The 57,671-nt window shown below is 60.8% G+C and carries 43 protein-coding genes, 5 rRNA genes and 1 riboswitch (2 of these 49 cut by a window edge); of the genes, 18 read left to right on the forward strand and 30 right to left on the reverse strand.

Features of this window, described 5'->3' with window-relative positions; genetic code table 11:
* Both ACT7DV_RS05045 and ACT7DV_RS05050 read right to left on the reverse strand, forming a co-directional pair.
* Positions 1-2,688 (reverse strand): 23S ribosomal RNA (locus ACT7DV_RS05045); it reaches 445 nt to the left of the window's first position.
* Positions 2,689-3,330: 642 nt separating this feature from the next.
* Positions 3,331-4,856, reverse strand: a 16S ribosomal RNA gene (locus ACT7DV_RS05050).
* The 16S and 23S rRNA genes sit together here, the layout of an rRNA operon.
* Before the next feature lie 2,030 nt (positions 4,857-6,886).
* Here ACT7DV_RS05050 and ACT7DV_RS05055 point away from each other — a divergent pair.
* The gene (locus ACT7DV_RS05055; protein WP_444661166.1) at positions 6,887-7,273 is read left to right on the forward strand and encodes a MepB family protein; all 387 of its coding nucleotides are present in this window, start codon (positions 6,887-6,889) and stop codon (positions 7,271-7,273) included.
* 18 nt (positions 7,274-7,291) lie between these two features.
* Here ACT7DV_RS05055 and ACT7DV_RS05060 read toward each other — a convergent pair whose 3' ends face one another.
* The 5 genes from ACT7DV_RS05060 to ACT7DV_RS05080 all read right to left on the reverse strand — a co-directional run bounded on the left by ACT7DV_RS05060 (position 7,292) and on the right by ACT7DV_RS05080 (position 14,791).
* Complete coding sequence (locus ACT7DV_RS05060; RefSeq protein WP_444661167.1) at positions 7,292-8,488, reverse strand: type II toxin-antitoxin system HipA family toxin; 1,197 nt, start codon at positions 8,486-8,488, stop codon at positions 7,292-7,294.
* The gene (locus tag ACT7DV_RS05065; RefSeq protein ID WP_444661168.1) at positions 8,485-8,685 is read right to left on the reverse strand and encodes a helix-turn-helix transcriptional regulator; all 201 of its coding nucleotides are present in this window, start codon (positions 8,683-8,685) and stop codon (positions 8,485-8,487) included. The genes ACT7DV_RS05060 and ACT7DV_RS05065 overlap by 4 nt, the downstream gene beginning before the upstream one ends.
* Positions 8,686-9,209: 524 nt before the next feature.
* Positions 9,210-9,326 (reverse strand): 5S ribosomal RNA (rrf, locus tag ACT7DV_RS05070).
* A 164-nt stretch (positions 9,327-9,490) separates the two neighbouring features.
* Positions 9,491-12,623, reverse strand: a 23S ribosomal RNA gene (locus ACT7DV_RS05075).
* Between the two features lie 642 nt (positions 12,624-13,265).
* A 16S ribosomal RNA gene (locus ACT7DV_RS05080) occupies positions 13,266-14,791 on the reverse strand.
* Positions 14,792-15,237: 446 nt separating this feature from the next.
* On the opposite strand from ACT7DV_RS05080, the gene ACT7DV_RS05085 reads away from it, so the two are divergent.
* Positions 15,238-16,191, forward strand: coding sequence for an NAD(P)H-dependent flavin oxidoreductase (locus ACT7DV_RS05085; RefSeq protein WP_444661169.1), 954 nt, complete (start codon positions 15,238-15,240; stop codon positions 16,189-16,191).
* A gap of 9 nt (positions 16,192-16,200) precedes the next feature.
* Here the strand turns inward: ACT7DV_RS05085 and panC are convergent, their stop codons facing one another.
* The 13 genes from panC to dacB all read right to left on the reverse strand — a co-directional run bounded on the left by panC (position 16,201) and on the right by dacB (position 28,392).
* Entirely contained in the window at positions 16,201-17,067 is an 867-nt protein-coding gene (gene panC / locus ACT7DV_RS05090; RefSeq protein WP_444661170.1) for a pantoate--beta-alanine ligase, read from the reverse strand.
* A gap of 4 nt (positions 17,068-17,071) precedes the next feature.
* Positions 17,072-17,938, reverse strand: coding sequence for a Rossmann-like and DUF2520 domain-containing protein (locus tag ACT7DV_RS05095; protein WP_444661171.1), 867 nt, complete (start codon positions 17,936-17,938; stop codon positions 17,072-17,074).
* A gap of 2 nt (positions 17,939-17,940) precedes the next feature.
* Positions 17,941-19,278 (reverse strand): PH domain-containing protein, encoded by a 1,338-nt coding sequence (locus tag ACT7DV_RS05100; protein ID WP_444661172.1) that lies wholly within the window; start codon positions 19,276-19,278, stop codon positions 17,941-17,943.
* On the reverse strand, positions 19,275-19,772 hold the full coding sequence (locus ACT7DV_RS05105) for a PH domain-containing protein (protein ID WP_444661173.1): 498 nt from the start codon (positions 19,770-19,772) through the stop codon (positions 19,275-19,277). Before ACT7DV_RS05105 ends, ACT7DV_RS05100 begins: the two co-directional genes overlap by 4 nt.
* Entirely contained in the window at positions 19,741-20,202 is a 462-nt protein-coding gene (locus ACT7DV_RS05110; RefSeq protein ID WP_444661174.1) for a DUF3180 domain-containing protein, read from the reverse strand. Before ACT7DV_RS05110 ends, ACT7DV_RS05105 begins: the two co-directional genes overlap by 32 nt.
* Complete coding sequence (gene folK, locus ACT7DV_RS05115; RefSeq protein ID WP_444661175.1) at positions 20,199-21,032, reverse strand: 2-amino-4-hydroxy-6-hydroxymethyldihydropteridine diphosphokinase; 834 nt, start codon at positions 21,030-21,032, stop codon at positions 20,199-20,201. Before folK ends, ACT7DV_RS05110 begins: the two co-directional genes overlap by 4 nt.
* Positions 21,019-21,921, reverse strand: a complete 903-nt coding sequence (gene folP, locus ACT7DV_RS05120) for a dihydropteroate synthase (RefSeq protein WP_444661176.1) — start codon at positions 21,919-21,921, stop codon at positions 21,019-21,021. Before folP ends, folK begins: the two co-directional genes overlap by 14 nt.
* 7 nt (positions 21,922-21,928) lie before the next feature.
* Positions 21,929-22,507, reverse strand: coding sequence for a GTP cyclohydrolase I FolE (gene folE, locus ACT7DV_RS05125; protein WP_060700210.1), 579 nt, complete (start codon positions 22,505-22,507; stop codon positions 21,929-21,931).
* 9 nt (positions 22,508-22,516) lie between these two features.
* Positions 22,517-24,442, reverse strand: coding sequence for an ATP-dependent zinc metalloprotease FtsH (gene ftsH, locus ACT7DV_RS05130; protein WP_444661177.1), 1,926 nt, complete (start codon positions 24,440-24,442; stop codon positions 22,517-22,519).
* A 107-nt stretch (positions 24,443-24,549) separates the two neighbouring features.
* Positions 24,550-25,101: a hypoxanthine phosphoribosyltransferase gene (gene hpt / locus ACT7DV_RS05135; protein WP_444661178.1), complete on the reverse strand. Its 552-nt coding sequence runs from the start codon at positions 25,099-25,101 to the stop codon at positions 24,550-24,552.
* Between the two features lie 49 nt (positions 25,102-25,150).
* Complete coding sequence (tilS, locus tag ACT7DV_RS05140) at positions 25,151-26,092, reverse strand: tRNA lysidine(34) synthetase TilS (protein ID WP_444661179.1); 942 nt, start codon at positions 26,090-26,092, stop codon at positions 25,151-25,153.
* Complete coding sequence (locus ACT7DV_RS05145) at positions 26,089-27,009, reverse strand: zinc-dependent metalloprotease (protein WP_444661180.1); 921 nt, start codon at positions 27,007-27,009, stop codon at positions 26,089-26,091. The genes tilS and ACT7DV_RS05145 overlap by 4 nt, the downstream gene beginning before the upstream one ends.
* A gap of 18 nt (positions 27,010-27,027) precedes the next feature.
* Positions 27,028-28,392 carry a D-alanyl-D-alanine carboxypeptidase/D-alanyl-D-alanine endopeptidase gene (dacB, locus tag ACT7DV_RS05150; protein WP_444661181.1) on the reverse strand — a complete coding sequence of 455 codons (1,365 nt, stop codon included), beginning with the start codon at positions 28,390-28,392 and terminating at the stop codon, positions 27,028-27,030.
* A gap of 97 nt (positions 28,393-28,489) precedes the next feature.
* On the opposite strand from dacB, the gene ACT7DV_RS05155 reads away from it, so the two are divergent.
* Positions 28,490-28,969 carry an inorganic diphosphatase gene (locus ACT7DV_RS05155; RefSeq protein ID WP_105658632.1) on the forward strand — a complete coding sequence of 160 codons (480 nt, stop codon included), beginning with the start codon at positions 28,490-28,492 and terminating at the stop codon, positions 28,967-28,969.
* Positions 28,970-29,074: 105 nt separating this feature from the next.
* Here the strand turns inward: ACT7DV_RS05155 and ACT7DV_RS05160 are convergent, their stop codons facing one another.
* Positions 29,075-30,229 (reverse strand): DNA recombination protein RmuC, encoded by a 1,155-nt coding sequence (locus ACT7DV_RS05160; RefSeq protein WP_444661182.1) that lies wholly within the window; start codon positions 30,227-30,229, stop codon positions 29,075-29,077.
* Between the two features lie 137 nt (positions 30,230-30,366).
* On the opposite strand from ACT7DV_RS05160, the gene ACT7DV_RS05165 reads away from it, so the two are divergent.
* Positions 30,367-31,005, forward strand: a complete 639-nt coding sequence (locus ACT7DV_RS05165; protein WP_444661183.1) for a pyroglutamyl-peptidase I family protein — start codon at positions 30,367-30,369, stop codon at positions 31,003-31,005.
* A 9-nt stretch (positions 31,006-31,014) separates the two neighbouring features.
* The gene (locus ACT7DV_RS05170) at positions 31,015-31,227 is read left to right on the forward strand and encodes a hypothetical protein (protein WP_444661184.1); all 213 of its coding nucleotides are present in this window, start codon (positions 31,015-31,017) and stop codon (positions 31,225-31,227) included.
* A 158-nt stretch (positions 31,228-31,385) separates the two neighbouring features.
* Here the strand turns inward: ACT7DV_RS05170 and yczR are convergent, their stop codons facing one another.
* A complete protein-coding gene (gene yczR / locus ACT7DV_RS05175) occupies positions 31,386-32,786 on the reverse strand; it encodes a MocR-like transcription factor YczR (RefSeq protein ID WP_444661185.1) in 1,401 nt (466 codons plus the stop codon).
* Positions 32,787-32,847: 61 nt separating this feature from the next.
* On the opposite strand from yczR, the gene yczE reads away from it, so the two are divergent.
* Together yczE and ACT7DV_RS05185 are read left to right on the forward strand one after the other, a co-directional pair.
* Positions 32,848-33,483, forward strand: coding sequence for a membrane protein YczE (gene yczE, locus ACT7DV_RS05180; protein WP_444661186.1), 636 nt, complete (start codon positions 32,848-32,850; stop codon positions 33,481-33,483).
* Positions 33,484-33,541: 58 nt separating this feature from the next.
* A complete protein-coding gene (locus ACT7DV_RS05185) occupies positions 33,542-34,144 on the forward strand; it encodes a hypothetical protein (protein WP_444661187.1) in 603 nt (200 codons plus the stop codon).
* Between the two features lie 37 nt (positions 34,145-34,181).
* On the opposite strand, the gene ACT7DV_RS05190 is transcribed toward ACT7DV_RS05185, so the two are convergent.
* Both ACT7DV_RS05190 and serS read right to left on the reverse strand, forming a co-directional pair.
* Positions 34,182-35,012, reverse strand: coding sequence for a Cof-type HAD-IIB family hydrolase (locus ACT7DV_RS05190; protein ID WP_060700197.1), 831 nt, complete (start codon positions 35,010-35,012; stop codon positions 34,182-34,184).
* Between the two features lie 124 nt (positions 35,013-35,136).
* On the reverse strand, positions 35,137-36,414 hold the full coding sequence (gene serS, locus ACT7DV_RS05195; RefSeq protein ID WP_444661188.1) for a serine--tRNA ligase: 1,278 nt from the start codon (positions 36,412-36,414) through the stop codon (positions 35,137-35,139).
* 38 nt (positions 36,415-36,452) lie between these two features.
* Here serS and ACT7DV_RS05200 point away from each other — a divergent pair, with 38 nt between their 5' ends.
* Positions 36,453-37,499, forward strand: a complete 1,047-nt coding sequence (locus ACT7DV_RS05200; protein ID WP_444661189.1) for a diacylglycerol/lipid kinase family protein — start codon at positions 36,453-36,455, stop codon at positions 37,497-37,499.
* Positions 37,500-37,572: 73 nt separating this feature from the next.
* Here ACT7DV_RS05200 and pheA read toward each other — a convergent pair whose 3' ends face one another.
* Together pheA and ACT7DV_RS05210 are read right to left on the reverse strand one after the other, a co-directional pair.
* Entirely contained in the window at positions 37,573-38,496 is a 924-nt protein-coding gene (gene pheA / locus ACT7DV_RS05205; RefSeq protein ID WP_444661190.1) for a prephenate dehydratase, read from the reverse strand.
* A complete protein-coding gene (locus tag ACT7DV_RS05210; RefSeq protein ID WP_444661191.1) occupies positions 38,493-38,819 on the reverse strand; it encodes a rhodanese-like domain-containing protein in 327 nt (108 codons plus the stop codon). Before ACT7DV_RS05210 ends, pheA begins: the two co-directional genes overlap by 4 nt.
* Positions 38,820-38,886: 67 nt before the next feature.
* On the opposite strand from ACT7DV_RS05210, the gene ACT7DV_RS05215 reads away from it, so the two are divergent.
* Together ACT7DV_RS05215 and ACT7DV_RS05220 are read left to right on the forward strand one after the other, a co-directional pair.
* Positions 38,887-40,233: an amidase gene (locus ACT7DV_RS05215; protein WP_444661192.1), complete on the forward strand. Its 1,347-nt coding sequence runs from the start codon at positions 38,887-38,889 to the stop codon at positions 40,231-40,233.
* Positions 40,234-40,285: 52 nt separating this feature from the next.
* Positions 40,286-41,743 carry a peptide MFS transporter gene (locus ACT7DV_RS05220; RefSeq protein ID WP_444661193.1) on the forward strand — a complete coding sequence of 486 codons (1,458 nt, stop codon included), beginning with the start codon at positions 40,286-40,288 and terminating at the stop codon, positions 41,741-41,743.
* A gap of 82 nt (positions 41,744-41,825) precedes the next feature.
* Here ACT7DV_RS05220 and ACT7DV_RS05225 read toward each other — a convergent pair whose 3' ends face one another.
* On the reverse strand, positions 41,826-42,149 hold the full coding sequence (locus tag ACT7DV_RS05225; RefSeq protein ID WP_236995224.1) for a DUF4190 domain-containing protein: 324 nt from the start codon (positions 42,147-42,149) through the stop codon (positions 41,826-41,828).
* A 15-nt stretch (positions 42,150-42,164) separates the two neighbouring features.
* Between ACT7DV_RS05225 and pgm the strand changes: the two genes are divergently transcribed.
* On the forward strand, positions 42,165-43,802 hold the full coding sequence (gene pgm / locus ACT7DV_RS05230; RefSeq protein ID WP_444661194.1) for a phosphoglucomutase (alpha-D-glucose-1,6-bisphosphate-dependent): 1,638 nt from the start codon (positions 42,165-42,167) through the stop codon (positions 43,800-43,802).
* Here pgm and ACT7DV_RS05235 read toward each other — a convergent pair.
* Complete coding sequence (locus tag ACT7DV_RS05235; protein WP_444661195.1) at positions 43,799-45,247, reverse strand: amino acid permease; 1,449 nt, start codon at positions 45,245-45,247, stop codon at positions 43,799-43,801. The genes pgm and ACT7DV_RS05235 overlap by 4 nt on opposite strands.
* A gap of 79 nt (positions 45,248-45,326) precedes the next feature.
* Complete coding sequence (locus ACT7DV_RS05240) at positions 45,327-46,760, reverse strand: aldehyde dehydrogenase family protein (RefSeq protein WP_444661196.1); 1,434 nt, start codon at positions 46,758-46,760, stop codon at positions 45,327-45,329.
* Between the two features lie 103 nt (positions 46,761-46,863).
* On the opposite strand from ACT7DV_RS05240, the gene ACT7DV_RS05245 reads away from it, so the two are divergent.
* The 7 genes from ACT7DV_RS05245 (at position 46,864) to ACT7DV_RS05275 (ending at position 54,732) form a co-directional block, all read left to right on the forward strand.
* Positions 46,864-48,459: a hypothetical protein gene (locus tag ACT7DV_RS05245; protein WP_444661197.1), complete on the forward strand. Its 1,596-nt coding sequence runs from the start codon at positions 46,864-46,866 to the stop codon at positions 48,457-48,459.
* The gene (locus tag ACT7DV_RS05250; protein ID WP_444661198.1) at positions 48,456-48,821 is read left to right on the forward strand and encodes a GntR family transcriptional regulator; all 366 of its coding nucleotides are present in this window, start codon (positions 48,456-48,458) and stop codon (positions 48,819-48,821) included. Before ACT7DV_RS05245 ends, ACT7DV_RS05250 begins: the two co-directional genes overlap by 4 nt.
* Positions 48,822-48,858: 37 nt before the next feature.
* Positions 48,859-48,953, forward strand: a riboswitch (TPP riboswitch).
* Entirely contained in the window at positions 48,943-49,737 is a 795-nt protein-coding gene (gene thiM / locus ACT7DV_RS05255; protein ID WP_444661199.1) for a hydroxyethylthiazole kinase, read from the forward strand. Its footprint overlaps the riboswitch before it by 11 nt.
* Positions 49,730-50,371, forward strand: coding sequence for a thiamine phosphate synthase (gene thiE, locus ACT7DV_RS05260; protein ID WP_444661200.1), 642 nt, complete (start codon positions 49,730-49,732; stop codon positions 50,369-50,371). Before thiM ends, thiE begins: the two co-directional genes overlap by 8 nt.
* The gene (thiD, locus tag ACT7DV_RS05265; RefSeq protein WP_444661201.1) at positions 50,368-51,795 is read left to right on the forward strand and encodes a bifunctional hydroxymethylpyrimidine kinase/phosphomethylpyrimidine kinase; all 1,428 of its coding nucleotides are present in this window, start codon (positions 50,368-50,370) and stop codon (positions 51,793-51,795) included. The genes thiE and thiD overlap by 4 nt, the downstream gene beginning before the upstream one ends.
* 29 nt (positions 51,796-51,824) lie before the next feature.
* Positions 51,825-53,102 (forward strand): uracil-xanthine permease family protein, encoded by a 1,278-nt coding sequence (locus tag ACT7DV_RS05270; RefSeq protein ID WP_444661202.1) that lies wholly within the window; start codon positions 51,825-51,827, stop codon positions 53,100-53,102.
* A 223-nt stretch (positions 53,103-53,325) separates the two neighbouring features.
* Positions 53,326-54,732, forward strand: coding sequence for a sugar porter family MFS transporter (locus tag ACT7DV_RS05275; protein WP_444661203.1), 1,407 nt, complete (start codon positions 53,326-53,328; stop codon positions 54,730-54,732).
* Positions 54,733-54,818: 86 nt separating this feature from the next.
* Here ACT7DV_RS05275 and ACT7DV_RS05280 read toward each other — a convergent pair whose 3' ends face one another.
* A protein-coding gene (locus ACT7DV_RS05280; protein WP_444661204.1) for a beta-phosphoglucomutase family hydrolase crosses the window boundary here: on the reverse strand, positions 54,819-57,671 show its 3' portion. Its footprint extends 336 nt past the window's final position; the window shows 2,853 of its 3,189 coding nt (coding positions 337-3,189); its start codon lies beyond the right edge, outside the window; the stop codon is at positions 54,819-54,821.

A 57,671-nucleotide genomic window follows, 5' to 3' on the forward strand; every position in this document is an offset into this window, starting at 1 on the left:
AGATCAGCCTGTTATCCCCGAGGTACCTTTTATCCGTTGAGCGACGGCCCTTCCACGAGGTGCCGCCGGATCACTAGTCCCGACTTTCGTCCCTGCTCGAGCTGTCACTCTCACAGTCAAGCTCCCTTGTGCACTTACACTCGACACCTGATTGCCAACCAGGCTGAGGGAACCTTTGGGCGCCTCCGTTACATTTTAGGAGGCAACCGCCCCAGTTAAACTACCCATCAGGCACTGTCCCTGAACCAGATCATGGTCCGAAGTTAGGTGACCGATACAGCCAGAGTGGTATTTCAACGATGACTCCACCTGAACTAGCGTCCAAGCTTCACAGTCTCCCACCTATCCTACACAAGCTGCACCGAACACCAATACCAAACTATAGTAAAGGTCTCGGGGTCTTTCCGTCCTGCTGCGCGTAACGAGCATCTTTACTCGTACTGCAATTTCGCCGAGTTCATGGTTGAGACAGCGGGGAAGTCGTTACTCCATTCGTGCAGGTCGGAACTTACCCGACAAGGAATTTCGCTACCTTAGGATGGTTATAGTTACCACCGCCGTTTACTGGGGCTTAAATTCTCAGCTTCGCCTCACGGCTAACCAGTCCTCTTAACCTTCCAGCACCGGGCAGGAGTCAGTCCGTATACATCGTCTTGCGACTTCGCACGGACCTGTGTTTTTAGTAAACAGTCGCTTCCCCCTGGTCTCTGCGGCCCACACCCGCATCAGAGGAGCAAGTCCTCATCACGGGGCAGGCCCCCCTTCTTCCGAAGTTACGGGGGCATTTTGCCGAGTTCCTTAACCATGATTCTCTCGATCGCCTTAGTATTCTCTACCTGATCACCTGTGTCGGTTTGGGGTACGGGCGGACTGGGACCTCGCGCCGATGCTTTTCTAGGCAGCATAGGATCACCGAATCACCCGCCAAAGCGGGCGCCTATCAGGTCTCAGAATCAATGAGCGGCGGATTTGCCAACCACTCTTCCTACACCCTTGGACCAGGTCAATTCCATTGCCTGGCTCGGCTACCTTCCTGCGTCACACCTGTTAATACGCTGACCTCACTGCATCGGTTCCCACCACATCACACAACCAGCAACCCGAAGGCCGCAACAGCCATGATCCATCATGGTTAGCATCCACAGCTCAGTATGGGCGGTCCTTCGCCGGTACGGGAATATCAACCCGTTATCCATCGACTACGCCTGTCGGCCTCGCCTTAGGCCCCGACTAACCCAGGGCAGATTAGCTTAACCCTGGAACCCTTGATCATTCGGCGGACGGGTTTCTCACCCGTCATTCGCTACTCATGCCTGCATTCTCACTCGTATAGCGTCCACCGCTGGTTTCCACCGCGACTTCACCCGCTATACGACGCTCCCCTACCCATCCAAACACCCAATCGAAACCAGGTTAATATTTGAATGACGCAACTTCGGCGGTGTGCTTGAGCCCCGCTACATTATCGGCGCGGAATCACTTGACCAGTGAGCTATTACGCACTCTTTCAAGGGTGGCTGCTTCTAAGCCAACCTCCTGGTTGTCACAGCAACTCCACATCCTTTCCCACTTAGCACACGCTTAGGGGCCTTAGTTGGCGTTCTGGGCTGTTTCCCTCTCGACTATGAAGCTTATCCCCCACAGTCTCACTGCTGCGCTCTCACTTACCGGCATTCGGAGTTTGGCTAAGGTCAGTAACCTTGTAGGGCCCATCGCCTATCCAGTAGCTCTACCTCCAGCAAGAAACACGCAACGCTGCACCTAAATGCATTTCGGGGAGAACCAGCTATCACGAAGTTTGATTGGCCTTTCACCCCTACCCACAGCTCATCCCCTCCATTTTCAACTGAAGTGGGTTCGGTCCTCCACACGCTCTTACACGCGCTTCAACCTGGCCATGGGTAGATCACTTCGCTTCGGGTCTAGACCGTGCCACTCAAACGCCCTATTCAGACTCGCTTTCGCTACGGCTACCCCACACGGGTTAACCTCGCGACACAGCACTAACTCGCAGGCTCATTCTTCAAAAGGCACGCCATCACCCAGGAACAAGTCCCAGGCTCTAACGGATTGTAAGCGCACGGTTTCAGGTACTATTTCACTCCCCTCCCGGGGTACTTTTCACCATTCCCTCACGGTACTGATTCACTATCGGTCATCAAGTAGTATTCAGGCTTACCAGGTGGTCCTGGCAGATTCACACAAGGTTTCACGGGCCCCGTGCTACTCGGGTATCAACACTAGAACGGCAGACACGCATTACACCTACGGGACTATCACCCTCTATGGTCCGGCATTCCAACCGATTCACCTATACGCCTGCACCTCATCCCACCAGCAAGATAGCACTGGTACATGTTGACCCCACAACCCCGACGATGCAACGCCTATCCGCTATCACACACCAACCGGTTTAGCCCCATCCGCGTTCGCTCGCCACTACTAACGGAATCACTATTGTTTTCTCTTCCTGCGGGTACTGAGATGTTTCACTTCCCCGCGTTCCCTCCACACAGCCTATACATTCAGCTGCAGGTCACACCACATAACATGGTGCGGGGTTCCCCCATTCGGAAATCCTGGTATCAACGTCCGGTTATCGACTCCACCAGGCTTATCGCAGATTCCCACGTCCTTCATCGGCTCTTGATGCCAAGGCATCCACCGTGCGCCCTTAAAAACTTCAACACAAAACAAAGTTCTCAGAATTGAGCAATAAAACAATCTAACAAAATCACGCAGACAAGACTCAAACACCCAAGAATCCAAGGAAAAGGACCCCAGAGCTCATCTCATCTGCAAGATGCTCGCGTTCACTATACAGTTCCCAAACAACAACCCCGCACCCCCGCAAACACACCCGCAGCAACAACCCGCAACCCCCACCCCAAAGGATGAAAACCACAAACCATCACCGCCCAGGCACGCCCACGGCAAACACAGGACAAACACCGAAACACCAAGAACCCCTCAAAACCCCAGCCAACAACCACCACCAACCCCCAACACGCACCAAAGCGCATCAAAAGCCAGCAGCCAATCATCAACCAGGCAAGGAGGCTTGTTGCCTCAAAACCCAACAGCATGCCAAACCATACAAGCCGCACAACACCACCACCATCTTTCCAGCACCCCAAAGGATGCGTACTCGACAACGGCAACGCCGCACAGCCACAGCCAGTACCCCGCCCGCACCACACAACCCCACAAAGGGCCGATCAGGCACACGCGCTTTCCAGTACTGAGTTCATTGATATTCCACCCATGAGCAACCCACCCGGACAACACTCGTGTCCAGCATGGGCAACCAAAAAATGGTTAGCTCCTTAGAAAGGAGGTGATCCAGCCGCACCTTCCGGTACGGCTACCTTGTTACGACTTAGTCCCAATCGCCAGTCCCACCTTCGACGACTCCCCCCACACAAGGTGGTTAGGCCATCGGCTTCGGGTGTTACCAACTTTCGTGACTTGACGGGCGGTGTGTACAAGGCCCGGGAACGTATTCACCGCAGCGTTGCTGATCTGCGATTACTAGCGACTCCGACTTCATGGGGTCGAGTTGCAGACCCCAATCCGAACTGAGACCGGCTTTTAGGGATTAGCTCCACCTCACAGTATCGCAACCCATTGTACCGGCCATTGTAGCATGCGTGAAGCCCAAGACATAAGGGGCATGATGATTTGACGTCATCCCCACCTTCCTCCGAGTTGACCCCGGCAGTCTCCCATGAGTCCCCACCACTACGTGCTGGCAACATGGAACGAGGGTTGCGCTCGTTGCGGGACTTAACCCAACATCTCACGACACGAGCTGACGACAACCATGCACCACCTGTGAACCAGCCCCGAAGGGAAACCCCATCTCTGGAGCGGTCTGGCACATGTCAAGCCTTGGTAAGGTTCTTCGCGTTGCATCGAATTAATCCGCATGCTCCGCCGCTTGTGCGGGCCCCCGTCAATTCCTTTGAGTTTTAGCCTTGCGGCCGTACTCCCCAGGCGGGGCACTTAATGCGTTAGCTACGGCGCGGAAAACGTGGAATGTCCCCCACACCTAGTGCCCAACGTTTACGGCATGGACTACCAGGGTATCTAATCCTGTTCGCTCCCCATGCTTTCGCTCCTCAGCGTCAGTAAATGCCCAGAGACCTGCCTTCGCCATCGGTGTTCCTCCTGATATCTGCGCATTTCACCGCTACACCAGGAATTCCAGTCTCCCCTACATCACTCTAGTCTGCCCGTACCCACCGCAGATCCGAGGTTGAGCCTCGGACTTTCACGGCAGACGCGACAAACCGCCTACGAGCTCTTTACGCCCAATAAATCCGGATAACGCTTGCGCCCTACGTATTACCGCGGCTGCTGGCACGTAGTTAGCCGGCGCTTCTTCTGCAGGTACCGTCACTTTCGCTTCTTCCCTACTGAAAGAGGTTTACAACCCGAAGGCCGTCATCCCTCACGCGGCGTCGCTGCATCAGGCTTCCGCCCATTGTGCAATATTCCCCACTGCTGCCTCCCGTAGGAGTCTGGGCCGTGTCTCAGTCCCAGTGTGGCCGGTCACCCTCTCAGGCCGGCTACCCGTCGTCGCCTTGGTGAGCCATTACCTCACCAACAAGCTGATAGGCCGCGAGTCCATCCCCCACCGATAAATCTTTCAACAAACCACCATGCGGTGAAAAGTCATATCCGGTATTAGACCCAGTTTCCCGGGCTTATCCCAAAGTCGGGGGCAGGTTACTCACGTGTTACTCACCCGTTCGCCACTAATCCACCCAGCAAGCTGGGCTTCATCGTTCGACTTGCATGTGTTAAGCACGCCGCCAGCGTTCATCCTGAGCCAGGATCAAACTCTCCATAAAAAACAAAAAGCCACCGAAACCCCTCGGAAAATAAGGGAGAATCAATGAAAAAATCCTGGCGAATAAAAAACACTCAAGAACACTGCACGGGGGTGCAATGCCTCAAGCAAATGTTATGTATTCACCAAATAAAAATATTCGGTATCAACAAACTTGGCACACTATTGAGTTCTCAAACAACAAACACTTACCGGTTCTCCACAACCCGTCAATTCGGGCCATGATTTCGTCCAGCGTTATATTCAAATCTTATCACCGTGAATTTCTGAAAGTCAAATCAATTGTTTGTGATTTGAAAAAGTATTCACGATTCCCATTTATCAATGAATTCCGACAGTGACCTGTGCGAAATCCGTTGATTTTCTGGGGTTTTGCCTCCGTTTTGCATCCGGTTATTTCTTCCGTTTTGCTCTCGGCGACAAGGAAAAACTATACACAGGTTTTGGGGGTGGTGCAAATCGGGTGGGTGGTTTGCGGCGGTGACCGTGGACACTTAATCCAAATAGGGCGCCCCGGAGATTACAAAGCAACCGTGCCAGTAAATATCCAAGGAATCTAGAATTCCTTCGTCCCGCCAAATCCGTTTATGCGCTTGCCCTAATTGTTCTTCTAGGATTCCCGCTCTTCAGCCTGTTGCAACGCTCTGAGTGCGCAGGTGCCGTAAGCGCTCAACAACTTCGTAGAGAGTTCCACGCTCATAGCTGGTCAAGACACGAAGCGCTCAATCCCCAAGCCATCAACTGCGGCCTGACCCTTCTGAGCTTTTCATCAGCCGGATTGCATCTCTCTCGCTAGATGGTCGATCCGAACGCCTCTGCTGGAAGCGGCACATATCGAGGTCCCCGCAGATTCCACGACAATCGGAGCAGCATCTCTGAGGCTCACGGAAGTGCGCATCTAGAAGTAGCGACCCGCGTTCGTGGATAACCCGGCAGATGCCAGCGAGGTGGCTGATTCAACTACTCCTGTAGTCGGATGCATCGGGGGAACCAACGCGGGAAGGGAGCGGCAATCACCATCTGCGAACGCATGAGCCTTTTGTAATTGCGCCTGGGCGTTGGCCAACTGGACTACTCGTGCACGTGGAGCGCCGCGTCCCATAGAACGGCACATGTCGTCAATGAGCGCTACCATCGAACCCTGGTTGCGGAGCACCATAAAGGCAGCTCCCTTGCGGCTTACTCCCCTCGCCCCTGTCTACTATGTACTCCATGTACTTCCGCTGAATTGCGGCACTGTCCGTTTGGTTGGTCAATTTGGACATGGCTTCCATGGCGCGTACGCCGTTCCCTGAAATCCCCGCATTGTCGGGATCAGCTTGGCTGAGTTCGGCAAGCCCAAGCTGTCGCGGGACGGGTGAAGGAGCTGGTGCGCCTAGTACAGCGCCGCATGATGCCGGAAGCTGATGAGGGCAGCTGATGAGGGCAGCTGATGAGGGAATCAGCAGCGTCAACGATAAGTTGTCCGAGTTTCACGTAAAGTCCCCATAATTGCAGACGCTGTCGGCTGACGCTGCATTACTGGCTCCGTAAGCCGGGCTGGGAAAGACTCGCCGTTTTTGCTCCACAATCCAATAGTGCTCTTCGGATCCAATGGATATTACCGGAAGTGTCGTCCTGGGTGCGCGCAACCAACACTTTCTCTAAAACGGTAAGCAAGACACAGATCGATTGACATTTGGAGCCACCAACCTGATTTGCTCGCGTGGTCTAGGACCGGGTCCGATTCCTGAAAGCCAGTATTACGTTGTCTGATCATCCCACTGCAGAAGGGGCCCAGGAAATACCGTTCCGATATCGGCTTGTGAATATAGCGAGCGCGCCAGCGCAATAGTAAGTACATAGGACCGTGGCCATCCTTGAATAGCTGTACCTAGATCGAACAGCGAGCTGGCATCATTGTATGCAATGGCCTCATCGCCCTCTACGAGGGTGGCCACACCACGGACATACCTACACCAATGAAGTGATGCTTTGAAGTACACCGCGTTAGAACGCTATTGCCTCGTTACTGGCCATACGCACAGTGAAGTGACTCCCGATAAGCAGCAGAGCGACTACCAAGCTGGGGTTGCCGAGATTGACGGTCAGCTGTGGCGCATCAGGACCGCACGGATCACCCCCACCAAGTCAGGTGGGTTCGTAGCCATATGGCAGCGTGACAATACTGGGACTACTGCGCCCTACGAATTCGACGAAGGGCTCCACGGGGTCCTGGTCTTCATCGAGGAAGGCAAAAACTTCGGAGTCTTTCGCTTCGCTCAACAGCATCTCGAGCGCCTGGGCGTCTTCGCCTCAGCGTCATCTCCGGGCAAGCGCGGTTTCCGCGTCTATCCTTCTTGGACCACTGGACTCAAGGGACAAGCAAAGAAAAGCCAAGAAAATCAGCTGCCTGCGTTCACGTTACTCGCCGGCTAACTCAGGGCGCTTGGATGTCTACTCCATCTCCATGCGCCGAAACCGCAGCTCCCTTTGTGCACCGCGCAGAGGCGACCCATCAAACGGAAGCTCACCAAGGTCTATGGCCGTCGCCGCTTTCAGGGCTAGTTGGTTGGCAGACTGCGCAGCACGGCCAGTTAGCCCAAGCCCTCCGGCAAGTTCGTCCCAGTGCTTCCTCTTCAGGTTCTTTGCTTTTCCTGCGACGGTCAGCGCCATGGTTTCATCACCGTAGATCAAGGTGCAGGGGATGTCATAGATGGGTGCAACGCTGAACCGTCCATGCTCGTCCGCCAGAATTGAAACGTTCTTTCCATGCAAATCGCCGTTGCCGGTTAGCCAGGCAAAAACGAACTGCATGTACAGGTTGCGTCTCGCGAGCACCGGAGCTTGGCACTGTAGCGCTAACGCCTCAATGACTTGCTCCGTTCCCACGGCATACTTGCTTGCCGGCGGAAGGTTCAGTACCTGCATGGCATCTTCCAATGCCAACCGGATCGTATGGTCTGCTTTCCCGGCGGCTTTGCGATCGAATCTCTCGACCAGGAGCCCCTGGCTCCCCCTCGAGTCCAGAACTAGCTGATTGCTAACCACCGGAAGCTTGAGCGCTTTTGCTGCCTTCAGGTGCTGGGCCTCGTTAACCACCAGATGCGGGTGATCACGAGGATCGAGCTTGAGCAGATATGCGCTGTTCTTGAATTCCACAGGCGTCGTCAGCATCGTTGCGCTGATCTTGTCTTGCACACCAGGTATCGAGTGGCGGTCCAGGGTCCGTGCGAGAACTGAGAAATCGAGGTCAGCTGCGCTGCTGAACTCGGCAACCACTGGAGCTTGTTCCAGTGCCGACCCCGCCGGGACAACGCGAACGTTGCCCGGGGTATCAGAGCCAACGGCCATCAACAGAGTCAGTTCGTCAGAGAGGCTAGTCTTAGCTGCGTCTTTGAGGACAGTGAGACGATGGCCTTCGGGCAATAGTCCCGAGAAAAACGACGGCAAGGCGCCCCCGGGACCAGCATATTGCTCCGGGGAAACAGGCAGAGATGCAGCAATGGCCGAGCCACCACCTGCAAGATAGCTCTCCTCATAGGTGAAGGCAACGCTTCCATCTGCTTGTCTGGTTAGATAGCCGGCCAGGCTTTCGTTGCAGTACACGTCAGCCTGAGTGACAAGCTTGAGCTCTTGAAGTTGTGGATTCATTGAGCCACAACAATTCGCATGCCGAGAACATTTGCTACAGAGAACACGGCATCAATGGATGGGTTCCCCGCTCCGCGCTCTATGGAGCGCAGTGTACGTTCGGAGATGCCGGCTAATTCAGCCAGCTGCTCCTGTGTCAGGCCATTCTGTTTTCTGGCGCGTTGCAATTCTGCTCCGAGCTCCGTCACTGAATTCATGAATGATCCTTTTCCGGCAGTATGTCGCCGATTGGCAACATTCTGTTCCCAATCATTCACTACAGCACAGAATTCGGCAAGAAGTTACCGGAATGCCGATTTGCGAAGATGATCGGGCCTCAGACGACCTGATAGGCAAAACTTTGCCGATCTATTGCCCTGGGGAAAGTAATCGCTGCAGAAGAGTGGTGCTCCACCATAGTGGCGCGGTGATCTGCCAGAAGCCGCCTGCCCAACTTAGTCGGCTCGAGAGTCTGGGATCCGAACGATGGTCCGCCTGAACTGAACTCACATTCCAGCGCCTGGCATGTCGCTCTCCGCTAAGGCGCTGCGGTCCCCGGTCAGCATCCAAAGCTCTTTAAACAGGAAAAAAGGGGGGGCCAGGCACCACCCCGAACCCCCACCAACCAACCAACCAACCAACACCAACCAGCCATCCCGCCAACCAACCTGCAATGCTGGTTAAACAAGTTTGGGCCCCGACACACGATCGTGTCAGGGCCCAAACCATATATTCAAGTTAAGTCCGGCGGTGACCTACTCTCCCACACCCTCACGAGTGCAGTACCATCGGCGCAATGGGCCTTAGCTTCCGGGTTCGGTATGGGACCGGGCGTTTCCCCCACGCTATGACCGCCGTAACAATCACGAAGCACACAAACCAATCCCTGGTCGTGTTTCCAGTGCCAGGGCCAAAGCCCTGCACCTGCAAAAAGTTTCATGGTTTCAGAGGTTGTTGTCTCGTAACCGCATAGTGAACGCGAGCAGCATTGAAAACTTCATTAGTTCAATATTGCATTATTGTGTGTTGAAAGTCATCGGCCTATTAGTACAGGTCAGCTACACAAGTCTTCAGTCCTTGCTTCCACATCCTGCCTATCAACCCAGTGGTCTAGCTGGGGGCCTCACACACTCAAGGTGCATGGAAATCTCATCTCGAAGCAGGCTTCCCGCTTAGATGCTTTCAGCGGTTATCCCTTCCCAACGTAGCTAATCAGCGATGCACTTGGCAGTACAACTGACACACCAGAGGTTAGTCCGTCCCGGTCCTCTCGTACTAAGGACAGCCCTTCTCAAATTTCCAACGCGCGCAGCGGATAGGGACCGAACTGTCTCACGACGTTCTAAACCCAGCTCGCGTACCGCTTTAATGGGCGAACAGCCCAACCCTTGGGACCTACTCCAGCCCCAGGATGCGACGAGCCGACATCGAGGTGCCAAACCATGCCGTCGATATGGACTCTTGGGCAAGATCAGCCTGTTATCCCCGAGGTACCTTTTATCCGTTGAGCGACGGCCCTTCCACGAGGTGCCGCCGGATCACTAGTCCCGACTTTCGTCCCTGCTCGAGCTGTCACTCTCACAGTCAAGCTCCCTTGTGCACTTACACTCGACACCTGATTGCCAACCAGGCTGAGGGAACCTTTGGGCGCCTCCGTTACATTTTAGGAGGCAACCGCCCCAGTTAAACTACCCATCAGGCACTGTCCCTGAACCAGATCATGGTCCGAAGTTAGGTGACCGATACAGCCAGAGTGGTATTTCAACGATGACTCCACCTGAACTAGCGTCCAAGCTTCACAGTCTCCCACCTATCCTACACAAGCTGCACCGAACACCAATACCAAACTATAGTAAAGGTCTCGGGGTCTTTCCGTCCTGCTGCGCGTAACGAGCATCTTTACTCGTACTGCAATTTCGCCGAGTTCATGGTTGAGACAGCGGGGAAGTCGTTACTCCATTCGTGCAGGTCGGAACTTACCCGACAAGGAATTTCGCTACCTTAGGATGGTTATAGTTACCACCGCCGTTTACTGGGGCTTAAATTCTCAGCTTCGCCTCACGGCTAACCAGTCCTCTTAACCTTCCAGCACCGGGCAGGAGTCAGTCCGTATACATCGTCTTGCGACTTCGCACGGACCTGTGTTTTTAGTAAACAGTCGCTTCCCCCTGGTCTCTGCGGCCCACACCCGCATCAGAGGAGCAAGTCCTCATCACGGGGCAGGCCCCCCTTCTTCCGAAGTTACGGGGGCATTTTGCCGAGTTCCTTAACCATGATTCTCTCGATCGCCTTAGTATTCTCTACCTGATCACCTGTGTCGGTTTGGGGTACGGGCGGACTGGGACCTCGCGCCGATGCTTTTCTAGGCAGCATAGGATCACCGAATCACCCGCCAAAGCGGGCGCCTATCAGGTCTCAGAATCAATGAGCGGCGGATTTGCCAACCACTCTTCCTACACCCTTGGACCAGGTCAATTCCATTGCCTGGCTCGGCTACCTTCCTGCGTCACACCTGTTAATACGCTGACCTCACTGCATCGGTTCCCACCACATCACACAACCAGCAACCCGAAGGCCGCAACAGCCATGATCCATCATGGTTAGCATCCACAGCTCAGTATGGGCGGTCCTTCGCCGGTACGGGAATATCAACCCGTTATCCATCGACTACGCCTGTCGGCCTCGCCTTAGGCCCCGACTAACCCAGGGCAGATTAGCTTAACCCTGGAACCCTTGATCATTCGGCGGACGGGTTTCTCACCCGTCATTCGCTACTCATGCCTGCATTCTCACTCGTATAGCGTCCACCGCTGGTTTCCACCGCGACTTCACCCGCTATACGACGCTCCCCTACCCATCCAAACACCCAATCGAAACCAGGTTAATATTTGAATGACGCAACTTCGGCGGTGTGCTTGAGCCCCGCTACATTATCGGCGCGGAATCACTTGACCAGTGAGCTATTACGCACTCTTTCAAGGGTGGCTGCTTCTAAGCCAACCTCCTGGTTGTCACAGCAACTCCACATCCTTTCCCACTTAGCACACGCTTAGGGGCCTTAGTTGGCGTTCTGGGCTGTTTCCCTCTCGACTATGAAGCTTATCCCCCACAGTCTCACTGCTGCGCTCTCACTTACCGGCATTCGGAGTTTGGCTAAGGTCAGTAACCTTGTAGGGCCCATCGCCTATCCAGTAGCTCTACCTCCAGCAAGAAACACGCAACGCTGCACCTAAATGCATTTCGGGGAGAACCAGCTATCACGAAGTTTGATTGGCCTTTCACCCCTACCCACAGCTCATCCCCTCCATTTTCAACTGAAGTGGGTTCGGTCCTCCACACGCTCTTACACGCGCTTCAACCTGGCCATGGGTAGATCACTTCGCTTCGGGTCTAGACCGTGCCACTCAAACGCCCTATTCAGACTCGCTTTCGCTACGGCTACCCCACACGGGTTAACCTCGCGACACAGCACTAACTCGCAGGCTCATTCTTCAAAAGGCACGCCATCACCCAGGAACAAGTCCCAGGCTCTAACGGATTGTAAGCGCACGGTTTCAGGTACTATTTCACTCCCCTCCCGGGGTACTTTTCACCATTCCCTCACGGTACTGATTCACTATCGGTCATCAAGTAGTATTCAGGCTTACCAGGTGGTCCTGGCAGATTCACACAAGGTTTCACGGGCCCCGTGCTACTCGGGTATCAACACTAGAACGGCAGACACGCATTACACCTACGGGACTATCACCCTCTATGGTCCGGCATTCCAACCGATTCACCTATACGCCTGCACCTCATCCCACCAGCAAGATAGCACTGGTACATGTTGACCCCACAACCCCGACGATGCAACGCCTATCCGCTATCACACACCAACCGGTTTAGCCCCATCCGCGTTCGCTCGCCACTACTAACGGAATCACTATTGTTTTCTCTTCCTGCGGGTACTGAGATGTTTCACTTCCCCGCGTTCCCTCCACACAGCCTATACATTCAGCTGCAGGTCACACCACATAACATGGTGCGGGGTTCCCCCATTCGGAAATCCTGGTATCAACGTCCGGTTATCGACTCCACCAGGCTTATCGCAGATTCCCACGTCCTTCATCGGCTCTTGATGCCAAGGCATCCACCGTGCGCCCTTAAAAACTTCAACACAAAACAAAGTTCTCAGAATTGAGCAATAAAACAATCTAACAAAATCACGCAGACAAGACTCAAACACCCAAGAATCCAAGGAAAAGGACCCCAGAGCTCATCTCATCTGCAAGATGCTCGCGTTCACTATACAGTTCCCAAACAACAACCCCGCACCCCCGCAAACACACCCGCAGCAACAACCCGCAACCCCCACCCCAAAGGATGAAAACCACAAACCATCACCGCCCAGGCACGCCCACGGCAAACACAGGACAAACACCGAAACACCAAGAACCCCTCAAAACCCCAGCCAACAACCACCACCAACCCCCAACACGCACCAAAGCGCATCAAAAGCCAGCAGCCAATCATCAACCAGGCAAGGAGGCTTGTTGCCTCAAAACCCAACAGCATGCCAAACCATACAAGCCGCACAACACCACCACCATCTTTCCAGCACCCCAAAGGATGCGTACTCGACAACGGCAACGCCGCACAGCCACAGCCAGTACCCCGCCCGCACCACACAACCCCACAAAGGGCCGATCAGGCACACGCGCTTTCCAGTACTGAGTTCATTGATATTCCACCCATGAGCAACCCACCCGGACAACACTCGTGTCCAGCATGGGCAACCAAAAAATGGTTAGCTCCTTAGAAAGGAGGTGATCCAGCCGCACCTTCCGGTACGGCTACCTTGTTACGACTTAGTCCCAATCGCCAGTCCCACCTTCGACGACTCCCCCCACACAAGGTGGTTAGGCCATCGGCTTCGGGTGTTACCAACTTTCGTGACTTGACGGGCGGTGTGTACAAGGCCCGGGAACGTATTCACCGCAGCGTTGCTGATCTGCGATTACTAGCGACTCCGACTTCATGGGGTCGAGTTGCAGACCCCAATCCGAACTGAGACCGGCTTTTAGGGATTAGCTCCACCTCACAGTATCGCAACCCATTGTACCGGCCATTGTAGCATGCGTGAAGCCCAAGACATAAGGGGCATGATGATTTGACGTCATCCCCACCTTCCTCCGAGTTGACCCCGGCAGTCTCCCATGAGTCCCCACCACTACGTGCTGGCAACATGGAACGAGGGTTGCGCTCGTTGCGGGACTTAACCCAACATCTCACGACACGAGCTGACGACAACCATGCACCACCTGTGAACCAGCCCCGAAGGGAAACCCCATCTCTGGAGCGGTCTGGCACATGTCAAGCCTTGGTAAGGTTCTTCGCGTTGCATCGAATTAATCCGCATGCTCCGCCGCTTGTGCGGGCCCCCGTCAATTCCTTTGAGTTTTAGCCTTGCGGCCGTACTCCCCAGGCGGGGCACTTAATGCGTTAGCTACGGCGCGGAAAACGTGGAATGTCCCCCACACCTAGTGCCCAACGTTTACGGCATGGACTACCAGGGTATCTAATCCTGTTCGCTCCCCATGCTTTCGCTCCTCAGCGTCAGTAAATGCCCAGAGACCTGCCTTCGCCATCGGTGTTCCTCCTGATATCTGCGCATTTCACCGCTACACCAGGAATTCCAGTCTCCCCTACATCACTCTAGTCTGCCCGTACCCACCGCAGATCCGAGGTTGAGCCTCGGACTTTCACGGCAGACGCGACAAACCGCCTACGAGCTCTTTACGCCCAATAAATCCGGATAACGCTTGCGCCCTACGTATTACCGCGGCTGCTGGCACGTAGTTAGCCGGCGCTTCTTCTGCAGGTACCGTCACTTTCGCTTCTTCCCTACTGAAAGAGGTTTACAACCCGAAGGCCGTCATCCCTCACGCGGCGTCGCTGCATCAGGCTTCCGCCCATTGTGCAATATTCCCCACTGCTGCCTCCCGTAGGAGTCTGGGCCGTGTCTCAGTCCCAGTGTGGCCGGTCACCCTCTCAGGCCGGCTACCCGTCGTCGCCTTGGTGAGCCATTACCTCACCAACAAGCTGATAGGCCGCGAGTCCATCCCCCACCGATAAATCTTTCAACAAACCACCATGCGGTGAAAAGTCATATCCGGTATTAGACCCAGTTTCCCGGGCTTATCCCAAAGTCGGGGGCAGGTTACTCACGTGTTACTCACCCGTTCGCCACTAATCCACCCAGCAAGCTGGGCTTCATCGTTCGACTTGCATGTGTTAAGCACGCCGCCAGCGTTCATCCTGAGCCAGGATCAAACTCTCCATAAAAAACAAAAAGCCACCGAAACCCCTCGGAAAATAAGGGAGAATCAATGAAAAAATCCTGGCGAATAAAAAACACTCAAGAACACTGCACGGGGGTGCAATGCCTCAAGCAAATGTTATGTATTCACCAAATAAAAATATTCGGTATCAACAAACTTGGCACACTATTGAGTTCTCAAACAACAAACACTCTCGACACCACAACCACCACAAACTCGGCGGCTGCTTCGCTCCGGAGCAACTTTTCTAGCCTACCATGTTTCGTGATCCGGTCAAAACCGGTCGAAACTCTTCGGTGAAAAGTGATTGGCTACCGGGTAAACAACTCGTAGATTCCGTGTTGTTTCCGTTCCGGCAACAGATAAAAACTATACAGAGGTTCCCGCGATGTTACAAATCGAGGGGCCGCGTTCTAGGTCACATCAAGTTTGCTGTTCTAGTCTGGGCACATGAGCGACCTACAACGCCTGCTTGGCTACCGCGAACCAATCTTCAACGCGCCGATGGCAGGAGCAGCAGGGGGCGCCTTGGCCGCTGCCGTTTCGCAGACCGGCGGCGTGGGGATGATCGGGGTATCCGGATCGCCCAAGAAGGAGTGGATCGAGGAACAAGCAGGATACGTTGCCGCTCTGGATTCGCCCTGGGGCGTCGGCTTCATGGCCTGGTCCCTGGAAACCGACCTATCCCCGCTGGAGAGCTTCCTCGAATTCTCCCCATCGCTGGTCTCGCTGAGCTTCGGTGATGTCTCCCGAGGTGCAGCGTTGGCTCACGAGGCGGGGGTGCTCACCGCTATGCAGGTAGGCAACGCAGCAGAGCTGGATCGGGCCATGGAAGATGACATCGACATCATCATTGCTCGCGGCGGCGAAGGCGGCGGGCATGGGCGCAATGAATCCGGCACGCTGCCTCTCCTGCAGCTAGCCACCGCGCAACAGCTGAAGCCGGTAGTGGCCGCGGGCGGCGTTGGCACCGCCCACGGGGTCGCTGCGGTGCTCGCCGCCGGGGCCCAGGCTGCCTGGGTCGGCACCCGCTTCCTCTCCGCAGCAGAGTCGCTGGGACATGAGAATTTCAAAGCTGCCGTACGCCAGGCCGGCATGGACGGCACCACGTATACCCGTGCCTTTGATATCGCCCAGCAACTTCCATGGCCCGCCGAGTTCGGCGGCCGCGCCCTGCGCAACCAGTTCAGCGACAGCCATGAGGACCTGTCCTCATGGGAAGCGAGCGGCGCACTGCGTGATCAGATGGTGCAGGCCCGCGCGGATGCGCAGCCAGATATGGCCCCGGTTTATGCCGGCCAGGCGGTGCAGTTTGTGCAGACGGCGCAAACCGCAGGCGAAGTCATGGCCGAGCTGGCTGGCTTCCGGCAGATCTTGAACGACACGGCCCGCCGTTTCGCCTAGGGCCTGGGACTAGATCGGCTGGTTGTCGATCAGCCGCACCTTGCCGACGGTGGCCGCTACCAGGATGAGGCCCTCGCCGGTGAAAGGGGTGTCCTGGCAGTTGAAGGCCAGCTCCTGGAGGGTGTTCGGGTCAACCACCACGAAGTAGTCCAGTTCAACCAGCGGTTCCATCTGGAACATGCCGATGGCGTCTTCGACATCCAATGGCTCATGGCGGGCGGCCCGATCGGCGATGAGCTTGATCGCCCGGTGCAATACCAGGGCCGCTTCCTTCTCTTCTTCGCTGAGCAGCGCATTGCGGCTGGAGAGGGCCAGGCCCTTTTCGCTGCGCACGATCGGCACCAGGCGAAGCTGCACCGGGTAGTCCAGGTCCGCCACCATCCGGCGGATCAGCACTACCTGCTGGGCATCCTTTTGCCCGAAGTACGCGCGGTACTCGCCTTGGCGCGGGTCGGCCAGGTGCAGGAGCTTGGAGACAACGGCCAGCATGCCATCAAAATGGCCGGGCCGGGAAGCGCCTTCATACAGCTCGCCCATGGTTCCGGAGTTCAGCTGGATCAGCGGCAGGCCGGCGTGGTAGACCTCGCTGGCCTCGGGAGCAAAAATAATGTCGACCCCCGCTGCGCCGGCCAGCTGCGCATCCGCTTCAAGCTGGCGCGGGTAGCGGGCGTAGTCGGTGGCATCGTTGAACTGCAGCTCGTTGACAAAGATCGAGATGACAACCAGTTCGTTCTCTTCACGGGCGGCGCTGAAGAGGGATGCGTGGCCGGCGTGCAGGGCTCCCATGGTGGGCACAAAGCCCAATGATCCCGGGTTGGCTTGGGCAATGGCAGCCTTCAGCTCGGCACGGGTTTTACAGATCTTGGGGGTTTTCACCCTTCTATTCTAGAACTCGCAGCAGTTCTTCGAGCGTGCCCTGCGAGATCAGCCCGCGTGATCCCGCGCGCAGGGCGGTGGCACGCGAGAGGCTGCGGTAGGAATTATTGGTCTCGGCCGGATCGCTGGCCAGGGCCTGGAGGTGTGCGGCCACGGTGCCGATATCTCCCCGGGCCACCGGGCCGGTCAGCGCCCCGGCCCCGGAACGCAGGGCGTTATCCAGGCTGGCACCCATCAGCGCGCGCAAGGTATTGGCCGGATCCTCAACGCCGATGCGGCGCAGGATGTCCGCGGACTGCGCGGTGATGGTGTTCAGGTGGTTGGCCGCATGGGCCAGGGCCGCGTGATAGCTGGCCCGGTCGGCCTCGGCGATCACCACCGGTTCGGCGCGCATTTCCACCACCAGCGCCTGGGCCACCGGCAGCATGACTTCATCGGCGGTGACCGCGAAAACGCAGTCGGTGAGCCGCGCCAAGTCCATGCTCATGCCGGTGAAGGTCATCGCCGGGTGGATCGCCAGGCCAAAAGCCCCGGCGTCCAGGGCCGGCTGCAATATGGAGGTGCCGTAGCGCCCGGCGGTATGGGCGATCAGCTGCCCGGACTGGATGTGGCCGGCCGCGACCAAGCCAGCGACCAGATCGCCGAGCACATCATCTGGCACCGCAAAAAGCACCAGTTCGCTGCGGCGCAGGATTTCTGCCGGATCCAGCAGCTCAACGCCGGGCAGCAGCGCGTCGGCGCGAACCCGGGAGGCTTCGGAGACCGCGTGGATGCCGGTGATCCGGTGCCCGCTGGCTGCCAGCGCGGCGCCAAGCACGGTGCCGACCTTGCCGGCGGAGATGATGCCGATTCCCAATCGTGGTGCGTCCACTTCTACCTCTCAACCTGGCGTGCTGCTTGGGCCAGGGTAAATTCCGCTGCAACCTGCACATCAACCTGATGCAGGTAGCCGATGATATTTCCGCCAGCGCAATACAGCCGGACCCCGGCCAGCTTGCGCTTCTGTTCCCATGGCCCCTGGCGGAACTCCGTTCCCTGGACCCGGGCATGCAGGACAAAGCTGGCGGTGCGGGCCAGCCACCCGTAGCGGGAAATCACGGTGGTGCCGGTGGCCAAAAAACCCTGGTGCTTCCACGCTCCCGGGGAGAGCGCCCTGGCCCGGGGCGGGGACCCGATGAATCCATGCTCGTACCCGGTGCTCACCGCGGTGGACAGGACCTCGCGCTGGTTGCTGATGCCCAGATCGGGCAGCAGGATGCCCATGATGCGGGCCACCGATTCAAAATCCCCGACCGGCAGCACCTGCAGGTTATCCAGGTCATCGCTTTTGGTGCCCAGCACGTTCACTTCCACCTTGTACCAGCCCAGTAGCCGCCATAACAGCGGTGCGGTGACCGAGATGGCCTGCACCCGTCCGGTGGGGATGGAGTGCTGGCGGGTGTCGGCCAGGCCGTAGCTGATGCGCATGCCGGTGTCAGAGGCGCTGGCGGTGTAGTTCCAGCCCTGGTTCAGCTGCTTGTAGAACCAGCCGCCGAAGCTCAGGAGGATCGGCAGGACGGCGGCGATGATGCCCTGGACGCCGCTGAGCCACAGGATCACGATGGCCACGCAGGCCAGGGTGCCGATCACGACCGGCAGCTGGAGGAACAGCGAGGCCAGCAGCCGGGTGGCTGGAACCTTCGCCATCAGCGGCGCTGCCTCGCCGGCGGCTTCGCCCGCGGTGGCGGGCGGTTCACTGGCGGCCTGGCCGGCGGCGCGCTGCAAGATCAGCTGGCGCAGGGCATGGGCGTCGGCCTTGGACAAGAAGGCCAGGCGCAGCACCGATTCGGAGGAGTCGGCCACGTCGAAGCGCAGCTCGGCCAGGCCCAGGAGCCGGGCGAGCAGCGGCTGGGCGATGTCGATGCCCTGCACCTTGTCGATGCGCGCCTGCTTCTGGCTGCGGAAGATCGTCCCCGAGTTCACGTAGACATGCGAAGAGGTGAGCTTGAAGCGGGTGAAGTACCAAGACAGGAAGTAGAACACGAGCACCACCAGCAGCGCCAAGCCAGCCAGGGCGACCGTCCAGATCAGCCGGTCCCCGGCAAAGCGCTCGGCCAGGGAGAGCTCATCGGTGTTCTGCCAGTAGATGTAGAGCAGGCCCACAATGGCCAGCCAGCCGCGCACGAAGGGGCTGGCCGGATGCACCCGCTGCCAGTGTTCGTCCTGGCTCACAGCATTTTCTCTTCGCCGGCGGCCACAAGACGCTCGCGCAGCGCTTGGCCCTGGGCCTCGGGCAATCCGTAGACGTGCGCGGTGGCCCCGGCTCCTGCGGTATTCAGCGTCAATTGGCACAATCCATAGCGGCGTTCCACCGGGCCGCTGTTGACCTCGACATATTGCATGCGCCCGTAGGGGATGACCAGCTGCTTGCGCCACATCACCCCGGAGCGGACCACGAAGTCCTCCTCGCGTTCCAGGTAGCCCAGCGCCTGGACCTGGCGGCGCAGGATGCGCAGGACCAGCAGCGCAATCACCAGCACCAGGGCCACTGGCATGATGGCCAGCCACAGGGCCACCTTCACGCCGGTGGCCAGAAGCACGCCCGGGATGAGGCAGGCCAGCAGGATCAGCCCCCAGGCCACCGCCCAGGTGGTGAACTTGACCTTGAAGTAGGCGGGGTCGGCGGGGGTGAAGCTATTCGGTGACCACGGAATCGTTGGTGCCATCGGTATCCTCCGGAGGTAGCTTGCACAGATGCTGGACAATATAGCCGACGATCACCATCAGCACCCCGGCACCGGCCAGCACCAGTGCGCGGGTCAGCGTGGGGCTCTGGCCGTTGGCCAGCCACAGGGTGATGATGGCCGGCACGTGCCAGCCGGTGATAACCGCGCCGGCGTAGGCCGAGGCCTGGGCCAGCACCAGGGTGCGGGCCGCGGCGATCGGCTCGAAGTGGGATTTGCCCATCGAGGAGCGCTTGACGCGGATCCCCAGGAACAGGATCACCGCGCAGACCGCGCCCAGCGAATACAGGGCCGAATAGTCCAGCACCGGGGCGTAGCGGCCGGCGGCGGTGAGCACGCGCAGCACGATCCAGCCGGCGAGGGCCCCGATCACCGCGCACCACAGCACCCAGCGCAGCTTCAGCTTGCTCATAGCCGGATGATGTCCTTGGTATCGGCGGCGCTGGCGGCCAGGCGGGAGACCAGCTGGCCGTCAAGTACCGCATCGGGGTCCATCCAGCTCCACGGGGCCAGCACGAATCCGCGGATTGCTGCCCGCGGGTGCGGCAGGGTCAAGCGTTCATCGTCCAGGCGCAGCTGGTCGTAGGCGATCAGATCCAGGTCCAGGGTGCGGGCTTCCCAGCGCACCTCGCGGGTCCGGTGGTGCTTGGCTTCGATGCGCTGGCACAAGTCCAGCAGCTCATGGGCCGAGCGCCGGGTGCGCACTTCGATGACCTGGTTGGTGTAGTCCGGCTGATCCGGCGGGCCGCCCACCGGCTTGGTGATTGCCAGCGGCGACACGTTGAGGATTTCCAGCTCTTCGCCCAGATCCTTGACGGCCTGCTCCAACGTGGCCTGCGGGTCGCCGAGATTGGCGCCCAGGGCAATGATAGCGGTGTGCTGCTTCTGGCGGCGGGTCAGCGAGATGGTGACATCGCTGAAGGGCACCGGGATCGGGGCCTGCGGCTTGTGCACCACCACATCTATTTCCAGCACGCCGGGGTAGGCCGCGAGGATCGCCTCGGCGATTTCGCTGCCCAGTTTCTCGATCAGATCCCAGGGCCCGGCCTGGATCTGCTCGACCACCAGCTCGCTGACTTCGCCGTAGTGCACGGTGTCCGCCACGTTGTCGCTGGCTGCGGCGCGGGTGATGTCCACGTGCAGCACCACGTCAATGATGAACTTCTGGCCATCGCGCTTTTCATGGTCGAAGACCCCATGGTAGCCGGTGGCAGAAATCCCGTAGATGCTAATACGATCCATAGGCCTTCACGACTTCAATAGCGTCGCGGCTGCCCAGCACGTCATGCACTCGCACGGCCCACGCCTGGTCCCTGGCGGCCAGCGCGGTGGTGGCAGCGGTGGCGGCATCGCGCTGCAGCGGATCACGGCTGGTGCCGGACTCGGCCAGCAGCTCGCCGAGGAAGCGCTTGCGGCTGGTGCCGACCAGCACCCGGTGGCCCAGCTCTTCGAGGGCATCCAGGCTGCCCAGCAGCGCCCAGTTGTGCTCGGCGTCCTTGGCAAAGCCCAGTCCCGGATCGATGATGATCTGTTCCGGGGCCACGCCCTTGGCCACGAACTCGTCGCGCAGGGTGCGCAGTTCGCCGATCACTTCGGCGACCACATCTTCGTAGTTCGCTTCGGCCACCATGGACTGTGCGGTGCCGCGGCGGTGCATCAGCACGTAGGGCACGCCGGTCTCGGCGATCAGCTCGGGCATGCCGGCTTCGTAGGTCAGCCCGGAGACATCGTTGATGATGTGCGCGCCGGCGTTGATGGCTGCGCGGGCAGTAGATACGTGCATGGTGTCCACCGAGACGATCGCCCCGGCCTTCACCAGGGTTTCGATGACCGGGATGATGCGCGACTGCTCCAGGGCAGGATCAATCTCCTTGGCGCCCGGGCGGGTGGATTCGCCGCCCACATCGATGATGTCGGCGCCGGAGTACAGCAGCTTGAGCCCGCGGTCGATCGCCGCATCGGCGGACAGGTACTGTCCGCCATCGGAGAAGGAGTCCTCGGTGACGTTCAGGATGCCCATGACCAGGGTGCGGCCGGTGGGCAGGTCCGCCAGGGTCTTGACCTTGGACTTGCGGATCACAGGCAGGGGGCTGGTATTCGGGCCGGTGCCCGGAATGGCGCCTAGCGACATGGGGTTCCTACTTTCCGAGGATCAGGCTCATGGCTTCGGCACGGGTGGCGGTTTCCCGCAGCTGGCCGCGCACCGCACTGGTCACGGTCTTCGCTCCGGGCTTCTGCACCCCGCGCATGGACATGCACATGTGCTCGCATTCGACGACAACGATCGCGCCGGCCGGGTTCAGGTGCTCCACCAGCGAATCGACTATCTGCGTGGTCAGGCGCTCCTGGACCTGCGGGCGGCGGGCGTAGACCTCGACCAGCCGGGCCAGCTTGGACAGCCCGGTGACCTTGCCGCCCTTGCCCGGAATGTAGCCGATATGCGCCGATCCGTAGAAGGGCACCAGGTGGTGCTCGCAGGTCGAGTAGAACGGGATGTCCTTGACCAGGACCATCTCGTCATGCTCGATGTCGAAAGTGGTCGACAGGTGCTCTGCCGCGTTCTGGTGCAAGCCGGCGAAGAATTCCGCGTAGGCCTTGGCCACCCGCTTGGGGGTCTCTGCCAGGCCGTCGCGATCGGGATCTTCGCCAATGGCTTCCAGGATCTCGCGGACGGCTGCCGCGATCCGCGGCTGATCGATCTGTTCTAGTTCACTCACGCTTCGATCCTAGTCGGTCGAGGAAGCTGCGCGCTCCTTGGGGCTTAATACCGGGCCTTCTGAGTGGACCGGACGCCCCTCGTTGCTCAACCACACATCGCGGACCTCGCGCTTTTGCAGGTCGGAGAAGATCTCGGCGATTTCCTTCTGGTTCAGCGTCTCGCGCTCCAGCAAGGCCAGCGCCAGGCGGTCCAGCACATGGCGGTTGGCGGTGAGCGCCTGGTAGGCGTCGTTATGCGCCTGCTCGATCAGCTCGCGCACTTCCTGGTCCACCAGGTGCGCCATCTCCTCGGAGAATTCGCGCTGGGATCCGCCCATCTGCTGGTCCGCGGCCGAGCCGGCCAGGCGCACCGCGCCGACCTTTTCGCTCATGCCGTACTCGGTGACCATCTTGCGGGCCGTGGAGGTGGCCTTCTCGATGTCGTTGGAAGCGCCGGTGGATGGATCGTGGAAGACGATCTCCTCGGCGACGCGCCCGCCCATGGCGTAGGCCATCTGGTCCAGCAGCTCGTTGCGGGTCACCGAGTACTTGTCCGACTCGGGCACCACCATGGTGTAGCCCAGGGCGCGGCCGCGGGGCAGGATGGTGATCTTGGTGACCGGTGCAGTCTGGTTCATGGCCGCGGCCACCAGGGCGTGGCCGCCCTCGTGGTAGGCGGTGACCTTGCGCTCGTGCTCGTCCATCAGCCGGGTGCGCTTCTGCGGGCCGGCCATCACGCGGTCGATGGCCTCGTCCAGCGCGCGGTCGTCGATCAGGTTCGCGTTGGAGCGGGCGGTGAGCAGCGCGGCTTCGTTGAGCACGTTGGCCAAATCGGCGCCGGTGTAGCCCGGGGTCTTCTTGGCCACGGCGTTCAGATCCACGGTGGCATCCATCGGCTTGCCCTTGACGTGGACCTGCAGGATCTGCTCGCGGCCCTTCAGATCCGGTGCCTCCACCGGGATCTGGCGGTCGAAGCGGCCCGGGCGCAGCAGCGCCGGGTCCAGCACGTCCGGGCGGTTGGTGGCGGCGATCAGGATGACGTTGGTGGTGGCGTCGAAGCCGTCCATTTCCACCAGCAGCTGGTTCAAGGTCTGCTCGCGCTCGTCGTTGCCGCCGCCGATGCCGGCGCCGCGATGGCGTCCGACGGCGTCGATCTCGTCAACGAAGATGATCGCCGGGGAGTTGTTCTTGGCCTGTTCGAACAGGTCGCGGACGCGGCTGGCGCCCACGCCGACAAACATTTCGACGAAGTCAGAGCCGGAAATCGAGTAGAACGGCACCTGGGCCTCGCCGGCGACGGCCTTGGCCAGCAGGGTCTTGCCGGTGCCTGGAGGGCCGTAGAGCAGCACGCCCTTGGGGATCTTCGCGCCCACGGCCTGGAACTTCGCAGGTTCCTGCAGGAACTCCTTGATTTCGTGGAGCTCCTCCACGGCCTCGTCGGCGCCGGCGACGTCCTTGAAGGTCACCTGCGGCATGTCCTTGGTGATCAGCTTCGCCTTGGACTTGCCGAACTGCATGACCTTGGAGCCGCCGCCCTGGGAGCGGGCGAGGATGAACCAGAAGATTCCGGCGATCAGCAGGAACGGGATGATCACGCCCAGCATCGAGAGCAGCCAGTTGCTCTGGACCGGCTGATCGGTGAACTTGCCCGGTTCGGCCTTGTTGATCGCGTTGACCACCTGTTCGGCGCGCGCGGTGGAGTAGTAGAAGCTCACCGTGTTGCCCTTGTCCACGCCGTCGACCTTCAGCGCATCGCGCAGCTTCAAATCGACCCGCTGGTCCCCGTCGAACATCTTGGCTTCGGTGACATTGCCACCGGCCAGCTGCTGCAGGCCCACCGAGGTGTCCACCTTCGCAGAGCTATTGCCGAAAACCATCGGCAAGAACAGCACTACGGCGATAACGCCAACCAGGACCCAAATGATCCAGCTATTAAAAAGCTTCTTTGTTTTCATTGATCCGCAAGGCCCCGCGCCTCACGCATCCCCCTCACGCACTGCTCTGGCGTCCGGGTCACGCCGCCTTCGATACTTCTCAACGCCCTATTGGCGAAAAAAGTTCCCTACTGGTAGATGTGCGGAGCCAAAGTGCCCACGCAATCCAGGTTGCGGTACTTTTCCGCATAGTCCAGGCCGTAGCCCACGACAAATTCGTTCGGGATGTCCATGCCGACATACTTGACGTCGATCTCGACCTTGGCGGCCTCCGGCTTGCGCAGCAGGGTGCAGATTTCCACCGAGGCCGGGCCGCGGGATTCCAGATTGGACTTCAGCCAGGACAGGGTCAAGCCGGAGTCGATGATGTCCTCGACGATCAGCACGTGCTTGCCCATCAGATCCGAGTCCAGGTCCTTGAGGATGCGCACCACGCCGGAGGACTGGGTACCCGAGCCGTAGGAGGAGACTGCCATCCAGTCCATGGTCAGGTGCGAATTCAGTGCGCGGACCAGATCGGCCATGATCATCACGGCACCCTTGAGCACACCCACAACGAGAATGTCGCGGCCCTCGTAGTCCTTGTCGATCTGCGCGGCGAGTTCCGCCACGCGAGCCTGGATTTCTTCCTTGGTGTACAGAACATGCGCCAGATCGGCTTTGACTGCAGTGGAATCCACGAGGGTTCTCCTGATTCTAGAGGTGTGGTACTTACCTAGAGTGCCACATTTAGCGAAGTGTTGTTGAGCCGGTGCTCGTGAAAACGATCACCGGACCTCGCCGGAAGGCGCTGATTTTGCCATCCAGCTGCACCGGACCAGCGGATTTGGACTTGGGCCCGCCGATTCCGGCCAGCGCGCACAGCGCCTGTGTTCGCTCATGGCCCAGATTTTTTGCGCCGGCTTCGATGGCGCCAAGCCGCACTACCCGCGAGGCCACAGCCACCGGAAGCCCGGACAGCGCGCGCAGCTGAAGCCCGTGCTGCTCCTTGGCCTGCTGTGCCCACAGGTCCAAGGCATCGGCGTCGGCGGCAGCCAGTGCGGCGGTGCGCGCCAGCGCTTCGGGCAGATGTTCGCCGAGCTGTTCGCGCAGCAACGGCAGCGTGGCATGCCGGATCAGGTTCCGCCGGAAGCCGGTGTCCGAATTGCTCGGGTCCTCCCAGTATTCGATGCCCGCCTCGCGGCAGATCTCTTCGGTCTGCTTCCGGGTCAGCTCAAGCAGGGGCCGGCGGTAGGGGCCGCGTTCGGCCGGGATTCCGGCCAGGGACCTGGTGCCTGAACCGCGCACCAGCCCGAGCAGCACCTGCTCGGCCTGGTCATCGCGGGTGTGCGCAAGCAAGAGCTGCCGCGCGCCGGTGCTGGCCAGCGCCTGCTCGAATTGCCCGTAGCGTGCGGCGCGGGCCGAGGCTTCATCGCCGGCGGTCTGCACCGGGCAGATCAGCACCGGATCCAGGCCCAGCTCGCGGCATTGCCCCGCGGCCCGCGCGGCGACCTGTGCGCTGTCCGGGTGCAGGCCGTGGTCGACAATCACCGCGCCGAAGGCCCCGGGCAGCGTGGTGGCGGCAATGGCCAGGGCCAGGGAGTCGGCACCGCCGGAGACCCCGATCAGCGCCAGTCCCGGCGAGGTGGCCCGGGCAATCGCGGCGCGCGCTGCGTGCAAAGCGTGGCTCATCGGGTGCGGGCCAGCCAGCGTTCTGGGTGATCGAGTTCTTCGGCGCTGGGGAACAGTTCCCGGGAGCTGAAAACCTGGTTGAAGCCTTCATAGCCGATCTCGTCCACCACGTGGCGCACGAACTTGGCCCCGCGCTTGTACTGCAGCGCCTTGGCATCAAGGCCCAGCAGCTTGCCCAGCAGGGTCGCCAGGACCGAACGGTTTTCGCCGCGCGCCTCAAAGCGCCGTCGAATGGTCTTGATGCTGCCGATGCTGGTGACGTCGTTCATGACCACCATGGCATGGCCCTCCAGCACGGACATGATGCTGGTCAGCTCGCCGACCTCCGACTTCATGGCCTTCAGCCGCTCGCCGAGCTGGCTCATCGACCCTTCATCCTCCAGCGGGCCGAAAGCTTCGGCGAGGATGGACTTCATGACCTCGGGGATCCAGGGCGCATGCTCGAACTGCAGCCGGTGGGTCTGTTCATGGGTGGCAATCCACAGATAGAAATCCCTGGCGTTCAGGTTCAGTTCGCCGCGGATCTGGGTGATGGTCGGGGCGTTGAGCAGCAGCCGAGGCCCGACAAAGGGATCGAATTGGCCCAGCACCCGGGTGCCCAGCACGGAGAGCACCGCACCGAGCTCGGCTCCGGCCACCGCCGGAACCATGGCGGGAACGTTGGCCTGCTCGGGCAGCATGGCCGCAAAGTTCTGGCTGACCGCCTTGGCCCAGCCGGCGCGGTCCACCACCAGGGTCTGCGAGGGCGCGGTGGAGAGAAGCTTGGAGATCTTCTCGGCCTCGGCTAGCCCTTCACCGGCGGCGATTCGCAATTCCTCGACAATGCGCGCGGCATCCTTCTTGATGATTCTGGGCCCTGCAGGCATCAGCGTCCTGGCGGCATTGGCCGCCAATTTCCAATCGACAACCTGGTTCATCTGCTGCTCCTGCTCCTTTTAGCTCTGGCAGCCGCATCCGCGGATGGCGGTCACTGCAGAGTCGATAATCGGCTTATGCGGCGCGAGTGCCCCGCCGGGCTGGTGGGCAAAAATCGAGAAGGCGAGCAAGCGCCCGTCCTGGGTGATGGTCATGCCGGTCAATGTGGCTACCCCGGTCAGGGATCCGGTTTTGGCGCGCACCAGCCCCAGGGTGGACGGCTGGCCCAGGCGCTTCATGAGCGTCCCGTTGTATCCGGCCACCGGCAGCGAATACACCAGCTCGCGCAATTCAGGCTTGGGGCTGGTGGCCGCCGCGCGCAGCACTGCGGTCAGCGCGGCGGGCGAGATCTTGTCCTGCGCGGCCAGGCCGCTGGTATCGGCCAGATCCGCCCCCTCGGCGCCGTGTTCGCTGGCCACCGCCGCTACCGCCGCTCCGGCCTGCTCCGGGGCCATGCCCCGCTTGATGGCCACGAGCCTCCCCATGGTTTCGGCGATGTAGTTGTCGGAGACCAGCAGCATGTGCTTGATGATCTGGCGCAGCGGGGCCGATTTCACCTCGGCGATCTGCTCCCCGCCCTCATGGGATCCGCGTCCGCCCTCATTGACCTTCACCGAGGCGCCGAGCTCCCTGGCGAAAACCTTGCGGGCTTGTTCGGCGGCGTCGGATTGGTAGGCGGTATCGGTGCTTTGACCGGCGCGCCCGGCATAGTGCGCTATCGGGTACACCTCGCCGATGTTGTTGGAGGTGAACAGGGACTTGTCCCAGGCGGCATTATTGTGCGCGTCGCCAAATAGCGAATCGTCAAGCCACAGCGAGACTTCGCCAACCCCGCGGGATTCGAGTTCCTTGGCCGTTTGCTCGGCCAGGGTGGCCAGTCCCGCGTAGCCCTTGGGATGTTCGGGGTCTGATTTTCCGTCGCCCAGCAGCACGTCTCCCCCGCCGCGCAGGATCAGGGTGTTTCCATCAAGCAGCACCGAGGTGGACAGCTGGCTATCTCCGCCCAGGGTTTCCAGGGCGGCCAGCGCGGTCACCACCTTCAGGCTGGAGGCCGGGGTGCCGCTGGTGTCGGCGTTGCGGTTATAGAGCACCGTTTCGCTGGCTACATCGACAACCTGCGCAGTGAAGCTGGTGCCATCGGAGGTGTCAGCGAGGATCGCATCCAGTTGCGCGGTCAGTGCGGCGGTATCCGGCACCGGGGCTTCCGGGTTGAGATCTGCGACGGCGACCGGGTCTTTTTCAGCAACGTGGGCACTGGCCGGCGTGTAGAAGGCTTCGGGTTCACCGGTGAAGAACCGCGGGGCCAGCACCATGGCCAGAATGACTGCAACCACTGCCAGCACAGCCACCCCCAGCGTAATCGCGCGTCGGGCGGCAGTGTTCATATGGTTACATTCCTCTCGAAGTTTTATCGAAGGGGCCCTGTGGGGCGATACCCTTATTAGCGGATAACCCTAAGACTAGTTCAGGAGCGTGCTTTTCATGAGCCACGACGTGACCATCGAGATCCCGACCGGATCGCGCGTCAAGTACGAGATCGACCACGAGACCCACCGCCTGCGCCTGGATCGCGTGCTGTTCACCTCGATGCAGTACCCAACCCACTACGGCTACTTCGACGATACCCTGGGCGAAGATGGCGATCCATTGGACGCCATGGTCTTCATCCCGGGTGTTGATCTGATCCCGGGTGTTGTTGTCGAGGCTCGCCCAATTGGCGTCTTCAACATGACCGACGATGGCGGTGGCGACGCCAAGCTGCTGTGCGTTCCTGCCGACAAGCGCTTTGACCACATCAAGGAACTTGAAGACATCGATGAGTGGCTGATCAAGGAGATCGAGCACTTCTTCACCCGCTACAAGGACCTGGAACCAGGCAAGTGGGTCAAGGCCGAGGGCTGGGAAGGGCGCGAGGCTGCCGAGGCCGAGCTGGCTCGCTCCATCGAGCGCTTCAAGGCCTAGTCGCTAGACCTGAACTGCAATGGCGGTGGCCCCTTTCGGGGTCACCGCCATTTTCAGGTTCCGGAGTCATCTGGATTACACGCGGCGCATGCGCATCGGCCGTTCCTAGGCCTCGGGGAGCAATCCGGTGAGCACATCTTCTTGGGCGTCGACTTCCAGGGTCTGGACATCTTTGAGTTTGCGTTCCACCGCGCGCGTGCGCGTTCCGGCCTCCCGGACGGTGTTCTGCGCGGTGGCCAGCTGCTTGCCCAGCTTGTCCCAGACATCCCCGTATTTGCGGAATTCTTCCTTGGCCGCCGAGAGCACCTGCCACACTTCGCTGCTGCGTTTTTCAATGGCCAGCGTCCGGAAACCCATCTGCAGCGAGTTCAGCAGGCTCATCAGGGTAGTCGGCCCGGTGACTAGCACGCGATGCTCGGTCTGCAGCTTGCTGGCCAGGCCGGGGCTGCGCACCACTTCGGCGAAGAGCCCTTCGGTGGGCAGGTACATGATCGCGAAGTCGGTGCTGTAGGGCGGGGCGATGTACTTGCTGGAGATCAGTTTCGCCTGCTCGATAATCGCCCGGTCCAGCGCCTTGGCCGCCGCATCGATGGCAGCCTTCTCGCCGGACTCCTGGGCGTCGAGCAACCGCTCATAGTCTTCCTGCGGAAGCTTGGAGTCGATAGGCAGGTAGATGGTTCCGGCTTCTCGCCCGGGCAGGATCACGGCGAACTCCACGACTTCGCGGCTGCCGGGGACCACCGCGACGTTTTGCTCATACTGCTCCGCGGTGAGGATGTCTTCCAGCTGGCGCGAGAGCTGGACTTCGCCCCAGGAGCCGCGGCTCTTCACATTGGTGAGCACGCGCTTGAGCCCGCCAACATCCTGGGCCAGCGACTGCATCTCGCCGAGGCCCTGCTGGACCATTTCCAGCCGCTTGCTGACCAATTCGAATGATTCGCCCAAGCGTTTCTCCAAGGTTCCCTGCAACTTCTCGTCCACGGTTTCGCGCATCTTTTCCAGCTTGGCTTCGTTGCCCGAGCGCAGCTTCTCCATTTCCTGCTGGAGCAGCTGCTGGATCTGGATGTGCCGGTTGGCGTTGGATTCGCTCATGGCGCTGAGCTTCGCGTCAATCTCGGAGCGCACTTCTGCCATGCCTTGGCGCAGTTCATTGCGCTGGGTTCCCAGCTCTTGGCGCAACTCGGCATTGGCAGAGCGCACGGAGTCCCGAATCTGGGCTTGATCGTTGCCTGGCGTGCGGCGGATCAGCAGCAGGGCCATACATGCTGTTGCGAGAATATTAAGGATGACGAGGATTAAAACCGCGATAACCATGAGCACCTATCCAGTGACTTTCGATTGGACGTACACCCAAGATCTATCAACTCGCACCGACAGTTTAGGCCCATAATAGGTTCATGCATCTTTTGGTGACCGGCTTCGAACCCTTCGGCAACGACCAGTACAACGCCAGCGGCGAAGCCGTCCGGCTGCTTCCCGAACACTTGGACGGTCACCGGATCAGCACGGCAATCTTGCCGGTTTCCTTCCAGCGCTCCCGGGAGGTCCTGGCTGCGCTACTGCAGGAGCATCAGCCGGATGCCCTGGTCTGCGTGGGCGAGGCTGGCGGCCGGGATGAGATCAGCATTGAAGTCCGCGGCGCCAATGAAGACAACGCCCGCATTGCGGATAATGATGGTGCCCAGCCGGCACGGCAGGCCATCATTCAGGGAGGGGATTTCTTCCGCAGCGCCACAGTGGATCCCCAAGCTGTGCTCCGGGCATTGCAGCAGCATGGGCATGCTGCCTATCTGTCCGAGGATGCCGGGAGATTTGTTTGCAACCACATCGCGTACCTCGCCTATGGGCAGGAAGTTCCGGCGCTTTTCATCCATGTGCCAGCGTTGCGCCCCGAGGGGCAGACAGCCTCCGTGGGCGCCGAGACCGACAAGCTCGAATCTGTTCCAAGCGTTCAGGCCGAAGTCGGCTATAGCATCGGTGAACTAGTTGTTGCCCTGACAGACTCGTTGCAGTCGGTAATCAACCTGATGAAATAGACTTCTGGCTTGGACAGCAGTTTTGCTTTGGACCCATTGGAAGTATCAATCCTTCTGCTTTGGGGTGCAGGCCTCATCTACGTGGGCTGCCGCTACGTCCAGCGACGCTCGGTGCCCCTACTGTTCATGCTGATGGCGGCTTTATGCATTCCCGGATTTGGCGTTTGCTACGCTGCGGTTCAGCTGATCCGGAATGTCTCCAGCCTAAATAAGCAGGTCTAGAAGTTGAATTCACCTGAGGCTCGCTGGCTCGTATTATTTTCAATCGCCATCGGCATCGTTTTTGTCGGCGCCTTCGCACTCATTGCCTCTGGGGCATTGGCTACCTGGCTGGACTGATCCACAGATTATTCGAGCCACAAGCAATCTTCAGGCAGCCACTAGGCCGCCACCTTGTGCCAGGCCTCGGCGATAGCGGGAAGCGCCTGCTCCAGATCGGCTCTTTCCTGCGCGAAAGGCAAGCGCAGGTAGTGTTCCAGCCCGTGGCCCTCAACGGCAAAGGTGGAGCCCGGAGCAAGCAGGACTTTCCTGAGCTGGCGCGCCAAGGCGCTGGAGCGCGGCAGGGGCAGCTGGCACCAGAGGCTCAGTCCGCCTGCTGGCCTATTCGGCTTCCACTGCGGCAGCAACCGCTGCAGCTCGGCGACCATCCAGTCCCGGTTATCCCGCAAGCCATCCCGGGTACTCTGCGCGAGGGTTGCTCCCGAGTTCAGCAACTGCGCCAACACCAATTGCTCCAGCACCGGAGCCCCGAGATCCATGCTCATGCGCGAACGGGCTAGTGCACCCGATAGGTGCCGCGGCGTACGCAGCCAGCCAAGGCGCAGTCCACCCCAGTGGGATTTGCTGGCGCTGCCCACAGTGATCAGGTTCTTGGAGAACGCGGCCATGGGCAGGACTTCCGGTTTAGCGTCCAGCCAGAGTTCGGCGCAGGTTTCATCGATAACGCCAATGGTTCCGACACGGTCCAGTTCTGCCGCCCAGCGCTCTCGCCGGGCATCATCCAGCAGGGTTCCTACCGGATTGTGGAAGTCGGGAAGGCATAGCATCATGCTCGGGGACACCGTGCGCAGGGCCGAGGCGATCTGCTCCATGTCCGAGCCCTCTGGGCCAATGGGCACTGCCGCGGTGCGCGCACCATGCGCCTTGAGCGCGAGCAGCGAATTGGGGTAGGTCGGGGATTCTGCCAGCACGCTCTGCCCGCGGGCCATCACCGCTCGCCCTGCGGCTGCCACCGAGGAGAGGGCGCCGGAGGTAACGATGATCTGGTCCGGCCCGGTAGGCAATCCTTTGCGGGTGTAGTAATCGGCCAGGGCCAGTCGCAGCGGTTCAATGCCCAGCGGGTAGTAGCCCATGGTGGCCGCGTACCGCGGCAATTGCTCCAGGGCCGTTTGGAACTCTTCCAGCATTCCCGTGGGTGCATTGGGTGCCGCGCAGGTGAGATCGAGTGCGGTGCTTCCCGGCATCGGCCCAAAACCGCCCAGCGGCAAGGGCTCGGCTCCGCCCGCCACTGGTCCTCCGGGAATCTGGGCGATGGTTCCCGAGCCTTGGCGCGAACTGGCATAGCCGCTTTCGCGCAGTTCGGCGTAGGCACGGGAGACCGTGGTGCGGCTCAAGCCCAGGCGGGCCACGGCTTCGCGTTCGCTGGGCAATACCGCGCCGTGCAGGATGCGGCCATTGGCAATAAGCGAGCGCAACGTCTCAAAAAGCCACCGGTAGGCCGGCTGGGAAGAGTCGGCCGTTCCGAGCATGCCGGCCAGCGCAGTGCCTGTGACGCGTCCCATAAGTCCACCTTTTCAAAATTGGCTCTTTTTTACATGGCCAATTTACCGGATTATTTTATTCATGACCATCACCAATCTGACTCCACGCCAACAGCTCACCAGCGGGCGATTGCCATTGCGATTCTTTAACCTCTTTGCAGGCTTGTCGCTCTACGCCCTTGCCATGGCCATGATCATCCGGGCGCAGCTGGGCGTAGATCCATGGGATGTGCTGCATTTGGGCATCGCCAACCACGTACCGCTCTCGCTGGGCACCATCACCATCCTGGTTGGCGCATTGGTCCTGCTCGCATGGATCCCGTTGCGCCAATGGCCCGGGCTGGGAACCATCGCCAACACGCTGTACCTGGGCATAGCGCTGGACTTTTTCCTGCGCTTTTTGCCATCAATCAATGGCCTTGGCTGGCAGATCCTGACCTTGGCGGTAGCAATCCTCATCAACGGCTTGGGCGGAGCCCTCTACATCGGCAGCCACTTCGGCCCGGGTCCGCGTGATGGACTGATGACCGGGTTGCATCTGCGCACCGGGCTTTCATTGCGGCTGATCCGCACCGCGCTGGAGCTGGCGGTATTGGGCATCGGATGGCTGCTGGGTGGTCCGGTGGGCTTGGGCACCGTGGCCTACGCAGTGCTCATCGGGCCGGCCACGCAACTCTTTGTTGCACGTACCAGCGTGCGCTTGCCGCAACAACAATAACGGCAACATCTCGGGCAGTACTCGCGACAAACCCGCTTGCACAGGCAATACTGGAAATATGTTTGTCGTTGCGCTCAGCCCCCGGCCCCGCTCGGTTACCGATGTTGCCGACGCCAGCGAGCAATTGTGGCATCAGCTCTCCCAGGTGGACACCCTCGCCCCCTTCACCGCGCTGAGCGGACAGCTGCTGCTGGGCGTGCCCAGGGATCCCGACGCCGCGGTGGATGCGCTGATGCGCGTGGCAAGGCTGAACTTCTGCAATATCGGACTGGGCATCGGCAGCCTGTACGAGCCGGTGCCCACCGAGGCAGACCTGGTAGAGGGCAAGGCCGCACGCCGTGCGCTGGGTGCTCTCGAAGCGGCCACCCATCGTGGCGAACGCGTGCCGATCTGCGTTTCCTCCGGCACCGATGAGATGGATGCCGAACTAGAAGGGCTGCTGCGCATGCTGGGCCAATGGATCCGCACCAGGACCGAGGCCGAATGGTCCGTGGTGGATCTGCTTACCCCGGGAGTGCGCGGCCAGCAGAAAGCGGTGGCCGAGATCCTCGGCATCACCCCGCAGGCGGTGTCCGCCGCCATCGTGCGTTCCGGGTATAACGACGAGCTCGGCGCACGGGCTGCCATCGCCCGGTTGCTGGAATTCACCGACCAGCTCTAGGGCACGGCAGGCAGCAGCCATTGTCCCTGCAATAGGACTAGTCCTGGAGCAGCCCCTCGAGGATGATCGCCAGACCGTCCTCGTCTACGCCTTCGGTCACCGCATCTGCCGCGTCCTTGACCTCGTCCGGAGCCTGACCCATGGCCACGCCATGACCGGCCCACTGGAGCATTTCGATGTCATTGCGGCCATCGCCTACGGCCAGGGAATCTGCCAAATCAAACTCGAGGATCGCGCGCAGGCGCTCCAGTCCGCTGGCCTTGGTGGTGCCGTCGGCGGCGATATCCAGCCAAGCGGTCCAGCCGACCGAGTAGGTGACTCCGGACAGGCCCAGGCCTTGCACCGCATGGCCGAATTCTTCGGCGGTGTTATCGGTGGAGAACACCACAACACGCACGGCCTTGTTGCTCAGCAATTCGTCGAAATCGACCACCCTGGTTTCGGCGCCGAAGCTGGCATCGCCAAAAGCCTGGTTGGAAAGAAATTCGCCGCGCTCGTTTTCCAGCGCGTACTTGGCCTTGGGCAATTGCTTCCAGAGCGCCTTCAAGGCGACGGAAGGATCAAAGACTTCGCGGTGGATCACTTCGACGTCCCCGTCGGCCACCTTGGCCAGCACTCCGCCATTGCTGACGACCACATAGCCGTGGTCAATGCCCAGCTCTTCCATGACCGGAAGGGCGGCGCCCAGAGAGCGTCCGGTGGAAATGACCACTTCATGGCCTTGCTCCACCACGGCCCGGGCAGCCTCGCGGACCCGCTGGCTCATCTGTCCCTGATGGTTGACGATGGTTCCGTCCACATCAAGGCAGATCATCAATTTCTGCTTATTCAGTCGGTCGTCGTTGCCGATCTTTGTCATAACTGTCATGGCTCAAGTTAACCATTGCCGCCGCAGTTTAGCGATGACCCACGGCACAGGTGCGCTTGAACAGCTGGTTAACTGCAGTTGCCGGCCACCCGCAAGGGGTGGCCGGCAACTAGCTGAACCTGTTTTACTTGAGCACTTCAAGTCCGCCAAGGTATGGCTGCAGGGCCTTGGGCACGTTGACCGAGCCGTCGGCGTTCTGGTGGTTTTCCAGAATTGCCACGATCCAGCGGGTGGTAGCCAAGGTGCCATTCAGCGTTGCCACCGCACGGGTCTTGCCCGGCTTGCCATCAACGATTTCGCGTTCACGGATGTTCAGGCGGCGGGCCTGGAAGGTGGTGCAGTTCGAGGTGGAGGTCAGCTCGCGGTAAGCGTCCTGGGTGGGAACCCAAGCTTCGCAGTCGAACTTGCGGGCAGCGCTCATGCCGAGGTCTCCGGCGGCGGTGTCGATCACCCGGTAGGGAAGTTCCATGCGGCCGAGCATTTCTTCTTCCATCGCCAGCAGGTTCTGGTGCTCGGCTTCGGCGTTCTCCACGCTGGTGTAGATGAACATCTCCAGCTTGTTGAACTGGTGCACGCGGATGATGCCGCGGGTGTCCTTGCCAGCCGAGCCGGCCTCGCGGCGGTAGCAGGAAGACCAGCCAGCGTAGCGAATTGGCCCCTCGGACAGGTCCATGATCTCGTCCGCGTGGTATCCGGCCAGGGCCACCTCGGAGGTGCCAACCAGGTACATGTTGTCGCGCTCGAGCTTGTAGATCTCGTCGTCGTGGGCCACGTCGAAGCCGGTGCCCTGCATGGTTTCGGGACGAACCAGGGTGGGGGTGATCATCGGGATGAAACCCCGCTCCAGGGCCACGTCCAAGGCCATGTTCATCATCGCGATTTCCAGCCGGGCGCCGATGCCCTTGAGGAAGTAGAAGCGCGAGCCGGAGACCTTGGCACCGCGTTCCATGTCGATAGCGTCGAGCTTCTCGCCGATCTGCAGGTGGTCCAGCGGCTCGAAGCCTTCGGCCTTGAAATCGCGGATGGTGCCCACATGCTTGACGACAGTGAAGTCGTCTTCGCCGCCGGCAGGAATGCCCTCGATGATCAAGTTCGGGATCAGGCGCTGCAGCTCGGTGCACTTGGCAGCAGCCTCATCGGACTGGGCCTGGGCGGACTTGACCGAAGCGGCCAGCTCCTTGACCTCGGCCAGCAGCGCGGAGCGCTCCTCCCCCTTGGCTTGGCCGACCTTCTTGGAGAACGCATTCTGCTCGGCACGCAGGCGTTCGTAGGTGGCGATGGTTTCACGACGTGCCGTGTCAGCTGCCAGCAGCTGGTCAATTAACGACTCGTCGGCACCGCGCGCGCGTTGCGAGGCACGGTACAAATCCGGATTTTCGGTGAGCATTTTAAGGTCGATCACACATAAAGCGTAGCAATCATGAGTACGATGAAAGCACTATGCAGACAAATCGTGTGATCGTTTTCTCTGCCGTGGCTGCCGCAGCTGCCGCCGCGGCAACCAGTTGGTACTCGGTGCGCAAGCTGTCGCACTACCGCTTGCCCTCGGCACAAGAGCCGGTAGCGGCCGAACACGCCACCCCGGGCAAGGTGGCACTGGTCATCAATCCTTCCAAGTCAGGTGCAGAAGAAGCGCAGAAGGCCGTGGAGCGGGTTTGCGCTGAAGCAGGCATCGAAGCGCCACTGGTTCTGCACACCACCAAAGAGAACCCAGGCCAGGATGCGGCCCAGGAAGCCCTGGATGCGCAATGCGACACAATTATTGCCGCGGGCGGCGACGGAACGATTCGCGCCGTGGCAGAGGTGCTCGAAGGCACCGATGCCTCTTTGGGCATCCTTCCGCTGGGCACCGGCAACCTGCTCGCGCGCAATGTCGAGATCCCCATTGATGACCTGCACACCGCAGCACTGGTGGCCGTGCGGGGCATGGTGCGCCGAATCGATGTGGGACACATGAAGCTGAAGCTGCTCGATGGCAGCGAGGCGGACCATGCGTTCCTGGTCATCGCCGGTGTTGGCACCGACGCGGATCTTTTCGACGACACCAATGAAGAGCTGAAATCCAAGGTCGGCTGGCTCGCCTACTCGGAGGCTGGCCTCCGCCAGCTGCCCGGCAAGCGCAAGAAGGTCAATTTCAAGCTGGACGGCGATGAGAACTGGCAGAACCGCAAGGTCCGCTCGGTGCTCTTTGCCAACTGCGGCAAGCTGCAGGGCCTGGACTTCGTCCCGGATGCCAAAATTGATGACGGCGTGCTCGACGCGGTCATCCTGTCTCCGCGCTCGGCCGCTGGCTGGATGTGGATTCTGCTCAAGACCGCCTTCCGGGCCAAGAACAAGATTCCGGTGATGAGCTTCTACCAGACCCCGGGCATCGCCCTTCGCTGCACCGAGCCGATGAATACCCAGATTGACGGGGACCCCACCGGCGAGGTCAATGAGCTGGAAGTCAGCGTTTCGCCCAGCGCACTGCGCCTGCGCACCCCGTAGCTGCGAGCCTCACCTGGACACAGCGAAGGCCCTGATGATCCCGCGAGGATGGTCAGGGCCTTCGCGCACCTGTCTAGAACCGATCGCGCAACGACTGCACCCAGCTGCGGGCTTCGCTGAACGCGGCATCGGAATTGTGCGTATCAACAAAGGGCTCAACACCCTGGGCCGCCGGGTAGGAACCGAGGAAACGTAGCTCCGGGGACAGGCGGTGCAAACCGGACAGGGCCGCGGCAACACGTTCGTCGGCGAGGTGGCCTTCAAAATCCACAGAGAAAAAGTACTGCCCCAGGCCTTCTCCGGTTGGACGCGATTCAATGCGCGAAAGGTTCACCCCGCGCGCGGTGAACTGCTCAAGAAGTTCCATCAGCGCGCCGGGACGGTCTTCGGGCAGCGGCATGATCAGCGTGGACTTGTCCACCCCGCTGGGCGCCGGGAGCTTTCCCGGACGGGTGACCAGGATAAATCGGGTGACCGCGCCGATGTTATCCTCAACCCCGCGCACCAGCACGTTCAGCCCGCGCTCCTCGGCCACCAGCGGGTTGCAGATGGCCGCATCATGCCCGGGTTCGCCATCGCCCAGGGCCACCGCGGCAGCCGCAGTGGAAGAGGCCGGAGTGAAGACGGCGCCGGGGATATTCGCCTCCGCCCACAAACGGCATTGCGCCCACGCATGGCCGTGCGTGGAGATGAGCTTGATCTGGTCCAGCGAGTCGATGCCCGGGCGCACCGCCAGCACGAAGCTGATGGGCACTAGAATCTCGGCTACGATCTGCAGGGCCTGGCCTTGGGCGATGGCGTCCAAGGTGGCCGAAACGCCGCCCTCCACCGAATTCTCGATCGGCACCATCGCAGCGTCGACACTTCCATCACGCACCATGGCCAGCGCGACATTCACATTTGCTGCGGGAATGCGCTGCGCTGCTTCAGCCCCGGGAACCTGCAGCAGCGCCGACTCGGTGAAGGTGCCGGCAGGTCCCAGATAGGCGTATTTCATCGGACGTCCGGCTCCTGCCCGTTCTCCGATTCCATGGGCAGTCCTGCTTCAATCCACGCGTCGGAGCCGCCGGCGATATTAAAAGCGGTGTGGCCCATGCCGGTGAGCCACGCGGCGGCCTGCGCCGAACGCCCGCCGGTACGGCAGATCACGTAGGTGTCCACGTCCGGGTCCAGCTCGCCAACACGCTCAGGCAGGGTGCCGAGCACGATGTGGGTGGCACCGGCAGCGTGGCCTGCTTCCCATTCGAAGTCCTCGCGCACGTCAAGGATGAAGGCATCCTTCGGGACATCGTTGACCGAGACAGTTTCAAAATCGCTCACGGCTAGCATTCCTCACTTATAGGGTGTTTGCTTATAAGACTAGTCATTTCCTGCGTCGAAAGCCGACATGTTTCCCTCCAGCGCCTTGAAATTGCGAGACGATCTGGCCCGTGGCGAGATTTCCAGCCGCGAGCTCACCGAGCATTACCTGAACCGCATCGAGCAGCACAAGGATCTGGGCGCCTTTGTGCATGTCGCCGAGGACGCCATAGCGGCCGCGCGGGCCGCCGATGAGGCGCAGGCGCGAGGGAATACCGGCCGGCTGCACGGGCTGCCCACCGCGTTCAAGGACCTCAACGACGTCGCCGGAATGCCCACCACCTATGGGTCGGCCGGGGTGGATCATCCAAAAGCCACCCGCGACCACCCGCTGGTGGGGCGCTTGCGTTCCGAGGGCGTGGTCATCCTGGGCAAGACGCAGGTTCCGGAGTTCGGGCTGAGCAGCCATTCGGAAAATCTGGTGTCAGCGCCCTCGCGCAATCCCTTTGATCCCCAACGCTCCTCTGGCGGCTCCTCGGGCGGGCAGGCCGCGGCGGTCGCTGCCGGGATGATTCCGGTGGGCGCGGGATCCGATGGCGGCGGCTCCGTGCGCATTCCGGCCGCAGCTTGCGGACTGATCGGGCTCAAGCCCTCGCTGGGCCGGGTGCCCTCGGATGTGCTGGACGGATATGTTGATCCGCTGGGTGCGCCAAAGCTCGCGGTCTCCGGCCCCCTGGCCCATGATGCGCTGGATGCGGCCCTGCTGCTCGACGCGATGCGCGGAAAGGACCACTATCTGCCGTTGCTGCAGGGCAGCTACCCGCAGCGGCTGGACGGGTTGAACATCGGATTCAGCACCCTCTCGCCCTTTGAATCGGTGTACGACATCTCGCTCTCCCCCGAAGCACGCACCGCCTTTGAGAGCGGCCTTGAGTTGCTCGGGCAGCGCCATCGGGTGCAGCCAGCCCGGCTGGACTACGCCTCGGACTATCCAGAAAGCTTCGCTACGGTGTGGACCAATGGGCTGAAGGACGTGCCAGTGAATGACGAGTCCTTGCTTGGCGAGCTGGCCAGGGATTACCGCCGCCGCGCAGCCGGGCGGTCGCTGGAACAAAATTTGCAGGCGGGTTCACGGCTCAAGCAGATCGCTGCCGATTTTGTGCGCCAGTGGTCGGCCTATGACGTGATTGCCACCCCGGCCATGGCGAGCATTCCACCGCTGATCGGGCACTATACACAATCCACGGCAGATCGCGATTATATGTTGCAATGCCAGTACACCCCGTACACCTCCATGGTGAACGTCGCCTCAGTCGCTGCCATCACCATCCCGGTCACGACCACCAGTGCCGGATTACCCATGAGTATTCAGCTGATTTCCCCGCGTTCCGATGAGGGGCTTCTGCTCGCGCTGGCCGCCCAGATGCAGGTGTGAGCTTTCCCATATAAGTAGGTACTCGGGTAGGCAAAAGCGAAAAATATTACGTATGTCTACTGCAACAACGAGCACTTCCAGCACCGGAAGGACCTTCTTCGGTCACCCCGGTGCGCTCGCAAGCCTGTTCAGCGTGGAAATGTGGGAGCGATTCTCCTTCTACGGCATGCAGGGCTTGCTGGCTTACTACATGTACTACTCGGCCACCGAGGGTGGCCTGGGGATGGACCAGGGCCTGGCCCTGTCGCTGGTCGGCGCCTACGGCGGCGCTGTCTACCTCTCCACCATCCTCGGCGCGTGGCTCTCGGACCGGCTCTTCGGTTCCGAGCGCGTGCTGTTCTTCTCGGCCATCGCAATTATGCTCGGCCACATCGGGTTGGCACTGCTGCCGGGCTACATCGGCCTGATCGTTGGCCTGATCCTGGTAGCGGTGGGCTCCGGCGGCCTGAAGGCCAACGCCGTGGCCCTGGTTGGTTCGCTCTATGCCAAGGATGATCCCCGCATTGATGCAGGCTTCTCCCTGTTCTACATGGGCGTGAACATCGGCGGGCTGATCGGCCCGCTGCTCACCGGCTGGCTGCAGGTTTCCTACGGCTTCCACGTTGGCTTCGGCGCCGCCGCCATCGGCATGGCTATTGGCCTGGGCATCTACGCTGCCGGACGCAAGAAGCTTCCTGCCGGCGGCAACATCCCGAACAATCCGCTGCCTGCCGCCGAGCGCAAGCGCTACGTGGTCATTTTCGCCGCCGTGATCGTCCTGATCATTGCCGCCTTCGCCAGCAAGATCGTGACCCCGGAGAACCTGGCAAGCACCATCGCCTATGTGGTCATCGCCGCTTCGATCATCTACTTCGCGCTGATCCTGCGCAGCAAGAAGGTCGATGCGACCGAGCGCAAGCAGGTCTGGGCATTCATTCCGTTCTACATCGGCTCGGCCGCCTTCTGGGCACTGTTCCAGCAGCAGTTCACCTTCATCGCCGCCTACTCGGATCAGCGCCTGGACCGCCACTTGGGCAGCTGGGAAATGCCGCCGAGCTGGGTCACCTCGATCAACCCGGTGTTCATCATCGTCTTTGCCGGCATCTTCGCGGCCCTGTGGACCAAGCTGGGCAAGCGCCAGCCGCACACCGCCATCAAGTTCGGCTTGGCACTGGTCATCGTGGGTGCTGCCTTCCTGTGCTTCATCCCGCTGGAATCCTTCGCCAAGACGCCGCTGCTGGCCCTGGTGGGCATCTTGCTGCTGTGCACCTTCGCCGAGCTGCTGCTCTCGCCAGTAGGCCAGGCAATTGCCACCAAGCTGGCTCCGGCCGCATTCGGCACGCAGATGATCGCGCTGTTCTTCTTGTCGGTATCCCTGGGCACCACCCTGTCGGGCGTGCTGGCCGGCTACTACACTCCGGGCAACGAGATCCCCTACTTCATCGCCATGGGCGGCACCGCCGTCGTCGTGGGCGTAGCCATGATGGCTGCAACCCCGGGGCTGAAGAAGCTGATGGGCTCGGTTCACTAGAGCTCGGCTCAAACTGTCAATGGCTGGTCCCGTTCGGGGCCAGCCATTGTTGTCTGCGGGGAGATTCTGCGCAGTTTTGGGCTTATGAGTAGGTCATATTCTCGTAATAGGAATAATCCCCGTATTCGGAACCGATGAACCAGATGAACCAGATGATCACCGCGTAGGCGACTATGGCTAGGGCCAATCCGATCCACGAGGTGATCAGGCCAGCTATGGCCAAACCCCTGGATTGCGGTTCGCGGCGTAAACCGAGGTGCCCTGTAATGACTCCGGCCAGCGGAACGAGGATAATGGCAGCAAAGCCCAGCATCGACAAGATGCCCAGCACGAGGGAAGCCACGGACAATCCTGTGGGCTCTCTCGGTGGCTGGTAGGGATTTTGCGGATACTGGTAGTAGCTCACAACTACTATTCTTCTATGAATTCGCATAAAGCGCATCAACCTGAGAGGCAATCTGTGGCACACCTTCGAGCTGGACAACCAGCCAACGAATCCGACCTGATCAATCTTCAGGAGGTGCTCGATGCCTACAGCAGCATCATTCCTTCCAGCGACAACCCCGACCAGGCAGTCATATTCGGCACCTCGGGGCACCGCGGCACCTCGCTGAACGGCACCTTCAACGAGGCGCATATCGCCGCCATCACCCAGGCCGTGGTGGACTACCGTGTTGCAGCGGGGATCACCGGCCCAATGTATGTGGGCAAGGACAGCCACGCGCTCTCGGACCCTGCCTACCAGACCGCCCTCGAGGTCCTGGCGGGCAACGGCATCGAGGTTCTCGCCGACGACGGACTGACCCCTACCCCGGCGGTTAGCCACGCAATCCTGGTGCACAACGCCAAGGGCGGCGATCAGGCGGACGGCCTGATCATCACCCCATCGCACAACCCGCCAACCGACGGCGGCATCAAGTACAACCCGCCCCACGGCGGCCCGGCAGAATCCGAAATCACCGGCCCGATCGCCGCACGCGCCAATGAGCTGCTGGCCAGCGGGCAGATCAAGCGGGGAGAAGCCGCCGCCAAGCCTTTCGACTTCCGCGAGCTGTACATTGCCGACCTGGCTGAGGTCATCGACTTCAAGATCATCGCCGAGTCGGGCATTTCCATTGGCGCCGACCCGCTGGGCGGGGCTTCGGTGCACTACTGGGGAGAAATCGGACGCCGCTACGGCCTGAACCTGGAAGTCGTCAACGAGAGCGTCGACCCGCGCTTCGGCTTCATGACCCTGGATAAAGACGGCAAGATCCGCATGGACTGCTCCTCGGCACACGCCATGGCATCTTTGGTAGCCAACCGCGAAAAGTACGACATCGCCACCGGCAACGACGCGGATGCAGATCGCCACGGCATTGTCACCCCGGATGCCGGGTTAATGAACCCGAACCACTTCCTGGCTGTGGCCATCGACTACCTGCTGACCCATCGCGGGAACTGGCCGGCGGATGCCGAGATCGGCAAGACCCTGGTCTCCTCCGTGCTCATCGACAAGGTGGTGGCCTCCCACGGCCGGACCCTGCGCGAGGTGCCGGTGGGCTTCAAGTACTTCGTTGAACCACTGGCCTCGGGCAAGGTGGCCTTCTGCGGCGAGGAGTCCGCAGGAGCAAGCTTCCTGGACTTGTCCGGCAAGGCCTTCAGCACCGACAAGGACGGGCTGATGCTCGCCCTGCTGGCCAGCGAGATGCGCGCCGTCACCGGCAAGAGCCCCAGCCAGTTGCACGCGCAGCTGGTGGAGCGCCACGGTTCGAGCTTCTATGACCGCTTCGATGCCCCGGCAAACCGCGAGCAGAAAGCCGTGCTCTCCAAGCTGGATCCCTCGATGGTCTCCGCCACCGAATTGGCGGGGGATGCGATCACCGCAAAGGTGACCGAAGCAGCCGGTTTTGCCATTGGCGGCCTGAAGGTCTCCAGCGAGCACGCATGGTTCGCGGCACGTCCTTCGGGCACCGAGGACATCTACAAAATTTATGCAGAGTCGACAAAATCACCCGAGCATCTGCAGCAGGTGCTCGCAGAAGCTCGGGTGATTGTTGATGCTGCTCTAGCTGGCTAGTTCAGCTTCGCGGTCCATGGGTCGATGGCTTCGGCTGGCTGCTTGCGGGTAGCCAGCCAGTGGCCCAACCACAGCAAGAGGAAGATCGGAAGGCCGACGTAGCTTGATGCCATCTGCAGCAGGTTGCCGTCCAGCACCGCCTGGTAATTCTGTCCTGCGATCACCACAATGAGGATCACAAAGGCGAGAATTGGGCCCAGCGGGAACAATGGCGCCTTGTACGGAAGGTCGGCCAGATCCTGGCCGCTGGCCACGTACGCCTTGCGGAATTGGTAATGGCTCACCGCAATCCCCACCCAGGCGATAAACCCGGACAGGCCGGACACGTTCAGCAGCCAGGTGTAGGCCTCGCCCTGACCGATAATTGCCGTCAGGAATCCGAAAAGTCCTACTGAGGCGGTCAATAGCATGGCCGGTACGGGGACACCGCGCTTGTTGAGGCGTCCAAAAATCTTCGGCGCCTTCCCATCCTTGGCCATGGAGTAAAGCATGCGCGCAGAGGCATATAGGCCCGAGTTGCCTGCAGAAAGAATGGCCGAGAGGATTACTGCGTTCATCAATGCCGCAGCGAAGGCGATGCCCGCGCGCTCGAAGACCAGGGTGAATGGCGAGGTGGCAATGTCCGATGCCTCGGATGAGAGCAGCGATGGATCCAGATACGGGATCAACATGCCGATGACAAAGATGGCACCGATGTAGAAGAGCATGATGCGCCAGAAGATCGTCTTGATGGCTTTCGGAACATCGCGCTGGGGGTTTTCCGCTTCACCAGCAGCTACACCAACCAGCTCGGTGCCCTGGAAAGAGAATCCAGCGATCATGAAGACCGAGACGATGGACAGCCAACCGCCGACAAATGGCGCATCCCCATCGGTCCAGTTGCCGAAGCCAGGCGAGGTGCCGCCGATGATTCCGAAGATCATCGCGAAACCGCAGATCAGGAACACGATGACGGTGATGACCTTGATTGCCGCCAGCCAGTACTCGCCCTCGCCAAACGCCTTGGCTGACAAGGCGTTGAGTCCGGTCAACAGCACCAGGAAGATCGCCGCCCAGATCCAGCCCGGAACATCCGGAAGCCAATAGGACATCACGATGCCGGCCGCTACCAGCTCGGCGGCAACGGTAATTGCCCAGTTGAACCAGTAGTTCCAGCCAATCGCGAAGCCAAAGTGCCGGTTAACGAAAACGGTGGCATAGGTCTGGAATGAACCTGCCACCGGAAGCCGCGCACTCATCTCGCCAAGCGACTGCATCAGCAGCAGCACCATGATGCCAATCAGGGCATAGGCTACCAGCGCGCCACCGGGGCCAGCTTCAGAGATCGTGCCGCCGGACGCGACGAATAGTCCGGTACCAATTGAGCCGCCAATGGCAATCATCTGCATATGGCGAGCTTTGAGGCCACGCTTCAGGCCGTCCTGCGACGGTGCGGGCTCAGTCATGCGCTACATCTCCTGGTGCCTAGAAATTTCCAACCTTTCAATCCAAGCACCCTGAGCAGTCTCATAGCTATGAACCGCGCTACAGTAAGCGATCAATAATCTTTCGCTTGGCCCACGAATATGGAGGATAAATTGCGCTCAGGGTATCCACAACCGTGGTTTTGTTGAGTTCTGAACGCATCTGCGAAAGCCGGTCGAAGCCATGCTTGCCGTGATACGACCCCATTCCGCTGGCCCCCACCCCGCCAAACGGCAGGGTGGGAATGACCATCTGGGCCAGCGGGGCGTTGTGCACAATAGCCCCGGCGCGAACCCGATCGGAGAAAATCGACTGCAGCCGAGGGCTCTCGCTCATGAGGTATGCGGCCAGCGGCGATGGGCGCCGGGCAATGAACTCCAGCGCTTCTTCGAAGCTTTCGACCTCGATGATTGGAAGGATCGGACCGAAGATCTCCTCGGTCATCAAGGTGCCGCCAAGGTCCACGTTGCGCATGATGGTCGGAGCGATGCGCAGGGTTGCTTCGTCATACTCACCGCCGAACACCACCTCGCCCTGTTCCATCATGGCCAGCAAGCGCTCAAAATGCTGGTGGCTGGCAATCCTGCCAAAATCCGGGTGGGTGATCGGCTCCTTGCCGTAGAAACCGGAGATGGCCTGGCCCAACCGGCTAATCAATGGCGTGGCATCGCCGATGCACAGGATGTAGTCCGGTGCGACGCAGGTCTGGCCGGCATTCATGAATTTCGCGTAGGCCAAGCGCTTGGCGGTGGCCAGCGAGTGGTTGTCAACGACAGCCGGGGATTTGCCCCCGAGTTCCAAAGTGGTGGGAGTCAGGTGCTGGGCGGCCGCCATCGCGACAATTTTCGCGACCCGCTCCCCGCCGGTGTAGAAGATGTGGTCCCAGCGCGCCGCCAGCAATTCGGAGGCGGTATCCGCGCCGCCTTCGATGACCGCGAAGACCCGCTCATCCAGATAGAGAGGGAGGAACTTGGCCAGGGCCCCCGAGGTGGCTGGGGCGAGTTCCGAGGGCTTGAGAACCGCGGCGTTGCCAGCGGCAATGGCGGCAACCAGCGGCGCGAGCACCAGCTGCAGCGGGTAGTTCCAAGCACCAATAATCAAGACCACGCCCAGGGGCCGCGGCTCGATCTTCGCGATGGCCGGCTGGAGCGCCAACGGCACCTTCACGCCGGTGCTGTCCATCCATTCGGCCAGGTGCCTCAGCGCAAAATCGATTTCTGCGCGCACCACGTCAACCTCGGCAAATTTGGCTTCGGTGGGGCTCTTTCCGAGGTCGTCATTCAGTGCCTGCACAAAGTCGTCAAGATGCTCTTCGAGCATCTTCTCCAGCGCGCGCAATTGCTGGATCCGGAAGCGGCGCGGGTGGGTGATTCGGGTGTCGGCAGAACGGCGCAAATGGCTCAGAACCGTGGCAATTCGTGAAGGATGCTCGTCCACCGGAGGAGCGGAATCGCCGACCGGCTCGGGCAACGGAGTGGAAGTAAACAGACCCATGATTTGAGCGTACGTCACCGAACGGAAATTCCCTCGATTAATGCGCCGAAGGATTCATTATGTATCAACTATTTGATACATTAATTGTCACCGAGGAGGCACGATGGCATCTCTATCAACACAATTCGGCACATTTGCCGTAGCGGCGCTGGTTGTTTATTTCATATTGCGGGCATTCGGTCGTGCTAAGAACGGTGAATTGCTCAGAAGCGCACGACAGCACGCATTGTGGTGCGCAATCATCGGATACTTTGCCACTACCTCAACTAGTTGGTTCGGCGAAGCCGTGGCCGTGCCCATAGGCGATCAAAGCAATCTCGATGTTGCGATGAGCATTGCATCAGCGGCCACCCCTGGCTTGTGGGTCGCCTTCATCTATATCGCGAGCCAGTACACCTGGCCACGCAGGTTGAAGCCGCTGCGCACCGCAACTCTTGCCCCACGTTCCTTGACGAGCCCGATACCCAAGAAACTCGTTGCGGCAACGGTGGTTGTTCTGATCCTGGCCTGCGTGACGGTTTACTCTGTTCGAGACGTCGCAGCCATTGCACCAGTGCCAGAGACTGAAATCAGTGCCGATGATTATTCCTATAGCAATCCTTCGCAGGACGGATTGCGTGCTGCCGGAGAAATCCTGCCTTACCTCTACGTGAGCTTCGGAATTCTCGCATTGGCTGCAATCGCAGCTTCCATTGTCATCCTTAGGCGTCGTCCTCTTCCGGGCATTTCCGAGCACAATAACCGACTGTTGCGCACCACGTGGTTGAACCGCCTTTACCGCACCGTTGGCGTATCGCTGGCGGTACAGGCTGGGGAGGCCCTGCACTATAAAGCGCGCTGGTTCCACAACGAGTCCACACGCTACATTGATGGTTCAGGTGCGGGGATCGAGTACATGGATAGCATGAACAAGATCGGAAACGACCTGGACTGGACGGCGAACTATGCTGTCCTGGGTATTTCGGTCTTGATGCTTTTCTGGCGACCGCCGACGAACTTTGAAAATCTTCCGCGGGCAAAACGCACCGGGTTCAGCAGGCTGCGCGATCAGCTGTTCTCCCTGCAATACGCAACAGCGCTGCTCATGTTCGTTGCCATTTTTATCGCATGGCCGTTTTTGCCTGTCATCGATGACTACAAGTTGCCTACCGGCGAGCGCGAGACGTGGATGTTGGTGTTTTTCTCTGGTGCCGCAGTGTTCTACCTTGCCTTGAATGCGCTTTACCTCGGGTACGTGTACGTTGTTTCACGGCAGATTTCTGCCGCTCCCAGGCATTCGGCAAAGTTGTCCATGTGGCCGTATATTTGCGCCGGATTGCTCATAGCCTCGTGCTTGTACTTCTTGCTCTTTCCACCGTTGGACTATTTATGGGGTTTCGTTGCGCCCAGCAAAGTGGTTGTCATTGCCCTAGTCGTACTGCTCGTCCTCGCGCATCTAGGATTTACCTGGTTCACGCGTCGAGCCATTATCCCGTGGAACGTTACGACCGCTGAAGAAATCTGGTACCGAAGGGTATTGGAACTGCGTTCCCTGCGAGCGGTCACCAGTGCCGTCGCGGCCATGCTGGTTGTCGGTTACGAGTTCCCGGTCCGCCTAGATCTTCTTGCCGTTATGATCTTCTGCATTCCGGCGGTCATATTCCTGGAACCCCCCAAGGCCAGCGAAGCCAAGTCCTTGCAGGGGTCAACGTCCGCATGAGCACACAGATCAGTGTGGACCTTGAGGCAGCCACCGCACCCTATGAGCAGATCCGCTCGCAGATTGCCGCACTCGTCAACCTTGGCGAGTTGTCGCCGGGCACCAGACTACCGACTGTTCGCGCACTGGCCACGGACTTGGGGGTTGCAGCCGGAACGGTGGCTCGCGCCTATAAGGAGCTGGAAGCCGAAGGGCTGATTTCTTCGAGGCGCCGCGCCGGCACCGTAGTGAGCGAACGACCCGGATCTGTTGATACCCACGAAGATCTGGTGGCCGCGGTGGACCAGCTGTGGAAATTGGCGGCGGCGCAGCATGTTGACGCCGCGACCCTCAAGGCGTTGGTGGCACGACGCAAACCTTGAGGATTTGTTCTGTGCATCCCTTCTGCGTACTCTCTAAATCAGTGACACGGGGTGTCGGAGACGCCGACTGAGATGAAACCCGTCGAACCTGATCTAGTTCACGCTAGCGGAGGGATGTCGCATGACTCTGCCTACCGTTGCCCAAAAATACCGGCAACGCTCCCCCTTGGTTTTTTGCCTGACGAACACGGTCGTCACCAACTTCACCGCCAATGTCCTTCTTGCCTCCGGCGCTTCGCCGGCGATGACCAACCTGCCCGGAGAGGCCGGAGGGTTTGCCGCCATGGCTTCCGCGGTACTGGTGAATCTAGGCACTCCAAGCACCGAGCAAATGGTTGCCATGGAGGAAGCGGTCCTCTCGGCGAGCGCGGCTGGCACCCCCTGGGTATTGGATCCAGTGGCCGTGGGCGCTCTTTCGGTGCGCACCGACTTCGCACGACGCATTGTGCATCAGCGTCCGGCCCTGATCCGCGGCAATGCCTCGGAAATCCTGGCCTTGGCGGGCAAAGATTCCAGCGGCCGAGGTGTTGATGCAGCAGATACCGTGCAGGTAGCCCTGGATGCCGGACGCGAATTGGCCAAGGAACACGGGTGCGTTGTTGCCATCTCCGGTGAAGCGGACGCGATCATCAACGCGAAGCGCACCGTGCTGGTGCATACCAACGGGATCGGGTTGACCAGAATCACCGGTGGAGGATGCGCGCTGGGCGCCTTCAACGCGGGCATGCTCGCGGTGCACGAGGACCCCTTTGACGCGGCCATCGCTGCCCACGGATTCTATGGCCTCGCCGCAGAAAAGGCGCTGGCGGCAAGCAACGGTCCGGGGAGTTTTGCCGTGGCCTTCCTTGATGCCCTGGCCGCCACGGAACCTGAAGAACTACAGAATTTGAAGTACGAGGAATTGAACCATGGATAATATCGGCGCATACCTAGTAGCCAACACCGCCAGCTGCATGCCACGCACCACACTGGAAGTCATTGAAGGGGCGGTGGCCGGCGGCATCGAGTGGATCCAGCTGCGGGCCAAAGACGAGACCGCGCGCGAATTCTTCGAACTGGCCTGCGCCGCGGCCCGCCTCACCGAAGGCAAGGCGAAGCTGCTGATCAATGACCGGATCGACGTGTTCTTGGCGGCCCGCGCGGCCGGGGCAGCGGTCAGTGGAATCCACATCGGCCACAAGGACATCCCGGTGCGCCTGGCACGCCAGGTCATGGGCGAAGGCACCATCGGCTTGAGCGCTTCCACTGATGCCCAGCTGGCACAGGCCAACCTCGATGCCGAGGCGATCGACTACTTGGGTGTCGGCGCAGTGCGTGCCACTCCAACCAAAAAGGACCACCCAACCCCGATTGGGCTGGACGGTTTTGCCCGCGCCGCCTCGCTGACCTCCCTGCCCTGCGTAGCCATCGGGGCGATCACCGCGCAGGATGCCAGCGCCATCCGCGCTGGCGGCGGAGCCGGTTTGGCCGTGGTCCGCGCCATCTGCAATGCCGACGACCCGCAAGCTGCCAGCGGGCAGCTGGTGGCAGCTTGGGCGGCAGCGCAGTGAAAAACATTCTCTCCATTGCCGGCTCCGACCCCTCCGGTGGCGCAGGAATCCAAGCGGATCTGAAGGCCATTGCCGCCAACGGCGGCTACGGCATGTGCGTGATCACCGCGCTGACCGCGCAGAACACGCTAGGTGTCAGCGCGGTACAGGCCATCGATGGCGAGTTTGTGCTCGCTCAGCTCAACGCGATCAGCGCCGACGTCCAGATCGATGCCATCAAAATTGGCATGCTGGCCAACGAGGAGATCATCCGCGCCGTCAACGGATGGCTGGATACCGTGGATGCCCCGGTGGTACTGGATCCGGTCATGGTAGCCACCAGCGGGGACCGGCTCTTGGAAGATGAGGCGGTGCTCGATTCCTTGCTGGACCGCGCTTCGGTGATCACGCCCAATCTGCTGGAGTTGGCAAGCTTGCTGCGTGAGCCGGCAGCGGCCGATTGGCCGCAGGTCCTGGAACAGGCCCAGCGGCTGGCCGCCAAGCATGATGCACTGGTCCTGGCCAAGGGCGGGCATCTGGCCGGGGACCTCTGTCCAGATGCGCTGGTCTCCTCCCAGGGAGTATTGGCCGAATTCAGCAACCAGCGCCACAACACCAAGAACACCCACGGCACCGGATGCACCCTGTCCAGCGCCTTGGCGACGCTCTACGCATCGGGCGGCGACTGGGCCAGCGCCCTGGAACAGGCCAAGGCCTATCTGTTCCGCGCCATCGGCGCTGCCGATGAACTCAACGTCGGCCGCGGGCATGGCCCGGTGAACCACTTTGCCCACTTCTTCAGCGAAGCTGATCCGATGGACCAGTGGTGGCAGCAGATCCACGAGCTGCGCGGCTCCATCGACAACCTGGAGTTCATTGCCCAGCTGGCCGACGGCACGCTGGACCCAGCGGACTTTGAATACTATTTGGCGCAAGACGCGCTGTACCTGCAGCGCTATGCCCAGGTGCTGGCCGAAGCCAGCGCATTAGCCCCGGATCTTGACGCGCAACGCTTCTGGGCCGGCTCCGCCAGGGAAATCCTGGAAGGCGAACTGCAGCTGCATCGCAGCTACCTGGCCGAAGGGACCGCGAATCCCAGCGCCATCACGTTGAACTACGTGAACCATCTGGCCGCATCCAAGCGCAGCTACGCGGAGCTGATCGCCGCAATCCTGCCGTGCTACTGGCTCTACCAGGACATCGGCAAGCGCCTGGCCTCGGCCAACCATCCAGAACACCCGTACAAGCAGTGGCTGGTGACCTATGCATCAGAGGAATTCGATCTGGCCACCGAGCGCGCCATCGATATGGTGCGCGTCGCGTGGAAGCAGGCCGACGGCAATCTGCGCGAGCGGATGCGGCTGGCCTTCATGCGATCCTCCGAACACGAGGTGGCCTTCTTCGATCAGGCACGGCGGAACCGAGTAGAATTCTCTACGGCCTGAAACGCGCGGGCCACGATCTGGAGGATTGCATGAGCTGGAGCATTCACGGCAACGGAAAGACCATCACCCCGGGCGAAGTTGTTGCCCCGGAAGAACGGCTGCACTGGCCGCAAACCATTTCCATTGGCGCCCAGCACATCCTGGCGATGTTCGGCTCCAGCATCCTGGTCCCGACCCTGACCGGTTTCCCGGTGACCACCACCTTGCTGTTCACCGGCCTAGCCACCATCGTCTTCTTGCTGATGACCAAAAACAAGGTCCCCAGCTACCTCGGCTCGTCCTTTGCGATGATCGCTCCGGTCATCTCCACCACCCAGTCGCACAGCATGGCTGGCGCGCTGGGCGGCATCGTGATGACCGGTGCGCTGCTTTTTGCGGTGGGGCTGATTGTCCAGGTGACCGGCACCGGATGGATCCACTCCTTGATGCCTCCGGTGGTCATGGGCACGATCGTTGCGTTGATCGGCCTGAACCTGGCCAGTGCAACCCTGGCGCCCATGACCGATTTCCCGCTGACCACCTTTTTGACGGTGATCTTCACGGTGCTGGCCACGGTGGCCTTCAAGGGCCTGCTGGGTCGCCTGTCAATTCTGGTGGGCCTGGTCCTTGGCTACCTGTTGGCTTTGGTCCAGGGCCAAGTCGATTTCAGCGCTGTCCAGGCTGCCGACTGGGTCGGCCTGCCTGAGTTCACCACTCCAACCTTCCACTTTGATACCGCGCTGATGTTCCTGCCAGCCGTGTTCGTCCTGATTGCCGAGAATATAGGGCACGTGCGCACCGTTGGCGTGATGACCGGGCGGGACCTCTCGAAGTTCAATGGCCGCGCGTTGATGGCCGATGGCGCCGCCAGCGTCGTTGCCGGGCTCGGTGGCGGTTCGGCCACCACCACCTACGCCGAGAACATTGGCGTGATGGCCGCGTCCCGCGTGTACTCCACCGCCGCCTACTGGGTGGCGGCCATCGTGGCGATGGCATTGGCCTTCTTGCCGAAGTTCGGCGCTTTGGTAGGCACAATTCCGGTGGGTGTCATCGGCGGCCTGGGCATTGTCCTGTACGGCATGATCGGCATTGTTGGCGCACGCTTGTGGATCGAGGCGAAAGTCGACTTTGGCAATCCGATCAATTTGATGACCGCAGGCACCGGGTTGATTATCGCGATTGCCGTGACCAGCGATATCTCCTTCGGCCAGTTCCAGCTCGGCGGCATTGCACTGGGCTCGATCGCCACCTTGGTGGTGTTCCACTCGATGCGCGCGGTGGCCAAGCTGCGCGGCAATGACCTCGCCGAGAACCCGGACGAATCCTGAAAGTTTTAAAAAAATTTTTCGGCTGGCCGGTGCTGCGCCTTTGCTCGTGGCACCGGCCGGTCTTTTTTATGCAATCCCCCGCTGGTTAGGCACGAGGCGTGGTGGCCCGAAAGGCATTCTGGGTGAATCTTGTAAGGACTCCTTCCAAAATGTGATTGTTATCCCACCAAAAACTGAAAATTACCGATTTCCGCCCCGGCCAAATCGGATAGCATGGCTGATTGTGACTGCGACAACATCAGACGGAAAACTCTCCGCGCGACTCATCTTCATCGCCCTCGGGGCGGCACTGGGTGGGTTCGTTTTTGGATATGACTCATCAATCGTTAACGGCACCGTAGACGCTGTCGAGCACGAATTCGGGCTCAACGCGGTAACTATCGGTTTCACTGTTTCCTGCGCCTTGCTGGGCGCAGCTCTGGGCGCATGGGTAGCAGGTGTGGTCTCCGAACGCGTGGGACGCGTGCGCACCATGCTCTTCGCCTCCATTCTCCTGGCCATCTCGGCCATCGGCTGCGGTCTGTGCTTCAGCGCCGCCGACCTCATCGTATGGCGCATCGTTGGCGGCATAGGCGTCGGCTTCGCTTCGGTGATCGCTCCCGCCTACATCGCCGAGGTCTCCCCGGCAGCCCATCGTGGACGCCTGGGCACCATGCAGCAGATGGCCATCGTGCTGGGCATCTTCGTGGCCTTCCTGGTCAGCGCACTGCTGGTCTTCGTCATGGGATCGGCCGACGCCACCGGCTGGTTCGGCCTGGCGGCGTGGCGCTGGATGTACCTCTCGCTGCTGGTTCCAGCGGTGCTCTACGGCGTGCTCTCGCTGCGCCTGCCCGAATCCCCCCGCTACCTCGTTGAGCGCGGCCGCTTCGTTGAAGCAGCTACCGTGCTGACCCGGGACATGGGCATGAATGCCGGCGAGGAAACCGAGAAGAAGATCGAAGAGATCCGTGCCACGGTGCACGTGGAACGCCGCCAGAAGTTCAGCGACCTGCTGGGCCGCTTCGGCTTCCACCCGCTGGTATGGGTCGGCATCCTGCTCTCGGTCTTCCAGCAGTTCGTCGGCATCAACGTGATCTTCTACTACTCCACCACGCTGTGGAAGTCCGTGGGCTTCGCCGAATCAGATTCCTTCACCATTTCGCTGATCACCTCGGTGACCAACGTAGTGGCTACCATTGTGGCGGTCCTGCTGATCGACGTGCTGGGACGCAAGCTGCTGCTAACCATCGGCTCGGCCATTATGACCCTGTCCCTGGGCATGATGGCGGTGGCCTTCGCCCAGTCGGTCACCATCGATGGCGCGGTCTCGCTGCCAGGCAGCTGGGGCATCATCGCCCTGGTGTCGGCCAACCTGTTCGTGGTCGGTTTCGGCGCGACCTGGGGTCCGGCCGTTTGGGTTCTGCTCGGCGAGATCTTCCCGAACTCCATCCGCGCGATGGCCCTCGGAGTGGCTGCCGCCGCGCAGTGGATCGCCAACTTCATCGTTTCCACCACCTTCCCGGCGCTGGCCGATGCAGGCCTGGCACTGGCGTACGGCATCTACGCGGTGGCTGCGCTGCTGTCCTTGATCTTCGTGATTTTCATGGTCAAGGAAACCAAGGGGCGCACCCTGGAAGATATGAAGCTGTAAAGCACAAACGCTCGCAACTGGACTGCGGCAAGGCGGTGCGGAACGATCAGGTTCCGCACCGCCTCGTCATTTAACGCCGCGCGGGCCTACCAGGCCTTGCGGGGCACGTCGACTCCGGCCTCGCTCTGCAGCTCAAGGACCTTGTCCAGGCTCGGACGGCCTTCGCGCACCGGCCCCTGGCCGGCCAGCTCAACCACGACGGAGCCACCCGGAACCAGGTCCACCTGCTCCCCGCGCACCCAGATCGGGCGCGAGTGAGCGCCATCAAGGGTGAAGGCAATGCTGGTTCGTTCAAGGCGCACCGCAATGCGCATGCCATGCCAGGCCAGGCTGAAGCTGATCGAGCGCCAGGCGTCGGGCAGGCGCGGATCAAAGCAGAGCCGGTCATCGTCATCACGCAAGCCCGCAAAGCCATAGATCAGCCCGGACCAGACGCCACCGGTGGAAGCCACGTGCACGCCGTCCCCGGTATTGCCGTGCAGATTCTGGAGATCCACATTCAGCGCGTGCTCGAAGTACTCCCAGGACAGCTCGCGGTACCCGACTTCGGCAGCCAGAATGGACTGCACGGTCGCCGACAGCGTGGAGTCGCCGGTGGTCAGCGGGTCATAGTAATTGAAGTCGGCAAGCTTCTGCTCGGCGCTGAAATCGCTGGAGCGCAGCCACAAGGCGAGCACCGCATCGGCCTGCTTGATGACTTGGAAGCGGTAGATCACCAGCGGGTGGTAATGCAGCAGCAAGGGGCGCTTGTCCGGGCCGGTATTGGCCAGGTCCCACACCTCGCGATTCAGGAAGTGCTCATCCTGCGGGTGGATTCCCACAGATTCCGAATACGGAATATGCATGCAGTCGGCGGCCTTGAGCCACAGCTCGATTTCCCCCTCGCTCAAATCCAGCTTGCTGGCCAGCTTGGCGTAGTCCTCGGGCCGCTGCTGCGCGAGTTCGACCAGCAGCTGCGCGCTGCGGCGCAGATTGAAGCGGGCCATGACATTGGTGTACAAGTTGTCATTGACCACCGCGGTGTACTCGTCAGGGCCGGTGACCCCATGGATGTGGAAGCGCTCATTGCCTTCTTGGCCGCGCCAGAAGCCCAGCGAGGCCCACATGCGGGCGGTTCCCGCCAGGATTTCGGCACCACCAGCAAGCAGGAACTCGTCGTCCTCCATCACGCTCAGATAGCGGTTGAGCGAATACACGACGTCCGCGTTGATGTGATACTGCGCGGTTCCCGCGGGATAGTAGGCACTGGCTTCCTCGCCGTTGATGGTGCGCCACGGGAAGAGCAGCCCGGCTTCATTCATGATGCTGGCCCGACGCGTGGCCGCCGGGATCATCGCAACCCTGGCACGCAGCGTATTGCGTGCCCACTGCTGGTTGGTATAGGTCAAGAACGGCATCACATAGATTTCGGTATCCCAGAAGTAGTGTCCCGAATAGCCGTTGCCGCTCACTCCCTTGGCGCTGATGCCAAGACCGTCGGCCCGGCCCGCGGCCTGGGCCAGCTGGAACAGGTTCCAGCGGATCTTGCGCTGCAGTCCGGCATCGTCGCAGTCCACCACGACATCGCTGCGCTTCCAGAAGTCGGCCATGAAGTCCCGCTGGGCACGGAAATGCCCGTCCATGCCCTGTTCGGCCAAGTGGTCCAGCGCGCGATCCGAGCGCTGCAGCATCTCCTGGGCCGGGTGGCGACGCGAGCAGTTGTAGACCGCGTACTTCGACACGCGGATGCCCTGCCCGGCTTCCAGCCGGGTGCTGATGACCTCATCGGCACGCTCATCGGCGGTCTTGCGGTCAATGCGCAGCGGCTGATCGGCCCCGCCGGTGGTGCGCACATGGTGCTCCACCATCGTGGCCACGGACATGCCGGACCCGGGAACCTCATAGGAGATGCCCATGCGGGATCCGCTCACCGTGTGCCCGGCTGGGCGCAAGGGATTTTCGCTGGCTTCTTCGCTCTTGCGCGGATCGGCGACGCCCGCAGCGGAGGCGTCGGTCTCCTCGGGCGAGGCCACGGTGCGCTGCGAGCGGTAGCCCACCACCGACGATTGCACGAGCACCCTGGCCGGAGCGTCCAGCAGCCGCACGTGGACATCCTGCAAGGCCAGGTGGCGGTCGGTGAAGGAGATCATGGTTCGGGCCATGACGGCCACGCGATGCCCTTCGGCGGTGCGCCACAGGGTTCGTGCGCACAGGGTCCCGTCGCGGAAGTCCAGGCGCAGTTCATCGCGCAGCATCTCGGTGCGGCCAACTTCCAGGGCTTCATCGTTGATGAAAACGCGCAGCGTCCTGAAATCCGGGGCGCTGATCATGGTCTGGCCGGTTTCGGCCAGGCCGAAGGCGCTTTCCGCGTGCCGGATCTGCCAGGCCTCGTGCAGGCCATTGATGAACGTTCCACCGCTTTGATCGCCCAGGCCCAACTGCGCCGCCCTGGCGCCAAGGAAGCCGTTGCCCAAAGAGAAGACGGTGTCCTGGGCACCATCGGCATCCCGGTGCTCATCACGCAACAGCGACCAGGAATCCATTTCCCAGGCCTGCACGGATTCATCGGAAACCAGTTCAGAAAGATCCTCGATGGCAAAATGCGCGCCGGCTTCCAGCAGCTCGGAGGCATTCCCTTCCCGGGCCACGCCGACCACGCCAAAGCCCCCGGCCCGCGCTGCGGCCACGCCGCTGGTGGCATCTTCGAAAACCACGCACTCTTCGGGGCGCCAGCCCAAATCGGCAGCGGCAGCCAAGAAAGTATCCGGGGCAGGCTTGCCGGCCAGTTTTCGGGCGGCGGCTTCCTGGCCGCCCATCACCAGCGGGAAATGCTCTTCCAGGCCTGCGGCCGAAAGCACCATGCGCGCGTTGCGCGAGGACGACACCACGGCGACGTCGAGCCCGGCATCAAGAACCTGGCGCAAGTAGGCAAGGGAACCCGCGTAGGGCTCGATCCCATC

It is taken from the genome of Glutamicibacter sp. TV12E (genome assembly GCF_052441935.1).
Classification (GTDB): Bacteria; Actinomycetota; Actinomycetes; order Actinomycetales; family Micrococcaceae; genus Glutamicibacter.

Coding starts and splice junctions, on each gene's coding strand:
- yczR (WP_444661185.1), bottom strand. CDS start 32,786: ATGGGACGCGTCACAGGCACTGCGCTGGCCGGCATGCTCGGAACGGCC.
- ACT7DV_RS05160 (WP_444661182.1), bottom strand. CDS start 30,229: ATGGCCCTGCTGCTGATCCGCCGCACGCCAGGCAACGATCAAGCCCAG.
- ACT7DV_RS05245 (WP_444661197.1), top strand. CDS start 46,864: ATGGCATCTCTATCAACACAATTCGGCACATTTGCCGTAGCGGCGCTG.
- ACT7DV_RS05155 (WP_105658632.1), top strand. CDS start 28,490: ATGAGCCACGACGTGACCATCGAGATCCCGACCGGATCGCGCGTCAAG.
- yczE (WP_444661186.1), top strand. CDS start 32,848: ATGACCATCACCAATCTGACTCCACGCCAACAGCTCACCAGCGGGCGA.
- ACT7DV_RS05105 (WP_444661173.1), bottom strand. CDS start 19,772: ATGGCACCAACGATTCCGTGGTCACCGAATAGCTTCACCCCCGCCGAC.
- folK (WP_444661175.1), bottom strand. CDS start 21,032: ATGGATCGTATTAGCATCTACGGGATTTCTGCCACCGGCTACCATGGG.
- folP (WP_444661176.1), bottom strand. CDS start 21,921: ATGTCGCTAGGCGCCATTCCGGGCACCGGCCCGAATACCAGCCCCCTG.
- pheA (WP_444661190.1), bottom strand. CDS start 38,496: ATGAAATACGCCTATCTGGGACCTGCCGGCACCTTCACCGAGTCGGCG.
- ACT7DV_RS05250 (WP_444661198.1), top strand. CDS start 48,456: ATGAGCACACAGATCAGTGTGGACCTTGAGGCAGCCACCGCACCCTAT.
- ftsH (WP_444661177.1), bottom strand. CDS start 24,442: ATGAAAACAAAGAAGCTTTTTAATAGCTGGATCATTTGGGTCCTGGTT.
- ACT7DV_RS05165 (WP_444661183.1), top strand. CDS start 30,367: ATGCATCTTTTGGTGACCGGCTTCGAACCCTTCGGCAACGACCAGTAC.
- dacB (WP_444661181.1), bottom strand. CDS start 28,392: ATGAACACTGCCGCCCGACGCGCGATTACGCTGGGGGTGGCTGTGCTG.
- ACT7DV_RS05200 (WP_444661189.1), top strand. CDS start 36,453: ATGCAGACAAATCGTGTGATCGTTTTCTCTGCCGTGGCTGCCGCAGCT.
- ACT7DV_RS05085 (WP_444661169.1), top strand. CDS start 15,238: ATGAGCGACCTACAACGCCTGCTTGGCTACCGCGAACCAATCTTCAAC.
- ACT7DV_RS05270 (WP_444661202.1), top strand. CDS start 51,825: ATGAGCTGGAGCATTCACGGCAACGGAAAGACCATCACCCCGGGCGAA.
- ACT7DV_RS05145 (WP_444661180.1), bottom strand. CDS start 27,009: ATGAACCAGGTTGTCGATTGGAAATTGGCGGCCAATGCCGCCAGGACG.
- ACT7DV_RS05220 (WP_444661193.1), top strand. CDS start 40,286: ATGTCTACTGCAACAACGAGCACTTCCAGCACCGGAAGGACCTTCTTC.
- ACT7DV_RS05060 (WP_444661167.1), bottom strand. CDS start 8,488: ATGAATCCACAACTTCAAGAGCTCAAGCTTGTCACTCAGGCTGACGTG.
- ACT7DV_RS05235 (WP_444661195.1), bottom strand. CDS start 45,247: ATGACTGAGCCCGCACCGTCGCAGGACGGCCTGAAGCGTGGCCTCAAA.
- tilS (WP_444661179.1), bottom strand. CDS start 26,092: ATGAGCCACGCTTTGCACGCAGCGCGCGCCGCGATTGCCCGGGCCACC.
- thiE (WP_444661200.1), top strand. CDS start 49,730: ATGGATAATATCGGCGCATACCTAGTAGCCAACACCGCCAGCTGCATG.
- ACT7DV_RS05065 (WP_444661168.1), bottom strand. CDS start 8,685: ATGAATTCAGTGACGGAGCTCGGAGCAGAATTGCAACGCGCCAGAAAA.
- thiM (WP_444661199.1), top strand. CDS start 48,943: ATGACTCTGCCTACCGTTGCCCAAAAATACCGGCAACGCTCCCCCTTG.
- ACT7DV_RS05185 (WP_444661187.1), top strand. CDS start 33,542: ATGTTTGTCGTTGCGCTCAGCCCCCGGCCCCGCTCGGTTACCGATGTT.
- ACT7DV_RS05110 (WP_444661174.1), bottom strand. CDS start 20,202: ATGAGCAAGCTGAAGCTGCGCTGGGTGCTGTGGTGCGCGGTGATCGGG.
- ACT7DV_RS05240 (WP_444661196.1), bottom strand. CDS start 46,760: ATGGGTCTGTTTACTTCCACTCCGTTGCCCGAGCCGGTCGGCGATTCC.
- ACT7DV_RS05215 (WP_444661192.1), top strand. CDS start 38,887: ATGTTTCCCTCCAGCGCCTTGAAATTGCGAGACGATCTGGCCCGTGGC.
- ACT7DV_RS05190 (WP_060700197.1), bottom strand. CDS start 35,012: ATGACAGTTATGACAAAGATCGGCAACGACGACCGACTGAATAAGCAG.
- pgm (WP_444661194.1), top strand. CDS start 42,165: ATGAATTCGCATAAAGCGCATCAACCTGAGAGGCAATCTGTGGCACAC.